The organism is Halopelagius longus, from assembly GCF_900100875.1.
Lineage (GTDB): Archaea > Halobacteriota > Halobacteria > Halobacteriales > Haloferacaceae > Halopelagius > Halopelagius longus.
Genome location: NZ_FNKQ01000001.1, coordinates 832680 through 887463, shown reverse-complemented (window position 1 = coordinate 887463; position 54784 = coordinate 832680). Strand labels below are relative to the sequence as shown.

57 protein-coding genes (1 of these 57 running past the window's edge) are annotated in these 54784 nt (G+C 67.1%); 22 read left to right on the top strand and 35 right to left on the bottom strand.

Annotated features, from left to right (window positions below; genetic code table 11):
- Positions 1–353, bottom strand: partial view of an alpha/beta fold hydrolase gene (locus tag BLS11_RS04590; protein WP_092533605.1) — the 5' end (the start) only. Its footprint begins 424 nt before the window's first position; the window shows 353 of its 777 coding nt (coding positions 1–353); its start codon is at positions 351–353; the stop codon falls past the left edge of the window.
- Positions 354–516: 163 nt separating this feature from the next.
- Between BLS11_RS04590 and BLS11_RS04585 the strand changes: the two genes are divergently transcribed.
- Both BLS11_RS04585 and BLS11_RS04580 read left to right on the top strand, forming a co-directional pair.
- On the top strand, positions 517–765 hold the full coding sequence (locus tag BLS11_RS04585) for an Hsp20/alpha crystallin family protein (protein ID WP_092533602.1): 249 nt from the start codon (positions 517–519) through the stop codon (positions 763–765).
- Positions 762–3026 carry a CDC48 family AAA ATPase gene (locus BLS11_RS04580; protein ID WP_092533599.1) on the top strand — a complete coding sequence of 755 codons (2265 nt, stop codon included), beginning with the start codon at positions 762–764 and terminating at the stop codon, positions 3024–3026. Before BLS11_RS04585 ends, BLS11_RS04580 begins: the two co-directional genes overlap by 4 nt.
- Before the next feature lie 333 nt (positions 3027–3359).
- On the opposite strand, the gene bcp is transcribed toward BLS11_RS04580, so the two are convergent.
- Genes bcp through priS form a run of 3 tightly spaced genes read right to left on the bottom strand, consistent with a single transcriptional unit; the run spans position 3360 to position 5993 of the window.
- On the bottom strand, positions 3360–3827 hold the full coding sequence (gene bcp, locus BLS11_RS04575; RefSeq protein WP_092533596.1) for a thioredoxin-dependent thiol peroxidase: 468 nt from the start codon (positions 3825–3827) through the stop codon (positions 3360–3362).
- 49 nt (positions 3828–3876) lie between these two features.
- Positions 3877–4839: a DNA replication complex subunit Gins51 gene (locus BLS11_RS04570; RefSeq protein ID WP_092533593.1), complete on the bottom strand. Its 963-nt coding sequence runs from the start codon at positions 4837–4839 to the stop codon at positions 3877–3879.
- A complete protein-coding gene (gene priS / locus BLS11_RS04565; RefSeq protein WP_092533590.1) occupies positions 4836–5993 on the bottom strand; it encodes a DNA primase small subunit PriS in 1158 nt (385 codons plus the stop codon). The genes BLS11_RS04570 and priS overlap by 4 nt, the downstream gene beginning before the upstream one ends.
- A gap of 400 nt (positions 5994–6393) precedes the next feature.
- Between priS and BLS11_RS04560 the strand changes: the two genes are divergently transcribed.
- The 7 genes from BLS11_RS04560 to BLS11_RS04530 all read left to right on the top strand — a co-directional run bounded on the left by BLS11_RS04560 (position 6394) and on the right by BLS11_RS04530 (position 13554).
- On the top strand, positions 6394–7866 hold the full coding sequence (locus BLS11_RS04560; protein ID WP_092533587.1) for an extracellular solute-binding protein: 1473 nt from the start codon (positions 6394–6396) through the stop codon (positions 7864–7866).
- A 123-nt stretch (positions 7867–7989) separates the two neighbouring features.
- Complete coding sequence (locus BLS11_RS04555; RefSeq protein ID WP_217628987.1) at positions 7990–8949, top strand: carbohydrate ABC transporter permease; 960 nt, start codon at positions 7990–7992, stop codon at positions 8947–8949.
- 2 nt (positions 8950–8951) lie between these two features.
- Positions 8952–9920, top strand: a complete 969-nt coding sequence (locus BLS11_RS04550; protein ID WP_092533581.1) for a carbohydrate ABC transporter permease — start codon at positions 8952–8954, stop codon at positions 9918–9920.
- 4 nt (positions 9921–9924) lie between these two features.
- Positions 9925–11112, top strand: a complete 1188-nt coding sequence (locus tag BLS11_RS04545) for an ABC transporter ATP-binding protein (RefSeq protein ID WP_092533578.1) — start codon at positions 9925–9927, stop codon at positions 11110–11112.
- A 60-nt stretch (positions 11113–11172) separates the two neighbouring features.
- A complete protein-coding gene (locus BLS11_RS04540; RefSeq protein WP_092533575.1) occupies positions 11173–11376 on the top strand; it encodes a DUF8005 family protein in 204 nt (67 codons plus the stop codon).
- Positions 11377–11450: 74 nt separating this feature from the next.
- The gene (locus tag BLS11_RS04535) at positions 11451–12554 is read left to right on the top strand and encodes a Gfo/Idh/MocA family protein (RefSeq protein WP_092533572.1); all 1104 of its coding nucleotides are present in this window, start codon (positions 11451–11453) and stop codon (positions 12552–12554) included.
- Positions 12555–12708: 154 nt separating this feature from the next.
- On the top strand, positions 12709–13554 hold the full coding sequence (locus tag BLS11_RS04530; RefSeq protein ID WP_092533569.1) for a DUF8054 domain-containing protein: 846 nt from the start codon (positions 12709–12711) through the stop codon (positions 13552–13554).
- A gap of 8 nt (positions 13555–13562) precedes the next feature.
- On the opposite strand, the gene trmB is transcribed toward BLS11_RS04530, so the two are convergent.
- Complete coding sequence (gene trmB, locus BLS11_RS04525; protein ID WP_092533566.1) at positions 13563–14624, bottom strand: HTH-type sugar sensing transcriptional regulator TrmB; 1062 nt, start codon at positions 14622–14624, stop codon at positions 13563–13565.
- A 95-nt stretch (positions 14625–14719) separates the two neighbouring features.
- Positions 14720–15460, bottom strand: coding sequence for a proteasome assembly chaperone family protein (locus BLS11_RS04520; protein ID WP_092533563.1), 741 nt, complete (start codon positions 15458–15460; stop codon positions 14720–14722).
- A 254-nt stretch (positions 15461–15714) separates the two neighbouring features.
- Between BLS11_RS04520 and BLS11_RS04515 the strand changes: the two genes are divergently transcribed.
- Positions 15715–16818: a mechanosensitive ion channel family protein gene (locus BLS11_RS04515; RefSeq protein WP_092533560.1), complete on the top strand. Its 1104-nt coding sequence runs from the start codon at positions 15715–15717 to the stop codon at positions 16816–16818.
- Between the two features lie 112 nt (positions 16819–16930).
- On the opposite strand, the gene BLS11_RS04510 is transcribed toward BLS11_RS04515, so the two are convergent.
- The 10 genes from BLS11_RS04510 to hisD form a co-directional block, all read right to left on the bottom strand.
- Positions 16931–17350: a universal stress protein gene (locus BLS11_RS04510; RefSeq protein ID WP_092533557.1), complete on the bottom strand. Its 420-nt coding sequence runs from the start codon at positions 17348–17350 to the stop codon at positions 16931–16933.
- A 59-nt stretch (positions 17351–17409) separates the two neighbouring features.
- Positions 17410–18789, bottom strand: a complete 1380-nt coding sequence (locus BLS11_RS04505) for a bifunctional metallophosphatase/5'-nucleotidase (RefSeq protein WP_092533554.1) — start codon at positions 18787–18789, stop codon at positions 17410–17412.
- Positions 18790–18926: 137 nt separating this feature from the next.
- Positions 18927–19136 carry a dodecin gene (locus BLS11_RS04500; protein ID WP_092533551.1) on the bottom strand — a complete coding sequence of 70 codons (210 nt, stop codon included), beginning with the start codon at positions 19134–19136 and terminating at the stop codon, positions 18927–18929.
- Positions 19137–19222: 86 nt separating this feature from the next.
- On the bottom strand, positions 19223–19894 hold the full coding sequence (locus tag BLS11_RS04495; protein WP_092533548.1) for a DUF2238 domain-containing protein: 672 nt from the start codon (positions 19892–19894) through the stop codon (positions 19223–19225).
- Positions 19891–20550, bottom strand: a complete 660-nt coding sequence (locus BLS11_RS04490; RefSeq protein ID WP_092533545.1) for a hypothetical protein — start codon at positions 20548–20550, stop codon at positions 19891–19893. Before BLS11_RS04490 ends, BLS11_RS04495 begins: the two co-directional genes overlap by 4 nt.
- 46 nt (positions 20551–20596) lie before the next feature.
- Positions 20597–20947 (bottom strand): DUF7116 family protein, encoded by a 351-nt coding sequence (locus tag BLS11_RS04485; protein WP_217628975.1) that lies wholly within the window; start codon positions 20945–20947, stop codon positions 20597–20599.
- 84 nt (positions 20948–21031) lie between these two features.
- Positions 21032–21283 (bottom strand): DUF5816 domain-containing protein, encoded by a 252-nt coding sequence (locus BLS11_RS04480; protein WP_092533539.1) that lies wholly within the window; start codon positions 21281–21283, stop codon positions 21032–21034.
- A 44-nt stretch (positions 21284–21327) separates the two neighbouring features.
- Complete coding sequence (locus BLS11_RS04475; protein WP_092533535.1) at positions 21328–21693, bottom strand: HesB/IscA family protein; 366 nt, start codon at positions 21691–21693, stop codon at positions 21328–21330.
- Between the two features lie 232 nt (positions 21694–21925).
- On the bottom strand, positions 21926–22699 hold the full coding sequence (locus BLS11_RS04470) for a class I SAM-dependent methyltransferase (RefSeq protein WP_245698679.1): 774 nt from the start codon (positions 22697–22699) through the stop codon (positions 21926–21928).
- A 4-nt stretch (positions 22700–22703) separates the two neighbouring features.
- On the bottom strand, positions 22704–24002 hold the full coding sequence (gene hisD, locus BLS11_RS04465; protein WP_092533529.1) for a histidinol dehydrogenase: 1299 nt from the start codon (positions 24000–24002) through the stop codon (positions 22704–22706).
- A gap of 107 nt (positions 24003–24109) precedes the next feature.
- Between hisD and BLS11_RS04460 the strand changes: the two genes are divergently transcribed.
- On the top strand, positions 24110–24931 hold the full coding sequence (locus tag BLS11_RS04460; RefSeq protein ID WP_092533526.1) for an endonuclease/exonuclease/phosphatase family protein: 822 nt from the start codon (positions 24110–24112) through the stop codon (positions 24929–24931).
- 9 nt (positions 24932–24940) lie between these two features.
- Here the strand turns inward: BLS11_RS04460 and BLS11_RS04455 are convergent, their stop codons facing one another.
- Positions 24941–26200 carry an NAD(P)/FAD-dependent oxidoreductase gene (locus tag BLS11_RS04455; protein ID WP_092533523.1) on the bottom strand — a complete coding sequence of 420 codons (1260 nt, stop codon included), beginning with the start codon at positions 26198–26200 and terminating at the stop codon, positions 24941–24943.
- A gap of 121 nt (positions 26201–26321) precedes the next feature.
- Here BLS11_RS04455 and BLS11_RS04450 point away from each other — a divergent pair, with 121 nt between their 5' ends.
- The 3 genes from BLS11_RS04450 to BLS11_RS04440 all read left to right on the top strand — a co-directional run bounded on the left by BLS11_RS04450 (position 26322) and on the right by BLS11_RS04440 (position 30482).
- Positions 26322–27257 (top strand): ABC transporter ATP-binding protein, encoded by a 936-nt coding sequence (locus tag BLS11_RS04450; protein ID WP_092534505.1) that lies wholly within the window; start codon positions 26322–26324, stop codon positions 27255–27257.
- On the top strand, positions 27254–28753 hold the full coding sequence (locus tag BLS11_RS04445; protein WP_092533520.1) for an ABC transporter permease: 1500 nt from the start codon (positions 27254–27256) through the stop codon (positions 28751–28753). Before BLS11_RS04450 ends, BLS11_RS04445 begins: the two co-directional genes overlap by 4 nt.
- A 70-nt stretch (positions 28754–28823) precedes the next feature.
- On the top strand, positions 28824–30482 hold the full coding sequence (locus tag BLS11_RS04440; RefSeq protein ID WP_092533517.1) for an AMP-binding protein: 1659 nt from the start codon (positions 28824–28826) through the stop codon (positions 30480–30482).
- Between the two features lie 6 nt (positions 30483–30488).
- Here BLS11_RS04440 and BLS11_RS04435 read toward each other — a convergent pair whose 3' ends face one another.
- From BLS11_RS04435 to BLS11_RS04395, 9 genes are all read right to left on the bottom strand, one after another.
- The gene (locus tag BLS11_RS04435) at positions 30489–31985 is read right to left on the bottom strand and encodes a S8 family peptidase (protein ID WP_245698677.1); all 1497 of its coding nucleotides are present in this window, start codon (positions 31983–31985) and stop codon (positions 30489–30491) included.
- Between the two features lie 141 nt (positions 31986–32126).
- The gene (locus BLS11_RS04430) at positions 32127–32429 is read right to left on the bottom strand and encodes a PDGLE domain-containing protein (protein WP_092533511.1); all 303 of its coding nucleotides are present in this window, start codon (positions 32427–32429) and stop codon (positions 32127–32129) included.
- Positions 32426–33070 (bottom strand): energy-coupling factor ABC transporter permease, encoded by a 645-nt coding sequence (locus tag BLS11_RS04425; RefSeq protein ID WP_092533508.1) that lies wholly within the window; start codon positions 33068–33070, stop codon positions 32426–32428. The genes BLS11_RS04430 and BLS11_RS04425 overlap by 4 nt, the downstream gene beginning before the upstream one ends.
- 76 nt (positions 33071–33146) lie before the next feature.
- Positions 33147–33413, bottom strand: a complete 267-nt coding sequence (locus tag BLS11_RS04420; protein ID WP_139172770.1) for a hypothetical protein — start codon at positions 33411–33413, stop codon at positions 33147–33149.
- 125 nt (positions 33414–33538) lie between these two features.
- Positions 33539–34453 (bottom strand): winged helix-turn-helix domain-containing protein, encoded by a 915-nt coding sequence (locus tag BLS11_RS04415; RefSeq protein ID WP_092533502.1) that lies wholly within the window; start codon positions 34451–34453, stop codon positions 33539–33541.
- A gap of 112 nt (positions 34454–34565) precedes the next feature.
- Positions 34566–35702 carry a pyridoxal-phosphate-dependent aminotransferase family protein gene (locus BLS11_RS04410; protein WP_175454385.1) on the bottom strand — a complete coding sequence of 379 codons (1137 nt, stop codon included), beginning with the start codon at positions 35700–35702 and terminating at the stop codon, positions 34566–34568.
- A 140-nt stretch (positions 35703–35842) separates the two neighbouring features.
- The gene (locus tag BLS11_RS04405; protein WP_092533496.1) at positions 35843–38950 is read right to left on the bottom strand and encodes an FAD-binding and (Fe-S)-binding domain-containing protein; all 3108 of its coding nucleotides are present in this window, start codon (positions 38948–38950) and stop codon (positions 35843–35845) included.
- A gap of 152 nt (positions 38951–39102) precedes the next feature.
- Complete coding sequence (locus BLS11_RS04400; protein WP_092533493.1) at positions 39103–39603, bottom strand: hypothetical protein; 501 nt, start codon at positions 39601–39603, stop codon at positions 39103–39105.
- 122 nt (positions 39604–39725) lie between these two features.
- The gene (locus BLS11_RS04395) at positions 39726–40961 is read right to left on the bottom strand and encodes an MFS transporter (RefSeq protein ID WP_217628984.1); all 1236 of its coding nucleotides are present in this window, start codon (positions 40959–40961) and stop codon (positions 39726–39728) included.
- A gap of 342 nt (positions 40962–41303) precedes the next feature.
- On the opposite strand from BLS11_RS04395, the gene thiE reads away from it, so the two are divergent.
- From thiE to dpsA, 3 genes are all read left to right on the top strand, one after another.
- Complete coding sequence (gene thiE, locus BLS11_RS04390; RefSeq protein ID WP_092533490.1) at positions 41304–41948, top strand: thiamine phosphate synthase; 645 nt, start codon at positions 41304–41306, stop codon at positions 41946–41948.
- A complete protein-coding gene (gene thiM, locus BLS11_RS04385) occupies positions 41945–42769 on the top strand; it encodes a hydroxyethylthiazole kinase (RefSeq protein ID WP_092533487.1) in 825 nt (274 codons plus the stop codon). The genes thiE and thiM overlap by 4 nt, the downstream gene beginning before the upstream one ends.
- Positions 42770–42932: 163 nt before the next feature.
- Positions 42933–43463 (top strand): DNA starvation/stationary phase protection protein DpsA, encoded by a 531-nt coding sequence (gene dpsA / locus BLS11_RS04380; RefSeq protein WP_092533484.1) that lies wholly within the window; start codon positions 42933–42935, stop codon positions 43461–43463.
- 38 nt (positions 43464–43501) lie between these two features.
- Here dpsA and BLS11_RS04375 read toward each other — a convergent pair whose 3' ends face one another.
- The 3 genes from BLS11_RS04375 to BLS11_RS04370 all read right to left on the bottom strand — a co-directional run bounded on the left by BLS11_RS04375 (position 43502) and on the right by BLS11_RS04370 (position 45109).
- Positions 43502–43876 carry a metal-dependent transcriptional regulator gene (locus BLS11_RS04375; protein WP_092533481.1) on the bottom strand — a complete coding sequence of 125 codons (375 nt, stop codon included), beginning with the start codon at positions 43874–43876 and terminating at the stop codon, positions 43502–43504.
- A 26-nt stretch (positions 43877–43902) separates the two neighbouring features.
- Positions 43903–44070: a hypothetical protein gene (locus tag BLS11_RS19280; RefSeq protein ID WP_175454372.1), complete on the bottom strand. Its 168-nt coding sequence runs from the start codon at positions 44068–44070 to the stop codon at positions 43903–43905.
- A 118-nt stretch (positions 44071–44188) separates the two neighbouring features.
- Positions 44189–45109, bottom strand: a complete 921-nt coding sequence (locus BLS11_RS04370; RefSeq protein WP_092533478.1) for a DUF7551 domain-containing protein — start codon at positions 45107–45109, stop codon at positions 44189–44191.
- A 167-nt stretch (positions 45110–45276) separates the two neighbouring features.
- On the opposite strand from BLS11_RS04370, the gene BLS11_RS04365 reads away from it, so the two are divergent.
- Positions 45277–46179, top strand: coding sequence for an NAD(P)/FAD-dependent oxidoreductase (locus BLS11_RS04365; protein WP_092533476.1), 903 nt, complete (start codon positions 45277–45279; stop codon positions 46177–46179).
- 158 nt (positions 46180–46337) lie between these two features.
- Here BLS11_RS04365 and BLS11_RS04360 read toward each other — a convergent pair whose 3' ends face one another.
- The gene (locus tag BLS11_RS04360) at positions 46338–46751 is read right to left on the bottom strand and encodes a hypothetical protein (RefSeq protein ID WP_092533474.1); all 414 of its coding nucleotides are present in this window, start codon (positions 46749–46751) and stop codon (positions 46338–46340) included.
- Between the two features lie 79 nt (positions 46752–46830).
- Between BLS11_RS04360 and BLS11_RS04355 the strand changes: the two genes are divergently transcribed.
- On the top strand, positions 46831–47193 hold the full coding sequence (locus BLS11_RS04355; RefSeq protein ID WP_245698674.1) for a winged helix-turn-helix transcriptional regulator: 363 nt from the start codon (positions 46831–46833) through the stop codon (positions 47191–47193).
- A gap of 13 nt (positions 47194–47206) precedes the next feature.
- Here BLS11_RS04355 and BLS11_RS04350 read toward each other — a convergent pair whose 3' ends face one another.
- Both BLS11_RS04350 and BLS11_RS04345 read right to left on the bottom strand, forming a co-directional pair.
- On the bottom strand, positions 47207–47926 hold the full coding sequence (locus BLS11_RS04350) for a ferredoxin--NADP reductase (protein WP_092533472.1): 720 nt from the start codon (positions 47924–47926) through the stop codon (positions 47207–47209).
- An 81-nt stretch (positions 47927–48007) separates the two neighbouring features.
- Positions 48008–48793 carry a formate/nitrite transporter family protein gene (locus BLS11_RS04345; protein ID WP_092533470.1) on the bottom strand — a complete coding sequence of 262 codons (786 nt, stop codon included), beginning with the start codon at positions 48791–48793 and terminating at the stop codon, positions 48008–48010.
- Positions 48794–49068: 275 nt separating this feature from the next.
- On the opposite strand from BLS11_RS04345, the gene BLS11_RS04340 reads away from it, so the two are divergent.
- The 3 genes from BLS11_RS04340 (at position 49069) to BLS11_RS04330 (ending at position 51722) form a co-directional block, all read left to right on the top strand.
- Entirely contained in the window at positions 49069–50172 is a 1104-nt protein-coding gene (locus tag BLS11_RS04340; protein ID WP_092533467.1) for a glutamate-cysteine ligase family protein, read from the top strand.
- Between the two features lie 98 nt (positions 50173–50270).
- Entirely contained in the window at positions 50271–51383 is a 1113-nt protein-coding gene (locus BLS11_RS04335) for a pyridoxal-phosphate-dependent aminotransferase family protein (protein WP_092534496.1), read from the top strand.
- 132 nt (positions 51384–51515) lie between these two features.
- Positions 51516–51722, top strand: a complete 207-nt coding sequence (locus tag BLS11_RS04330; protein ID WP_092533464.1) for a hypothetical protein — start codon at positions 51516–51518, stop codon at positions 51720–51722.
- Between the two features lie 90 nt (positions 51723–51812).
- Here the strand turns inward: BLS11_RS04330 and BLS11_RS04325 are convergent, their stop codons facing one another.
- The 3 genes from BLS11_RS04325 to BLS11_RS04315 all read right to left on the bottom strand — a co-directional run bounded on the left by BLS11_RS04325 (position 51813) and on the right by BLS11_RS04315 (position 54437).
- Positions 51813–52748, bottom strand: coding sequence for an alpha/beta hydrolase (locus BLS11_RS04325; RefSeq protein ID WP_092533461.1), 936 nt, complete (start codon positions 52746–52748; stop codon positions 51813–51815).
- A 117-nt stretch (positions 52749–52865) separates the two neighbouring features.
- A complete protein-coding gene (locus BLS11_RS04320) occupies positions 52866–53825 on the bottom strand; it encodes an NADP-dependent oxidoreductase (protein WP_092533458.1) in 960 nt (319 codons plus the stop codon).
- Positions 53826–53837: 12 nt separating this feature from the next.
- Complete coding sequence (locus BLS11_RS04315; protein ID WP_092533455.1) at positions 53838–54437, bottom strand: NADPH-dependent FMN reductase; 600 nt, start codon at positions 54435–54437, stop codon at positions 53838–53840.
- Positions 54438–54784 lie beyond the last annotated feature (347 nt).

The following is a 54784-nucleotide window of genomic DNA, read 5'->3' as shown; positions in this document are numbered from 1 at the left end:
AGGACGAGGGCGTCGGGCGACGCCTCGCGTTGGAGGACGGCGGTGAGTGCGACTGCGCCGCCCAGCGAGTTCCCGACGAAGACGCTCGCGCCCGTCTCCTCCGAGACCGCCAGCACGTCGTCGACGTACGCCGAGAGCGTTTCGTACCCCGGTTCGGCGTTCGCGTCGTCGCTCTCGCCGTGCCCGCTCAGATCCAGCGTCACGACCGGATACTCGTCTGCGATTCGCAGTTGCGACTTCCAGACGTCCTTCGTCCCGCCGCTTCCGTGGACGAACAGAACCGTCGGCCCGTCCCCACCGCGGTCCGCCGTCCGGTAGACCGTCTCTCGCCCGTGGTGTGTGACCGACTCCATACCCGAAGTTCGCTCCGTCGGCGTATAAACCCACCTCCGGTCCCACCCACTGAACCAGTGTGAACCGCAATTCAACTCACTCACCCGAACCCCGACGCCGTACCGCGATTAGTGGGCGACAGGTTTAAATACTCGCGGACCTAACTTGGAGTTAGGAACCAACATGGACACGCAACAGTTCGCCGGCGGAAACGAGCGTTTCATCCGCCGCTACGAGTACGACGACAGTTGGGTTATCGCCGCCGACACGGGTCTCCCCGAGGAAGACCTGAGCGTCGATATCGTGGGCGCGACGGCCATCGTAGTCGTCGAATCGGGCGACAGAGTTACCGAAACGGAACTCGAACTCCCCGGAGAGGATGCATCGGTCGAGACGAACAACGGCGTACTCACGATAACCGTTCAAAAATGAAACTCATCGTTAAACCGCTGAAGCAGAAGGACGCCGGTCGAGGACTCGCGGCCATCGACCGCGAGGCGGCCGAGTCGCTCGGTCTCGAGGGCGGAGACTACATCCGCATCGAGAACGACGACGGCACGGCCATCGCTCGCGTCTGGCCCGGCTACCCCGAGGACCGGGGAACCGGCGTCATCCGCATCGACGGCCGACTCCGCCAGCAGGCGGGCGTCGGCATCGACGACCGCGTGGAGGTGGAGAAAGCCGACGTCAAGCCCGCAAAGCGGGTCTCTATCGCCCTCCCGCAGAACCTCCGCATCGGCGGCAACGTCGGGACGTACATCCGGGACAAGCTCTCCGGACAGCCCGTCACGAAGGGTCAGAGCCTCCAGCTTCCGCTGGGCTTCGGCTTCATGACCTCCTCGAACCAGACGGTCCCCGTCCGCGTCGCCTCCACGCAACCGCAGGGGACGGTCGTCATCACCGACTCGACCGAGGTCCAGATAAGCCAGAAACCCGCCGAGGAGATCCGCGAAACCGGCGGCGGCGGCACCGGCGAGGGTCCCTCCGTCGCGTACGAGGACATCGGCGGCCTCGACAGGGAACTCGAACAGGTCCGGGAGATGATCGAACTCCCGATGCGGCACCCGGAACTGTTCAAGCGCCTCGGCATCCAACCGCCGCAGGGCGTCCTCCTCCACGGTCCGCCGGGCACCGGGAAGACGCTCATCGCCAAGGCGGTGGCCAACGAGATAGACGCCTCGTTCCACACCATCTCGGGCCCCGAGATAATGTCGAAGTACTACGGGGAGTCCGAAGAGCAACTCCGCGAGATATTCGAGGAGGCCGAGGAGAACGCCCCGGCCATCGTCTTCATCGACGAGATAGACTCCATCGCGCCCAAGCGCGGTGAAGCGGGCGGCGACGTGGAACGTCGCGTCGTCGCGCAACTGCTCTCGCTGATGGACGGCCTCGACGAACGCGGCGAAGTGGTCGTCATCGGGGCGACCAACCGCGTCGACGCCATCGACCCCGCCCTGCGCCGCGGCGGCCGCTTCGACCGCGAGATCGAGATCGGCGTCCCCGACCGCGACGGCCGCAAGGAGATCCTGCAGGTCCACACGCGGAACATGCCGCTCACCGAGGACGTCGACATCGACGCGTACGCCGACAACACGCACGGCTTCGTCGGTGCCGACTTGGAGAGTCTCGCCAAGGAGGCGGCGATGACGGCGCTGCGCCGCATCCGCCCGCAACTCGACCTCGAAGCCGAGGAGATAGACGCCGAAGTGCTGGAGTCGCTCGAAGTCCGCCCCGACGACTTCAAGGAGGCGATGAAGGGCATCGAGCCCTCCGCCCTCCGCGAGGTGTTCGTCGAAGTCCCCGACGTGACGTGGGAGGACGTCGGCGGCCTCGAGGACACGAAAGAGCGCCTCCGCGAGACCATCCAGTGGCCCCTCGAGTACCCCGAGGTGTTCGAGGCCATGGACATGCAGTCCGCGAAGGGCGTCATGCTCTACGGCCCGCCGGGCACCGGGAAGACCCTGCTCGCGAAGGCCGTCGCGAACGAGGCCGACTCGAACTTCATCTCCGTGAAGGGCCCCGAACTCCTCAACAAGTTCGTCGGGGAGTCCGAGAAGGGCGTCCGCGAGGTGTTCTCGAAGGCCCGCGAGAACGCCCCCACGGTGGTGTTCTTCGACGAGATAGACTCCATCGCGACCGAACGCGGGCAGAACACCGGCGACTCGGGCGTCTCCGAACGCGTCGTCTCGCAACTCTTGACCGAACTCGACGGCCTCGAAGCCCTCGAGGACGTGGTCGTCATCGCCACGTCGAACCGTCCGGACCTCATCGACTCGGCCCTCCTGCGGCCGGGCCGCCTCGACAGGCACGTCCACGTGCCCGTCCCGGACGAGGACGCGCGCCGCGCCATCTTCGACGTGCACACCCAGCAGAAACCGTTGGCCGACGACGTGGACTTAGACGAACTCGCGGAACGCACCGAGGGCTACGTCGGCGCCGACATCGAAGCGGTCTGCCGCGAGGCGTCGATGGCCGCGAGTCGGGAGTTCATCCACAGCGTCTCGCCCGAGGAAGTCGCCGAGTCCGTCGGCAACGTCCGCGTGACGATGGAGCACTTCGAGGACGCTCTCGGCGAAGTCGGCCCGAGCGTCACCCAAGAGGTGCGCGAACGCTACGAGGAGATAGAGGAACGGTTCCAGACGAGCGACGTCGAACCGACCTCCGAGACGGAAGTCAGCCGCACGTTCCAGTAATCGGCCGATTGCGGTCACGTAAATCCCCGTTTTCACCCCTTTGGGCTCTTCTCTCTCCGTTCTCTCGCTTCCGTTTCCCACTCGTCTCTCCCTCGCCTCCCCCCTCCTGGGGAGCCAACACGATGGGTTTTTATCACTCACGTCGACTACGTAGAGGTACGTCTTCTCGCGAGCGGGCACGAACAACCAGTTGAGAGTTTATTTCACCGGAAACGTGGTGTGCGAGAGTCACGTCTCTCGGCGCGGCGGCCGTCTCGGTACCGTCCGCCAGGACTCCGAAATCGGCGTCGAAACTCCGGGTCCGGCCGAAAAACTACGGAGTCACGTCCGGCGTTACGCGTCCAGTTCTTCGACGTCGGAGAGAATCTCCTCGGCGTGGCCCTCGGGGGAGACGCCCTCGTAGGCGAGGACGATATCGCCATCCGGGCCGACGACGTACGTGTTGCGGAAGACGCCGTCGAAGGTGTTCCCGAACATGTTCTTCTCGCCGTAGGAGTCGTACGCCGACGCCACCTCGCCGTCCTCGTCCGAGAGGAGGGGGAACGGTAGGTCGTGGTCGTCCTCGAACTCCTTGAGGTCCGAGACGGGGTCGTCGCTGACGCCGAGGACGGCCACGTCCCGTTTCTCGAACTCGTCCCACTCGTCGCGGAACCCGCAGGCTTCGGTCGTGCACCCGGGCGTGTTCGCGCGCGGGTAGAAGTAGACGACCACGTAGTCGCCGCGGTAGTCCGACAGCGAAACCGTCTCGCCGTCCTGGTCCTGCAGTTCGAAGTCGGGTGCCTCGTCGCCGACGCTGAGCATGTTCCGTCAGTCGGTTTCGCGCCCCAAAATCTCGCCGGTTCCCGACCGCTCAGTCGAGTCGCTCGGCCGCCCCGCGTTCGACGAGGGGTTCGGCGTTCGTCGTCGGCAGGGTCACCACGTCCTCGCTCTCTAAGTCGTACTCGCGTTCGTCCACGCCGAATATCTGTCCCACGTCGCTGGTGATGCGGAGCGTCACCCGGTCGGTGCCGTCCGTCGGGGCGGGCGCGGCGGGTTCCGCCGAGTCGCCGCCCGTCGCGGGTTCGGCGTCGGCGTCACCGGCGGCCGCCGCGCCCGCCTCGCCGGTTCGCCCGTCGGAGTCGTCGGTCACCGCGGCGGCCTCGTCCGCCGCGGGTCGGTCCGGCGTCTCTGCGGCCGGCGTCGGCGAGTCGGGGTCGGATTCGACCGAGTCGGCCGACGGGGCGTCCCCGCCCATCGCCTCGGCGAGAACGTCGTCGGGCGAGGACCCCTCCGCCGAGGGTTCGTCGGCGTCCCCGGAAGCCCCGTCGGTCAGTTCGTCGGACTCGGGGGCGGGGGCCGCGTCGCGGACGACCGACGCGCCGTCGCTTTCGCTCGTCTGGTCGTGCGTCGGCATCGGTTCGGTCGTCTCGTGGGGTTCCACCGTCCGCTTGCCGCCGAGCACTTCGAGGACGGTCCGCCGGTTCTCCTTGATGCGGCGCACCATATCGTCGAACAGCGCTCGTTCCTCGGCCGTGAGGCCGTTGGTGTCGGCGCTCATGTCCGCGGCGGCGAAGGAAGCGAGTTTGACGACCTTCCCCACTCGACGCTCGTAGATGGCTTCGACGACGTCCTCGGCCGTCTCTATCTCGTCCGTGAGTTGTCCCACCTCGGGGTCGGAGAAGGGGTCCTCGGCGGCCTCGGCGGCGCGCGTTCGCTCGGCCTTCCGCTCTGCGATGTAGTCTGCGACGTCCTCGTAGAACGAGTCGCGGAGATGCTGGAGGCTATCCTTCTGTCGCTCCGTCCGTCGGACGCTCCGTAGCTCGTCTAAGTTCATTCTCTCACCTTCTCGGCTCTGCCGCGGGCCATCAGAAAGACCCCGAGGCACTCTTCGACGGACTGTCTTCCGCCGCTGAGTGTAAAGGTATCGCCGTCGAACTCAACGGGTCCGGGGTCGGTCACGTCCACCTGTATCTCCCGCCCGCGGAACCGGTCGGGAATCGCGTCCGAGAGGGGGTCGAACGACGCCACTTCGTCCCGGTCCAGCGACCGGACGCGGAGGCCCGACCCGCCGTGGAGGCTCCCCGGGAGGCGGATGAGGCGCTTCGTGTCCGTCGTCACCGGTTCGTCGATTGGCGCGGTTTCCTCCTCCATCGCCTCCGCCGCGAGGGCCTCTACGAGGATGCGGGTTCCGGGACCGCCCGCCTCGACGTTCCCCTCGCGGATGGCCTCGAAGTTGTGTCTGAGTTGCCCGTAGATGGTCTTCGCCCGGCCCTCGCCGATTCCCTGCAGTTCCTGCAACCGTTCGAGCGCCGCCTCCTCCTCCATCTCTCTGAGCGTGGACGCCAGTTCCAGCAGTCGGTCGTGGACGCGCCCGCCCCATCCGCCGCGGCGTCGGAGGACGCGCCGCGTCGTCCCGCGAACCGACTCCGTCTCGACGAGTCCGTCCACGTCTAAGTCTATCGCGCGGACGTAGTCCACGATTTCGCGGCGGGCCTCGCTGTCGAGGTTCCGGACGCTCTCGTCTCTGACGTGGACGTGATATCCGCGTCCGCCGGAGAAGACGACCTGCGTCTCCTCGAAGGCGAAGTCGTCCTCGATAAACTCCAGCAGTCGAAGGAGCGACTCCTTGCACGCCGCGAGCATCTCCGCGTACGACGTCTCCTCGGGGTCTACGCCCGGCAGGTGGTCGGCGTCCAAGTCGAAGACGAGGTCCGCTCCGAGCCAGCCTTTCTCCTCCATCGTCCCCGCGCCGGGGTCGTCGAACCGCGCCGAGGAAAAGTAGACGTGCCGGGGGGCCGTCCGGCGGAGGAAGTCGCCGAGGTCACCCACGTCGAGGAGCGACTGGTGTCGCACCATCGTCGTCCCCCCGGCGCTCCACGGGATGTACCCCCACTCGCGGCGTTCGGGCGCGGGAGGCAGCGAAGCGCCGACGCTCCGGTAGTAGTCCCCGAAACGCCCCTCCAGATACTCGCGTGTGCGCGCCTCCATGTCCTGCGGTGATTTCGAAGGAGGGGCTAAAGCCGTTTTTATCTCAGTCGTCCGCCTCGCGGCGTCCGTCGTTCGCCGCCGGAAACGTAACTAACGATTAGAATAAACATTCTTACGAGTTCTATAACGCGGAAGGATTATCCCCGTCGAACGCTTAGCGGCGTACGGGGGCGAACCGACGAACGTCGTAAGATAGCGGTACGACGGCTCTAAAGCATGCACAACGGAGGGAAAGACGGGCGAGAAATCATCCACAACACCGGTAGTATCCAGTTTACCACAACGATAGTAGTAATCGGCACCCAAACTATAAATAATCCTGATTCGAAGGACACAAACTGTAATGGTTGATACTGACTCACGGAAGGAAAAGCGGAGCCGCGTTTCGCGGCGACGCTTCGTGAAGGCGACAGGCGCATCCGGAGTTGCGGTCGGTCTCGCCGGGTGTGTGAGCACCGGTGGCGGAGGCGGTGGCGGCGGTGGCGGCGGTAATCAAGAGACGGACACGCCGATCAAGACCGGCGCACCGTCCGAGGACATCACCGTCCAGTGGGCGGCGGACTCCCGCGCCGCGGACAACGCGCAAGCGACGAAGAAAGCGCTTCACGACGCCGGCCTGCCGGACAACATCACGGTCGAAATCATCGCCGGTTCGCAGGTGACGAACAACCGCCAGAACCAGTACCAGCAGTGGCTCTCCGGCGGGCGCGAGCAGCCGACGCTGATGATGATGGACAGCGGGTGGATGATTCCCTTCATCGCCCGCGACCAACTGCAGAACCTCTCGCAGTCGCTGCCGGACGACATGGTCTCGACCGTCGAGAACGATTACTTCGAGGCCTCCGTCCGGACGGCCCAGAGCCCGGACACGGGCGACCTGTACGGGATTCCGCTGTTCCCGGACTTTCCGACGATGCAGTACCGCAAGGACCTGCTCCGGAACGCCGGGTACGGCGACTCCGACTTCCAGAAGTGGGCCACCGAGTCCATGTCGTGGCAGAAGTTCTCCGAGGTCACGAAGAAGGCGATGGAGGCGAACTCGGACATCCAGTACGGGTACACCTTCCAGGCGAACACCTACGAGGGGCTCTCGTGCTGTGACTTCAACGAGTTCATGACCTCCTACGGCGGGGCGTACTTCGGCAACCCCGAGAAGAACCTGTTCGGTCCCATCGGCGACCGACCCATCACCGTCGACGAACAGCCGGTCATCGACTCCATCAAGATGGTCCGGACGTTCATCAACGGCGAGGACGACAAACACTCCCTCGACGGTATCACGGGTAACATCGCGCCCGAGGCGGTCCTCCAGTGGACCGAAGAGCCCTCTCGCAAGCCGTTCCAAGGCGGCGACGCCATCATGCACCGCAACTGGCCCTACTCCATCATCGCGGCCGGTGCGGAGGACGCCTTCGGCGAGGACCTGGGCGTCATGCCCATCCCGTACGGCGTGACCCAAGACGAGGCGAAGTACCCGATGACGGGCGGCCCGGTCGCCGCCCTCGGCGGTTGGCACATGGCGCTGAACCCGAACTCCTCGCAACAGCACAAGCGGGCGGCCGTGGAAGTGATGAAGGCGATGATGACCGAGCAGTTCCAGCTCGACATCTTCGGCATCATGGGGTGGATTCCGCCGCGTCCGCAACTGCTCGACTCCGACAAGGCCCAACAGGTGGAGGTCATCGGCCGCTACCTCGAGCAGCTCAAGGTCGCCGGCGAGAACGCGATTCCGCGCCCGGTTACAGTCGTCTGGCCGCAGCAGTCCAGTCAGATAGCGAGCGAGGTCAACGCCTCCTACGCCGGGGAGAAATCCCCGGAGCAGGCGATGTCCGACCTCAAGTCCTCGCTCGAACAGATCGAACAGAGCGCTTAAACGAAGCGCATAGACATAAGCACCACAACCACGTTACCATTTATCATGGCGACCGAACAGGAGTCAGGTGAGGCACTGCGGGAGAGCACCCGGGGTGGGCCGTACGTGGCGTTTGTCCGATGGATGGAGTCTCTGTCGGAAACCGCGTTCGCGTACTTCCTTCTGGCGCCGGCGTTACTCCTCATGACGGTCATCGCCATCTACCCGCTGATTCAGACGTTCAGCTACTCGCTGTTCGCCGATCAGTTGGTAGGTGCCGAACGGCTCGGAGAGTTCGTCGGACTCCAAAACTACGTTGCCCTCTTCACGGGGACCCGCGACGCATCGCTCCCGTCCAGTTTCCTCCCGACGTTCACGTCACAGTTCCCGTTCGTGACCGGCATATTCAACAGCGCGCTGATGGTGACGCTTATATTCACCATCTTCAGCGTGCTGTTAGAGACAATCATCGGGTTCGGTCAGGCGCTCATCCTCGACCAGGACTTCCGGGGTCGGCGGTGGGTGCGCGTGGCCATCATCATCCCGTGGGCCGTCCCCATCGTCATCCAGGGGATGATCTTCTTCCTGATGTTCCAGCCGAACATCGGGTTCCTCGTCGGGACGCCGCAGGACCCGGCGTTCCTGAACCAGATCGGTCCGCTGAGCATCAGTTACACGCCGCTTCGGAACACCGCCGACTCGTTGTTCCTCATCATCATCGCCGACGTGTGGAAGACGACGGCGTTCATGGCGCTTCTCATCCTCGCGGGTCTGCAGAGCATCGACCGCTCTCTGTACGACGTCGCGAAGGTGGCGGGCGCGACGAATTGGCAGCAGTTCAAGATGATAACGTTCCCGCTCATCCTGCCGACGGTGCTGGTGGCGATGCTGTTCCGCACCATCGCGGCGATGCGCGTGTACGGTATCATCGAGACGATGGCGGGATGTACGACCGTCCCGTCGCTGTCGTGTCTGGTGGTGTCGACGTTCAACAACTCGCTGTACGCCACGTCCGCGACGATAGCGTTCCTCACGGCGGCGCTCATCGGAATCGTCGTCTCCGTGTACATCGTCAAGTTCGCGGACGCTGAAGGAGGGTTCTGAACATGTCCAGAAAGCAAACCGACGGCGGAACGAACGTTGGCCGAGTGGAGGACGCGGACATCTCGAGAGGTCCGCTCGAGCGCTGGGCTAACAAGGCCATCAAGAACCCGAAGCGAGTGTACCGGGCGATGTTCTACGTCGCCACGTTCTTCTTCCTGTTGACCACGCTGTTCCCGTTCTACTGGCTGTTAGTGCTCGCGCTGACGCCTAACAACCTCATCTCCGACATGGGGCTGGTGCCGAAGGGGTTCAACCCCGAGGTGTTCATCACCATGTTCCAGCGGGTGCCGTTCCACTGGTTCATGTTCAACAGCTTCGTACTCGGCGTCGTCACGACGGTCATCGTGCTGTTGCTGGCCAGTCTGGCCGGGTACGTCTTCGGACGCCTCCGGTTCCCCGGGAAGTCGGTGCTGATGCTCGCCATCCTCGCCATCTCGTACTTCCCGCCGGCGGCGTTCTTCCTGCCGCTGTTCGAGCTGTTCACCGGCAACCTGGCCGTCTCGCTCGGCCCGGTTACCGTCTCCAGCCCGGACCTGTTCAACACGCCGGCACCGATGGTGCTGCCGTTCAGCGCGCTGTTCATGCCGCTGTCTATCTTCATCCTCACGACCTTCTACGGGCAGATTCCCGACGGGTTGGAGGATGCGGCGCGGGTGGAGGGGACGACGCGACTCGGAGCCCTGTTCCGGGTCATCATCCCCCTGTCCGCGCCGGGCGTCGCGACTGCGGGCGTCCTCACGTTCATCAGCGTCTACAACGAGTTCTTCTTCTCGTTCCTGATGAACAACGGCGAGGCGTCGTCGTGGGCGCCCATCGTCGCTGGTATCCTGAAGTACCAGGGCCAGTTCGACACGCCGTATAACCTGATGGCGGCGGCGAGCATCGTCGGCGTCCTCCCGGTCGCCATCCTCGTCATCATCGCACAGGAGAAGATCGTCAGCGGACTAACCGCCGGAGCACTCAAGGAGTAAACCAATGGGAGAAGTCAAACTCGAAAACGTAACGAAACGATACGCGGACGTAACGGCCGTAGACGACATGAACGTCGAGATCAGGGACAACGAGTTCGTTTGCCTCGTCGGTCCCTCGGGCTGCGGAAAGTCCACGACCATGGAGATGATCGCCGGACTCACCAAACCCACCGAGGGCAAGGTGTACATTGCCGGCCACGACGTGACGAACCTGCCGCCGAAGGACCGCGGGATAGCGATGGTGTTCCAGAACATCGCGCTGTTCCCGCACATGGACGTCTACGACAACATCTCGTTCGGTCTGCGCCTCCGCGACTTCGACAAGGAGGAGATAGACCGGCGAGTCGAACGCGCCTCCGACATCGTCCAACTCGAAGGCATGCTCGACCGCATGCCCGACGAGATGTCCGGCGGCCAGCGACAACGCGTCGCCATCGCCCGCGCCATCGTCCGGAACCCGGAAGTGTTCCTGATGGACGAACCGCTGGCGAACCTCGACGCGAAACTCCGCGTCCACATGCGGACGGAACTCCAGCGACTCCACAAGGAACTGGACACGACCATCATCTACGTCACCCACGACCAGGCGGAGGCGATGACGATGTCCGACCGCATCGCGGTCATCGACTCGGGGCAACTCCAGCAGATAGACCCGCCGTTGACCTGCTACAACGAACCCGCGAACCTGTTCGTCGCCGGCTTCATCGGGTCGCCGGCGATGAACTTCGAAGAGGGGAGAGTAACCGAGTACGGATTCAGCAGTGACAACATGGAAGTGGAGTTCGACCCGGACAAGCACGGACTCTCGGTGGGTGACGAAATCACGCTCGGGATCCGTCCCGAAGACATCTACCTGTCGCGAAACGCCGACATCGCGATGCCGTCGAAGTCGATAGACGCGAAAACGGACGTGCTGGAACCGATGGGCGACGAGATATTCGCCTACCTCCTCTTGGACGAGGAGGCGGGGACGGACCTCGACGACATGGCAGGCGACGCATTCGCAGGCCAACTACTGATGAGCCTCCCGCCCGACTCGGAAGTCCAAGAAGAGGAGGACGTCAACGTCGTTCTCGACCGCTCGCGCGTCCACCTCTTCGACACGAACTCCGGCGAAGCGATCCTGCACGGCATCACCTCGGATATGCCGACGGCGGGCGCGGACGAGACGCCCGCCGAGGGCGACGACTGAAACGGAACGACGCGCGAATCGACCCGGCACGATAAGTGCCACCAATCCCTCCTTCAGAACATGGTCAACGAACTCGGGTGGCTCTATCTCGGCGGGATGACCGTGCTGTTCTTCTTTTGGGCGTACGGCATCGTGTCGTTCGTCCTCGACCTGAAGAACACCATCGTCCCGAAGACGAGACAGTATATCCGCGGCCGCCGCCGCCTCAAGGAAGAAGAGGAAAGAGAGAAGGACCGGGAGGAGCGTGAGAAACAACTGTACTGACACCACTTCGGGGAGAGCGCCCGAAGCAGGACGGAACGAGCCACTTAACAATACGAGTAGTAAATGAATTCACCATGAACTCCGAGACCCCCGTACGCGTCGGTATTATCGGCCTCGGCAACATCGGCCACTACCACGCTGACAGACTGCTGGAACTTGGTGCCAACCTGGTAGGCGGGTTGGACATCCAAGCCGATGCTCGCCGTCGCTTCGCCGAGAAGTACGACGTGAACACCTACGAAGAGAAGGGACAGCTGTTCGCGGACGTGGACGCCGTCATCATCACCACGCCGAACCGGTTCCACGAGGAGTACGCCGTCGCGGCGTTGGACGCCGGTCTGGACGTGCTTCTGGAGAAACCGCTCGCGCACTCGCTCGAATCCGCCGAGAACATCGTCGACGCCGCGGAGGCAGCAGACGGCTTCTGCATGGTCGGGTTCAACAACCGCTTCGGAAGCCCGGTGGAGGTCATAAAGCACCACCAGTCGCAGGGCCGGTTCGGCGAGATGCAGCACATCGAAGCGAACTACATGCGCCGCCGCGGCATCCCCGGACGGGGGTCGTGGTTCACGTCGAAGAACATCGCCGGCGGCGGGTCCGTCATCGACATCGGCGTCCACGCCATCGACCTCGCCCTCTTCTTCCTCGACTTCCCCGAGGTGGAGGAAGTCTCGGCGGTCACCCGGTCGCAGTTCGGCAACCGCGACGACTACGCGTTCGTCGAGATGTGGGGCGAAGACGTCGGCCCCGAGGGGTTCAACGTCGACGACTCCGCCTCGGCGTTCATCCGGTGTGCGGACGGTAAGACCATCTCGCTCGAAGTCGCGTGGGCGACGAACCGACCGACGAACGACGAGTTCTTCCTCCGCGGAACCGACGCCGGTGCGCTGTTCGACCGGGGCAACCACGAACTGACCATCTACGAGTCCGGCGTCGGCGGTCGGAACCACCTCACCGAGAGCAAAGTCGAGACGCAGTCGAACGACACCCACAAGTCCGAACAGCAGATCTTCCTCGACGCCGTTCGGGAGGGCGAAGCGCCGGGCGTCAACACGCCCGAACAGGGTCTCGAAGTCCAACGCGTCATCGACGCCATCTACCGCTCCTCCGAGATGGGACAGGCCGTTCAGCTCGACGGGACGAACGCGACGGCCGAACCCACGCCGAGCGACGACTGACGACTCCGGTTCGCTCTCCGTTTTCCTCTTCTCTCCTCTCACTCCGCTCCGTTCTCCTCGGCTCTCTTCCGCTCTCCTCCCCGTTCTTCTCGCCGCCCGAACCGGCCGCCGCCGGCGGGAAAGGCTGAAGCGTTCGGCCGCTCCACGGTGTGGTATGTCACTACTCGACTCGGTCCGTCGGCCGGAGTACACGGGCGAAGGGCGCTGTTGGCCGTGTACCGCCGTGAACGCGTTCGTCGTCGTCGTCGCGGCGGGCGTCCTCTCCGTCCTCTCCGTTCCCGTCGGCGTCCTCGCCCTCGGCGTCGGTACCGCCCTCGTCTACCTTCGGGGGTACGTCGTCCCCGGCACGCCCGCGTTCGCGCCGCGCCTCGTCGCGTCGCTGGGCCTCCAGTCGCTGTTTCCCCACGCCGACGGGGAGGCGCGGCGCTCCGACGACCTGACCGACGAGGAGGTGGACGGCGAGGAACTCATCGTCGTCCTGTTGGAGACGGGCGTCTTAGCGGAGGCTCCGGACGGCGCGCTCGAACTCTCCGCGGAGTTCGCCGAGTCGTGGGAGCGAGAGATGGCGGCGCTGCGCGAGTGGTCCGACGAGGAACTCGCCGAAATCGTCGCCGACGCCGCGCCGTTCGAGGCGTCCGGCGAACACGCCTACGGCGGACTGAGCATCGAGGGGCCGACGCGCGCCGTCTGGCTCTCGCGGGTCCACGGCATCGCCGACGCCGCCGCGATTCGCGCTCTCGCGGCGGCGGGCGTCCCGGAGCGATACCGCGCCTACGCGACGACGCCGCTTCGGATGTTCGTCGAGACGTGCCCCGACTGCGGCGGCGACGTGGTGGAGACGACGAGAAGCGACTGCTGCGGCGGTTCCGGGAGCGTCTACGACTCCCCGATCGACGAGGTGTTGGCCTGCGAGGACTGCGGTGCGGTCGTCTACCGGTTCGACGAGACGGTGGACGACGAGTCCGCGAGCGAGGAGGAGGGCGGCCCGCAATCGGTGTGATGGCGGTCTCAGATGGTGTGTTCTCGGTCCGGCACCGAGTCGCGGCCGAGCAGAATCTCCTGCGCTTCGACCTCTTCGAGTGCGGCGACGAGGCCGCCCACGGAGACGACGCCGTCTTCGGTCTCTACTTCGAGCGAGGCGACTTCCTCGCTCTCCTCGAACTGCGTCTGGTGGATGCGTCCCTCGACGACGACGGGGTCGCCCGTCTCTATCTCCCTGCCCGCGACCGAGACGTAGAACGGCCCGCCCAGTTCGCGGACGTCCTTGACGGCGCGGCGGATGGAGGCGTATCGGCGCGGGAACGGCCGGCGCTTCCCGTTTGCGGCCAGCGTCTCGGCCGTCGTCCAGAGGACGGTGCCGAAGAACCCCGAGATGAGGAACCCGAGCGCCGACCGGTTGAAGATGACGCCGTAGCGGTCCCGGTCGTCGCGGAGGGCGTCCTGCGTCGCGTAGATGGAGTACTCGCCGTCGGCGACGGCGAGGACGGGCGTCGTGATGCCGCGACGGGCGCGGGCGCGGGTCGCGACTTCGAGGTAGTCGAACTCCTCGGGGGAGGGCGCGCGCGCGGCGGGCGTCACCAGCAGGTCGATGCTGACGCCGCCGTCGATGGCCTCCGCGAGGTCGTCGCGGAAGCGACGGAGCAGGTCCGGCGTCAGAGAGAGGACGAGTTCGTACTCCGCGTTGTCGATAATCTCCTCGATGTACCGGAGGATGGTCGAACGCGACTTCACCAAGGAGACGGCTTCGGTGTCGCGGGCGGGCGCGGTGTACCGCGCTTCGAGTTCGTCTATGAGTTCGCCGAGCGACGTTTGGATGTTCCCGAAGGCGTCCTCCGGGTTGACGGCGACTATCTTCATCGGACGGGACTCGCGGAGTTCGACCAGTCCCCGGTCCGAGAGGCTCCGGACCGTGTCGTACACCCTCGGTTGCGGAATGTCCGTTCGGTCTGCGATTTCGGAGGCGGTGAGCTCCCCGTGCTCCAGAACTGCGAGGTAGGCGTCTATCTCGTACTCGCCGAGGTTGAACCGGTCCCCGACGCGTTCCATCGTCAGCCGAAGGTCGTCTGCCATATCACGTAGTATTCTTCATGGACCTTGATGTTTACTATGGTTCGAGTAGCACCAGTTTTCGGAACACCGTGGTAGTTAACGGTTCCGAACGGCCGCTACATGTACATCCGGTCTTCCGGGAGGTCCGCCTCCTGCTCCTGCATCCGTTCTTCGAGTTCGCTGTAGTGTTGGCGTACCTCCGCGGCGAACTGTTCGAGCGGTTCGGCGTCCACGCCGAGTTCGTAGACGGACTCGACGGCTTCGACGAGTCGAATCGCCGCATCCACGTCCGGCGCTTGCGCGTGGACGGGCGTGACGTAGACGCCGACTTCCAGCGGGGAGGTGAGGCCGCGTTCGACGAGCGCTCCGTTCACGCCGTCGAGGAAGCCGTTGCCCATCGGCGGGATGTCCGTCTCGCCGAGTCGCCGTTCGCGGTAACCGTCGGTGGCGACGAAGTACGTCCGGTGCTCGTCGGGGCCGTGCGGCATGGGCACGCCCGCGAGGACGGCCACGTCCTCGACGCCGTTCTCCCTCGCCCACCCCGCGACGGCGTCGGCGAACGTCTGCCCGACGGGAGCGGGGACGAACAGGTCGCCGACGAGGACGGTCACGTCCGTGTCGTCCCGCGAGAACAGCCGAGTGTGGTGGCGGGGGCGTCCGTTCTCGAACGGCGTTATCGACGGCAGGCCCTCGACTTCGAGGTGTCCGCTCTCCTCGAGGTCCAGGTGGTTCACGAGGTAGTCCGCGGCGCTTCGCCCCGCGAATCCGAACGAGGAGAGGCCGAGGAGAAGCGTCTCGCTCGGCTCGCTGTCGTGGGCGATGCGAAAGTCGGGCGACTTCTGGAAGCGGCCGAACATCGGTACTCCGTAGACGGCGTCTCCACTTATTCTTCCCTCGGTTCGCGTCCGGGAGCGGCGGTTCGTCTGCTCTCGACCGGATGTGAAACGAGGAGTGACGTGAGCGCCAGCGAACGGACCGACCGAAGGCGCGAAGCGACCGAGTCGTGAGCGGTTCGTCCGTTCGCCTCGCCGTGAACCGCAACGTATCGACCCGCCCGGACGCCGCCGCGAGTGGTGGCCTTTTTTCTCCCGGTAGCGCCGAGGGTGTCGGTATGCAGTCGGGCACGACTACGGGAACGGCGGGAGCACCCCCCACGGGCACGCCCGGCGGCCCCGTGCAGACGCCGCCCGGCGACGCACAAGAGGCGTTGGGGGCGTTCCTCCCCGAGTGGCTGTTCGTTCCGGGGTGGCAGTACGTCGTCGCCGCCGTCGTCCTCGTGGTCGGGTACGCCCTCTCGCAGTACGCGAGTCGGGTGCTCGGGCGGCGCGTCGCCCGGCGGTTCCGCCGACAGAGCGTCGCCCAGACGGTTCTCAGACTGATTCGGTTCTCGGTGATGGCCGTCGCCGTCGCCGTCGCCGTGAGCGTCCTCGGCTTCGAGTTCGGCGACATCGTGCTGTCGGTGACGGTGTTCTCGGCCGTCCTCGGTGTCGTCCTCGCGCCCCTCGTCGGCAGCATCATCAGCGGTCTGTTCATCCTCGCCGACGAACCGTACGAAATCGGCGACATGATAGAACTGGAGGACGGGCGCAAGGGGTTCGTAGACGAGATAACCATCCGTTACACGAAGGTTTACACGCTCGACAACACCTCGCTCGTCGTCCCGAACGCGAACATGCGCGACCGATTCGTGACGAACTACTCCGCCGAGGACGAGCGCATCCGCCTGACGCTGAAGATTCTCGTGACGTACGAGTCCGACGTCTCGCGGGCGCGAACGCTCCTTGAGAACGCCGCGAGCGACGTCGGGGAGGTCATCGAGGGCGGTCCGGACATCCGCGTCGGAAGCGCGCGCTACCCCGCGCAGCCGACGGCGTACATCGACGAGTTCGCCGACAACGGCGTCCTCATCGCCCTCCGGTACTGGGCGAAGAAGCCGTACAAACTGCTCACGGTTCGCTCCCGCATCCAGACGAAGCTCTGGGAGCGATTCGACGCCGACCCCGACGTGGAGATGGCCTACCCCCACCAGCACGTCGTCTTCGACGACACCAGCGGAACGCTCCGCGCCGAGATGGCGCCGAACGGCGAGGCGGAGACGCCGATAGACTCGGGCGCGGACGCCGCCGGGAACGGCGACGAGGGCGTCTCCTCGCCCCCGCAGACGAACTCCGGCGACGCCGACGGCCGACCCGGCGGCCCGTCGGACGGCGTCTGACCGCGGCGCGCCGGACGACCTGTCGGTCGAACGCACGACAGATTGGGACGAACGCACGGCAAGAAGGAGGGGCCGTATACTCGAAACGCAGTTCTTTCGACCGTCGGGGGCGCTACTCGCCGGCCACCTGCCCGGGTCGCACCGTGATGACGGTGCAGTCGAGTTTCTGTCTGAGGTACGTCTCGATGTCCGGGTCGTCGAGGAAGCGCCGGAGCATCCGACGCCACCGACTCGCCTGTTTCGAGCCGATGACGACGATGTCGGCGTGTTCGGCGGCCACCTCCTCCAAGATAGTCTCTTCGACGAGGAAGCCGCGGCGGACGACGTAGCGCGTCCGTTCGAGCGATCCGAACTCCCGTTCGACCGCGCGCTTGAGTTCGGCGCGAGTCACCCCCCGGTTCTCCTGATACAGGTCGACGTGGAGGACGGTCAGTTCCGCCGTTCGCTCCTCGGCGATTCGGATAGCTTCGGTCAGCGTCGCTTCGGAGTGTTTCGTCAACGGGTACCGGACGGGGACCACCACACGGGTCATCGATTGATGAAAGCACCCGTCTGTTCTCAACCTTTCCCTCCGGAGAGCGTCTTCGCGGCTCAGTCGTCGTCGGCCGGCGCGCCCCGGACCCGGCGCATCCGCCCCTCGACTTCGGGGCTGACGCCGCACTCGCGGGCGTACTCCGCGAGTACGTCGTGGAGGATGTCGCCCTCGCCGACGCGGTGGGACTCCTCGATGGTCGGGAACTCGTGGTCGGAGTGGAGGACGTAGTCGGAGGTGGCGACGGTGTACGTCGCGTCGGGGTCTACGGGTTCGCCGCCGACGCGGGCTTCGAGCACCGCCGCCGTCTCCTCGTCTAAGACGAACGACGCGCCGCTAACGTGGCCGTGCCACCAGTCGGGTTCGCCGAAATCCACCGTCGCCGACGAGCACTCGCTGAACACGCGCGTCAGTTCCCGCCCGGTGAGTTCGACGGTGACGAGGGGTTCCTCGAACGGGATGAGGCTGATGCAGTCTTTCAGCGTCACCTCCCCCGAGATGGCGGGGCCGTCGCGGATGCCTCCGCTGTTTTGAAGCCCCACGTCCGCCCCGGAGGCCCACCGGTAGGCGTCCGCGACGAAGTTGCCGACGCGGCACTCCCCGCGGTGGACGGCTTGGTCCGATCGTTCGATGGGCGTCTCGACGGTTGCGACAACCTCGTTCAGCCCGGCGGCTTCGATTCGCCCCCGTAGCCGGGACTCGACGGCGGCGACGGGTGCGGCGCCCGCCGTCTCGCGTCGCGTCGCCTCGGCGCCGTCGTCGCCGAGTTCGACTTCGTAGACGGCGTGACCGTTGACCCCCGGGCGGAGCAGAAGCGTCCCTGCGACGCGCTCGCGCCGCTCAGAGTGGACGTGTCCGCCGAGGACGACGTCCACGTCCACCCGGCGGGCCAGTTCGTCGTCGCCGCCGCCGAGATGCGAGAGGGCGACGACGTAGTCGGCCCCCTCGTCTCGAATCGCCGCGACGGCGCGTTCGGCCGCCTCGTAGGGGTCGGCGAAGGCGAGGTCCGCCGCCATCGGGTTCAGCGAGGGCGTCGCGGGGTCGGTGACGCCGAAGAAGCCGACGCTGTCGCCGTCCGCTTCGAGGACGGCGTAGGGGGTCACGTGGTCGGCGGCGAACCGACCCCCGTCTTCATCGCGGACGTTCGCGGACACCCACGTCTGCGGGGCGTCGGCGACGAGGGACCGCGCCGCCGCCGGGCCGTAGTCGAAGTCGTGGTTGCCGAACGTGGAGACGTCGGTGCCGACGGCGTCGAAGAAATCGAGCGCCTGCCGCCCCCGGTCTACGAGGGGCAGGACGCCGGGCGACGTGTTGTCTCCGCTCCCGCAGACGAGGGCGTCCTCGCCGTCGAGTTCGCGGATGCGCCCGGCGAGGCGGGCGACGCGGGCGGGGTCGTCGTAGACGTTTTCGATGTCGGAGTAGTGGAGGAGACGCGGCATCCACGTGTGGTGGCCCTGCAACGAAAATGAATTCGTCGGTTACTGTCAGAACGACGTTCTATCGTCCGAGCGGACACGTCTCCGGACGGGACCGTTCGGTCGGCGTCGGTTCGAGGCCCGTCCGGTCGCAGGGGTGGTTACTCCTGCGGGGATTCGAGTTCGAAGGCGACGGTGACCTCCGCTTGGTACTCTCGGTTCTCGACGGCGGCGATTTCGACGCCGAGTTCGTCCACCTCCAACCACTTCACGTTGTTCAGCGTCTCGTCGGCCCGGTCTATCGCGTCGTCCACCGCGCGGTCGAAACTCTCCTCGCTCCGCCCGATGAGCGTTATCTTCTTGAACACCATGTCAGCGGTATTGTTATCGGTCTGTTATGATAAAGAACGGGGCCGACTCGCCTGACCGCGGCCGCCGGGAGCGGAGACGTCGCGGGTCACCCCTTCCGCGGACGCGACGATTCCAGCTTCGTGACGAGGTGTGCGACGACGGCGCTCAGTTGACTGCTCCCCCAGAGGGCGACGGCGACGCCGCCCACCATGTCGAACACCAAATCGAGCATCGAGTCCCGCAGGCCGTACTGCGTGAGGACGGCGTCAGCGCCCATCAGTTCCGCCGTGAGTCCGATGAGGAACTCCAGTACCTCCCAGAAGACGCCGGCGGCGACGACGAAAAGCAGGATGAACACGAACATGAACTCGTCGGGGAGGTAGATGCTCCGGGTGTGTTCGTCGAGGGCCCGCGCGACGGAGTAGCCGACGGCCGCCACGAGGGTCGCAGAGAGGGTGTGGGTGAGGTGGTCCCACCCGGGGACGTTGGCGTAGAAGCTCCCGATGCCGGGGAGTCCGACCGTCCCCCACGCGTGGAGGAAGACGGCCCCGGTTATCCAGACGACGAGTCCGGCGTCGAGCGGAACCGAGTAGTCGTGCTCGAAGAGGCCGGGCAGGAACGTCACGCCGAGTGCGAACAGCGTGTTGACGACGACGCCGACGTTACGCTCCCAGAGGCCGATAAACAGGAAGCCGACGAGGGCCGTCTGCATCGCGCCGGCCACCACGATCTCTTGGTCCGAAGAGAGGTCGAAGTGGAAGACGTCGCGCCACTTCATCGCGACGCCTCCTCGTTGTCGCGGATGCGTTCCGTCTCGGGAAGCCGCCGTTCGAGGTGCGCCCGGCGGCGGAAGTAGTACTCGAAGAGGACGCCGCCGAAGACGCCCGCCACCGTCGCCGCGACGAAGTCCCACATCAGCATCTCCTCGATTACCTCCTCGGGGCGGCCGTCGTAGAGGAACGACGTGCCGACGAGTACGTCCGAGAGCCATCGGGCGACGGCCCAGATGCCCGCGGCGGCCATCGTGGCGACGACGACGAAGACGAGCGCGAAGGTGTAGTTCATTCGAACCGGCGTGAACACGTCGAGTTCGACGGCGACGATGAGCGCAACCGCGGCGACGGCGACGTACGTCAGCACCCGCCCGGTGAACGTCATCCCCCCGACGGTTTCGCCGACGACGAGCGCGCGTCCGAGAAACGGCAGCGCCGCGATGAAGAGCACTTCCCACGGGAGCATGGCGCTGGGGTCGCGGAACGCCGCCGCGGGGACGACGGCGACGACGGCGACGGCCACCGCGAACCCGGCCCACTCCAGTTCGCCGGCGAGGAACTGCGTCGCGCCGACCGCTACGAGAGCCGCGACGAGAACCCATCCGAGCGCCGCGTTGACGCGCCGACTCTCGACGACGCTACGCAGTCCGGTGTCTGGCATGACTTACGGTTGGTCCGCTCTTACAAAAAAGAGTTACCGCATGGCGTCACCGCGCTTCGGGGTGGACCACGTCGTAGTCGCCGCCGTCTTCGACGCCGATGACCGCCCACTCGAACGAGGGGTCGGCGCCGCGAAGTTCTTCCGTGAGATTCCCTGTCGCCTCCTTCCAGGTGACGAAACACCGGAGGCCATAGCCGTCGTCGGTGTCCGCCGGCGACCCGCCGTCCGCGATGGCGCGCCGTGGTAACTCTACCGTATCGGTGTCGAGAGCGGTCACGCGGACCGTCCGCCACTTTCTCTCGGCGACGAAATCGGAGCCGTCGCCCGAGACGGTGTACCCGAGGCCGCTGAATATCGACCGGGCTTCCTCCGCGAGAGGCATGCTGACAGGGGGCATGTATCCGACCGTACTACTCCCCGTAGCATAAGTCTTGCCACGGTTTCACATACCGTACCGAACCCCGCACCGTCCGTTCGGCGGTCACTCGTGGGCGGCGTCCCACTCGTCGGGCTTTCGGATGTTCCCGCAGACGTTGCACTCGATGCGACCCATCGTGTCCATCGCGTTGTCGAGGGAGTCGCAGTTACCGCAGAAGTAGCCCCAGCGGTTCTCCCTGTCGGGGTCGGTGTAGACGACGAAGAACGGCCCCTTCGCGCCCCTGTCGGCGTCGCTCCGGTCGAGAAACAGCGTCTCTCCGTCCTCGGTCCGCACTCGCTCCAGTTCGGTCTCCATGCCACCGCCTTCGGTAGCCGGAGGTTTAGGCTTGACTTCCCCGCCTACGTCCGGAACGACTCGCCGCACCCGCACTCGCTGACGACGTTGGGGTTCTCGACGTGGAAGCCCGCGCCCTGCAGGCCGCCCTCGAACTGCAGGGTCGAACCGCCGATGTAGTTGATGCTGGCGGGGTCGACGAACACGCGGAGGCCGTTCTGTTCGACCACCGTGTCGTCCTCCTCGGGTTCCGCCTCGAAGCGCATCCCGTAGGAGAGACCCGCGCAACCGCCCTGCTGGACGAACAGGCGGAGGCCGCCCACGTCGGTGTCCATCCCCTCCGACTCCATGAGGCGGCGCGCCTCCTCCGCGGCCGATTCCGTGACCGTCACGCGGGGACCGGACCCGCTCTCGGCCGATTCGGTACTCATGGATACCGATACCGGATGGAAGATGTTAACGTTGACGCCGACTCGACGCGGAGGCGCGTCCGCTGTGAACGCTCGGAGAGTAGAAAAAGCCCCGAGAGCACCCATGGCAGGTCGCTTGTGGGGCTTCCGCAGGGAGACCCCTGCACGGGAGCGTTCGCTCGGGGGTACAAAAACGTTCTCCATCGGGTGAAAGTTCCACGATCCGACTCCATCCGGCGTCCCGTCCGGCCACTCACTCGCCCGTCTCCACCGCGCGGACGGCGCTGGCGACGAACGCCCCGTCGCCGCCCGCGTCGACGCACACCTCCGCGTCTTCGAATCCGGCCTCGCGGAGGACGCGTCGGACGCCCTTCGGGTCGTACGTCCGAAGCCGCCGTCGCTCGGTCGTCACCGCCGTCTCGCCGGTTCGCCGGTCGGTGACGCGGTAGTCCGACCGGACGACGACGGGGTCCCGCGCTACGTCCACCGCGCGTTCGAGGTGGTACCGCCCGTTCCGGAACGTCTCGACGCCCGAGGCGTCCACCGCGCGGGCGTCCGACGGCGCGTCGAAGACGAGGATGCCGCCCGGACGGAGCGACGTCCGGGCCGCCTCGCAGAACTCCGCGAGGGGGACGGACGCGACGCGGTAGTCGAACGAACAGGCGGCGTCGAACGCGCCGCGGAACGGGAGGCGAGTCACGTCGCCGAGGACGGCGTTCAGCGACCGCACGGCCGCGAAGGCGAGCAGTCGCGGGTACGAGTCGACGCCGACGGCGTCGTACCGCGCCGAGAGGCGAGCGAGGAGTTCCCCGACGCCGCAGCCGAGTTCGAGGACGCGCGACACGTCCGCCGGCAGTCGCGCGTCGAGGATGCGTCGCCGCGCGTCGAGCGTCTCGTCGTCGCCCGCTTTCAGACGCGCGTACAGGGGCGCGAGCGTCGTGTACAGCGAGTGCTCGCCGTCGGGGTCCGAGAGGATGGCTTCGCACATGTCGCCGAACGAGGGCGGGCGGGGCCGTGAGGGAGTCACGCCGTCACTCGCCCGCGCCCTCCGAGTCGTCGCCGAGGCGCGTCCGGACGCTCTCCGCGTGCGCGTCGAGTCCTTCCGCCTCCGCGAGGGTGGTGATGGTAGGAGAGAGGTCCGAGAGCGCGTCCTCGTCGAGTCGCTGGACCGTCGAGGAGCGCAGGAACGTGTCCACCGAGAGGCCGCCGTAGCGCTTCGCGCCGCCGGAGGTGGGGAGGACGTGGTTCGTGCCGGAGGCGTAGTCGCCCGCGGCGACGGGCGTATACGGGCCGAGGAAGACGCTGCCCGCGTTCGTGATGCGGTCCAAGAGCGCTTCGTCGTCGTCGGCCTGAATCGAGAGGTGCTCCGCGGCGTACTCCTCGGCGAACAGCACCGCCTCGGACATCGACCGGGCCAAGAGGACGCCCGAGGCGTCGTTCGAGAGGGCCTCCTCCACCACGTCGGCGCGTTCCGCGTCGGCGGCCCGCGCCGCGGTGGCGTCCGCGACGTCCTCGGCGAGTTCGGCGTCGGCGGTGACGGCGACGACGGAGGCGTTCGGGTCGTGTTCCGCCTGCGCCACCAGGTCGGCGGCGACGTACTCCGGGTTCGCCGTCTCGTCGGCGACGACGAGAATCTCCGAGGGGCCGGCGAGGAAGTCGATGTCCACGTCGCCGCGGACTTCGGCCTTCGCGGCGGTGACCCACTTGTTTCCGGGGCCGACCACCTTCTGGACGGCCTTCACCGTCTCCGTGCCGTAAGCGAGCGCTGAGACGGCCTGCGCGCCGCCGACGCTGTAGACGGCGTCCGCGCCCGCGACGTGTATCGCGGCGAGCGTCACGGGGTGTATCGGTTCGGCGGGCGGGGTGGCGACGGCGACGTGTTCGACGCCGGCCACCTTCGCCGGAATCACGCCCATGAGGACGCTGGAGGGGTAGGCGGCGGTGCCGCCGGGGACGTAGACGCCGACGCGTTCGAGGGGGCGGAAGCGACGCCCCAACTCGCGCCTCTCGAACGACTCGCGCCAGTCCTCCGGCATCTGGCGTTCGTGGAACTCGCGGACGTTCGCCGCGGCCGCCTCGATGGCCTCCCGAACGTCGTCGTCTATCTCGTCGTAGGCGCGTTCGGCGGCGTCGGTCACGTCGAGATTGCCGACTTCGACGCCGTCGAACTCCCGGCAGAACTCCCGCACCGCCACGTCGCCCTCCGTCCGGACGCGGGAGACGATGTCGCGGACGTCCCCGCGAACGTCGGCGACGCCCGCGTCGCGTTCGAAGAGGGACGCTCGTTCGTCGGGCGAGAGTTCGGCGACTTCCCGAACGTCGAGGTTCATGCCCCGCGATTCGACGCGCCGGCCTAAGGACGTTCCGGAACCCGAGGCCGGAGCGTCTGCGACTCCGTTCCACGGGGTTGACGTACCTCCGCGACGTTGCGGCCCACATGCTTCACTCGTCCGTGCGGGTCATGAGTTTCAACGTCCGCTACGACACCGACAGCGACGGGCGAGACGCGTGGCCGAACCGCCGAGACGCCGTGGTCCGCCTCCTGCGGTACCACCGCCCGGACGTAATCTGCCTGCAGGAACCCCTCCCGCACCAGTTCGCGTCCGTCCGGGAGGCTATCGACCGCTACGAGTGGTTCGGCGTCGGGCGCGCGGGAGGGGGCGAGGGCGAGTTCGTCCCCGTCGGCTACGACGCAGACAGGTTCGAACGCGAGGACGCGGCGGCGTTCTGGCTCTCGGAGACGCCCGACGAACCGGGGAGCGTCGGGTGGGACGCCGACTACCCGCGCGTGGTCACCCGCGTCACCCTCCGGAACCGGGAGACGGGCGACCGGTTGCACGCCGCCAGCGTCCACCTGGATCACGGCGGCGCGAGGGCGCGCGCGGAGGGGGCATCCCTGCTCCGACGACGACTCGGCGAACTGGACGGCCCCCTCGTCGTCGCGGGCGACTTCAACTGCGAACCGGACTCGACGCCCTACCGACGCGTCGTCGGCGACGACGGGGGCGGGAGCGACGGCGACGGCACCGACGCGCCGCCCCTCCGGGACGCGAGGACGCTGGCCGACGAGGGACACCACGGCCCCGAGCGGACGTTCCACGGGTTCACCGGCGATCCGACGGAGCGAATCGACTACGTGTTCGTCCGCGACTGCGACGTGTCGCTGACGGCGACGCTCACCGACAGGCGAAGCGACGACGGCGACGAACGCTACCCGTCGGACCACTTCCCCGTCGCGGCGGACGTCGTTCCGCGCTGACTCCCGACTCTACGGCGGCCCGGCGACCCGGCGGTACTCCCAGTCGTCGGTGTACGCGTCCACGAGGCGGGAGCGCATCGTCGGGTTCGCGGCCAGTTTCGCGAGCAGGACCGGACGCCTGACGAGGCGCGAGAAGGCGTACTTCGGCTCTCTGTCGACCGCCTCCACGTCGATACCGGAGACGGCGTCCATGACGCCGCCGAGGATGTCCGGGCGGCCGTCTTCGAGTGCGCCGCGGACGAGGTACGCCAGACGGTACTCGTCGCGCATCCGCCGGTACAGTTCCGCCGGGTAGTCGTCGATTCGCTCCTCGGCGACGAGGCGGGCCAGCAGGTACGACGACTCGACGGCCTGCGAGATGCCCTTGCCGGTGAAGCGGTTGGCGATGCCCGCGGCGTCGCCGACGCGGGCGACTCGCCGCCGGGGGTCCCACGTCCGCGAGGGGTCGAGGCTCGGGCCGCGCGGGATGGTGTAGACGTTCATCGCCGACCGCTCGGGGACGGGCCAGCCGTTCCGTTCGCAGGCGTCGACGAACGCCTCGAAGTAGTTCTCGGGGAGGGTGCCCTCGGCCCACCCGATGCCGACGTTCGCGCGCGTCTCGGACTTCGGGAACGCCCACGAGTAGCCGAGGTAGTTCTCGAACAGGATGTGCGCCCTCGGGTAGAGCTCCGAGAAGTCGCCCTCCACGTCGGCGTTCAGCGCGGTCATCCGACCGGCGTACTCGCTCGTTCGCCCCTCGGCTTTGCTCGCCATCGAGGGTTGGCCCGCGGCGTCGACCACCAGGTCGAACTCCTCCGTGAACGCGCGGAACTCCGCCTTCGTGACGCCCGCGCCGTCGCGCACGTCCACGCCCCCGTCGGCCAACTGCTCGGCCCACCGGCGTTCGACGACGTTCCGGTCGGTCACGTAGCCGTCGCGGGAGGGGAAGACGCCGCGCCCCGCCAGCGTTCGTCCGGCCGTGTCTTCGGTGTAGACGCGCACCTCGAACTCGGGCGGCCTGTTCTCGAAGCCGTACTCCGAAGTTTTCGGGAGCGGAATCGCGGCGGCGTCGGTCATCGCCTCGCCGCAGTTCACCCGCTTTTCTTCGTACCGCTGTCGCTCGTAGAGGACCACGTCCCACCCCAGTGCGGAGAGTGCGTGGGCGGCCGCCAGACCGGCCATCGCTCCCCCGACGACGACGGCGCGACCAGCGCGTTCGCGCGCCGCCCGGACCGTCTCGCGGTCCAGACGCTCCAGAAACGGGTCGCCCGACCCGTCGATTCCGTTCATGTCGGCTGTTTTGACGTACTCCTCAAAAAACACTCGTAACCGACCGGTGCCGTCGCCCCCGCCCCTCGAAGGTGTGATATTCATGCGTTCGCGAAGCGAAGACTCGCCCGGAGCATCCGAGATGAACGAGAGACAGGCGGCGGGTTCGGAGGCCGACGCGGACGACCCGCGGGCGGCGGAACGCGGCGAGGGGAGTCCGGTCGTCCGAGTCGAGGACCTCAGGTTCACCTACCCCGGTGCGGAGGCGGAGACGCTTCGCGGCCTCGACTTCGAGATACGGCCCGCCGAGGTGTTCGGCTTCCTCGGTCCGTCGGGGGCCGGGAAATCGACGACGCAGAAGGTGCTCGTCGGCCTCCTCGACGACTACGAGGGGACGGTGTCGGTGTTCGGCCGCGACGTTCGCTCGTGGGGCGGCGCGTACTACGAACGGGTCGGCGTCTCGTCGGAAGCGCCGAACACGTACCTGAAACTCACCGGCCGGGAGAACCTCGCCCTGTTCGCGTCCCTGTACGAGGGCGAGACGCGCGACCCGGAGGAACTGCTCGAACTCGTCGGTCTGACGGACGCCGCCGACCGGCGGGTGTCGGGGTACTCGAAGGGGATGAAGATGCGCCTGAACTTCGCGCGGTCGCTGCTTCACGACCCAGACCTGCTGTTCCTCGACGAACCGACGACGGGCCTCGACCCGAGCAACGCGCGGCGCATCAAGGACATCGTCTCCGACCTGCAAGCGGGCGGGACGACGGTGTTCGTCACCACCCACGACATGGCCGTCGCGGACGAACTCTGCGACCGCGTGGCGTTCATCGTGGACGGCGACATCGCCGTCATCGCGCCGCCCGAGGACCTCAAGCGGCGGTACGGCTCGAAGCGCGTCCGCGCCGAGTACGTCGCGGAGGACGGGACGACCCGAACCACCGAGTTCGACCCCGAGAACCCCGCCGACGGCGACGCCCTCGCCGACCTGATTCGTTCGGGGCGCTACGAGTCGCTCCACACCGAGGAGGCGACGCTGGAGGACGTCTTCATCGAGGTGACCGGGAGGGGCCTGCGGTGACGCTCTCGGCGGCCCGCCTCGCGACGCTGATTCGCTCGGACGTGACGCTCCAGCGTCGCTACGGCTTCTACGCCGTCTACGCCTTCGTCACCGTCGCGTTCGCCCTCGGCCTGCGGGCCGTCCCCGACGCGGAGGTACCGCGCTTCTTCACGCTCGTCGTCCTCTCGGACCCGGCGCTCTTGGGCTTCTACTTCGTCGGCGCGCTCGTCCTCTTCGAGAAGGGCGAGGGCGTCCTCGACGCCCTCGTGACGACGCCGGTGTCCGTCTCGGAGTACCTCCTCTCGAAAGTCGTCTCGCTGACGGCGCTGGCGCTTCTGGTCACGTTCGTCATCGCACTCCTCGCCGTAGGGACGGCGTTCGACCCGGTGGTGCTGTTCGCCGCCGTCGCCCTGACGGTTCCGTTCTACGTCCTCGTGGGGTTCGTCGCAGTCGCCCGGTTCGACACGCTGAACGCCTACTTCATGTCGGCCATCGTCTACATGACCGCCCTCTCGCTTCCCGTCGTCGGCCTGTTCGGACTGGTCGAGTCTCCCCTCTTCTACCTGTTTCCGGTGCAGGCGTCTCTCGTCCTCCTCGCGGCCGTCTTCGAACCGGCGTCGGCGACGATGCTCGCGTACGGCGTCGGCTACCTCCTCGTCGCCACCGCCGTCGCGTGGGTCGCCGCGCGCCGGGCCTTCGTCCGGCACGTCGTCCGCGGGGGCGACGCAAGCGGCGCGAGCGAACCCGCCGCGCCCGGCGGGTTCTCGCGCGTCCTCGGCGACCGAACCCTCGGCCCCGTCGGGACGATGGCCGCCGCCGACCTGAAAAAGTGGGTGCAGGACCCCCTGTACGTCTACATTGGCCTCGCGCCGGCGCTTCTGGCCGTGGTTACCCGCTTCGGCACCCCGTACGTCGCGGCGCGACTCGCCGGGACGTTCGATATCGTGCCGTACTATCCGCTGGCCGTCGCCTTCGTCGTCGCGTTCGTCCCCGGCATGTTCGGCTTCGTCGCCGGCTTCTTCGTCCTCGAAGAACGCGACCAAGGCCTCATCGCGGCGTTCCGGACGACGCCGCTGACCGGCGAGGGCTACCTGCGCTACCGCGTCCTCTCGGTGACTCTCGTGAGTTTCGCCGTCACCGCCCTCACCGTTCCGTTGGCGGGCCTCGTCTCCATCTCGCCGGCGGTGTTCGTCCCCGTCGCCGCCGTCGCGGCGCTCTGGGCCGCCGTCTCCTGTCTGCTCATGGCGTCGCTGGCGTCGAACTCCGTCGAGGGCGTCGCCGTGAGCAAGGCGCTCGGAATCCTCGTGACGATTCCGCTGTTCGGCATCGTCTTCGTCCAGGAACCGTGGCAGTACGCCCTCGGCGTCTTCCCGGCGTTCTGGACGGCGAAGGCGTTCCTCGTCGGCGCGGCGTCCGGCCTCTCCGTCGAGTTCGCCGGACTCCTCGCGGGCGGCGTCGTCGCCCACCTCGTCCCCCTCGTCGTCCTCGGGCGTCGGTTCCTCGCCCGCGAGGACTGACGATTTGTTCGCCTCCGCCGTTCGCGAATCCTGATAAAAAGTTGATTATAGTTCGGCGAGAGGCCGAACCATGTCGGGTGAACACAACCTGCACGATTACGAGGAGTTCCGCGAGTCGTTCGAGTGGGACGACATCTACGCGGAGGCGGACTGGGACGCCCCCGACTCGCTGAACGTCGCCCACGAGGTGTGCGACAGACACGCCGAAGACCGGTCGCGCGTCGCCCTCTACTACGCCGGGACGGACGGGGAACGCGAGACGCTGACGTTCTGGGAACTCGAAGAGCGGTCGAACCGGTTCGCGAACGTCTTAGAGGGCCTCACGGACCCCGGCGACCGGGTGTTCTCGTACATGCCGCGGGTTCCCGAACACTACGTCGCCCTCGTCGGGACGCTGAAACGCGGCGCGGTGTGGGGGAGCGTCAACGAACGGTTCGGCCCCGACGGCATCGCCTACCGCCTCGACGACTGCGACGCGAAGGTGGTCGTGACGACGGCGGAGAACCGCGAGACTATCGAACGCGCCCTCGAAGACGTTCCCTCCGTCGAACGCGTCGTCGTCGTCGGAGGCGGCGAGGAGACGTCGGCGGACGACGTAGACTTCGCCGAGGCGACGCGGGCGGCGAGTCGGGAGTACGACGCCGCCGACACCGCCGGCGGGGACGACGCCCTCCTCTACTACACCTCGGGGACGACGGGCCCGGCGAAGGGCGTCCTCCACGAACACCGCTGGGTCGCCGGCGTCGCCGCCACGCAACGGTTCGCCGTGGACCTACAACCCGGCGACTGCTACTGGAGTACCGCCGACTTGGGATGGCTGACCGGCCCGATAAACACCCTCGGCGCGTGGTTCTGGGGAGCGACGCTGTTCACCTACGAGGGCGAGTTCGACCCCGAGACGTGGGCCGACCTGTTGGACGAGTACCCCGTCTCGGTGCTGTTCTCCGTCCCGACGGCCTACCGGATGCTCCGCGCAAACGAGGAGGTGTTCGACGGCGCGGACCTCGACCTGCGCCACGCCCTCTCCATCGGCGAACCCCTCTCGGCTGGCGTCGTCGAGTGGGGCGAGGACACCCTGGGCGTCACCATCCACGACACCTACGGTCAGACGGAGACGGGGAACATGATAATCAACAACTACCCGACGATGGAGGTGCGCCCCGGGAGCATGGGCAAACCGCTCCCCGGCATCGAGGCGGCCGTCGTGGACCCCGACACGGGCGAACCCTTAGACCCCGGCGAGACGGGCGAGATAGCCCAACGGCCCGACTACCCCTGCTTCTTCGCGGAGTACTGGAAGAACCCCGAGAAGACCGACGACTGCTTCGAGAACGGGTGGTACCTCTCGGGCGACTTGGCGCAGATGGACGAGGACGGCTACTTCTGGTTCGAGGGGCGCGCCGACGACGTGATAATCAGTTCGGGCTACCGCATCGGCCCGTTCGAGGTGGAGAGCGCACTCGGGGAACACGCCGCCGTCGCGGAGGCGGCCGTCGTCCCCAAACCCGACGAGGAACGCGGCAACATCGTCAAGGCGTACGTCGTTCTCACCGACGACGCCGACCCGAGCGACGACCTGAAGGAGGCCATCCGACAGCACGTCCGAACCGAACTCGCCGCCCACGAGTACCCCCGCGAGATGGAGTTCGTCGACGACCTGCCGAAGACGGTGACGGGGAAGATTCGGCGGACGGAACTGCGCGACCGGACGGCGGACCCGGCGGCCTGAGGCGTCTTACTTCCCGCCCTTCCGGGCCGCCTCCGCGACGGCGTCGGGCGCGTATATTATGCCCGCGCCGATGTCGGGACTGCTCGACCCGTTACTGAAGCGGGCGGTTCGCTCGATTATCTGTTGGACCTGCTTGGCGTTCAGGTCGGGGTTCACCTCGCGGACGAGAGCCACCAACCCGGCCACCTGCGGCGCGGCCATCGACGTTCCGGCGTACCAGTCGTACTCTGTCCCCTCGTTCAGTTCCGCGGGGACGGTCGAGAGGACGAGGTTCGTCGGGTACGGGTACTCGGTATCCTCGGACAGCGACTTCTCCAGCGTCTCGTATCCGCCGCCGGGCGCGCCGACGTCCACGTCGCTGGTTCCGTAGTTCGAGTAGAACGCGAGTTCGTTGGTCGGTCCGGTCGCACTGACGCTGACCGCCCCCGGGACGCTGTTCGGGAGCGTGTAGTATCCCCCCTGCTGGAGGTTCGACTCCGCGTTGCCAGCACTCGCGGTCACGACGGTTCCCTGCTGGACGGCGCGTTGCACGACGGTCTGGTACGCGACGTGTTCGCCCGACTTGTGGGCCGACCCTCTGATGACGTCGCCGCCGAGGCTCATGTTCGCCGCGTCCGCGCCGAGTTCCGCGGCGTAGTCGATGGCGCTGAGAATGTCGAAATCCGTGGTGAAAAGCGTCGTGACCGTGAGTTCCTCCTCCGTCCCGTCGTCGCGTTCGTGGACGTAGCCGGTCACCTTCGTCCAGTAGAACACCCGGAGGGGGACGACGTCCGCGTCGGGCGCCATCCCGGCGATACCGGTCGTTCCGTCGTTCTTCCCGGTGGCGATGCCGGCGCAGTGACTCCCGTGAGACTGCACGTCGTCGGCGGCCGCCTGTTCCCGCGTGGTCGGCGCGCCGCGGTAGACGTAGGGGTCGAGTTCCTCCGCGCTCCCGTCCGCGAGTCCCTGCGGGAGTTTCGCCTCGATGGTCGTATCGCCGGGGACGAACGGGTCGCCCGACGGACTCGTCTCGCCGTCGGCGCGGAACAGGCCGCCGCGTCCGGCGCGCGTCCGAAGGTCGGGGTGCGACGTGTCGATTCCCGTATCGATGATGGCGACGGTCGAACCCTCGCCGGTCGCCTCCTCGTGGGCGGCGAACGCGCCCGTCGTCTCCTCCGTCTTGTCCCACTGGAGGTCGGCCAACTCGTCGTCCGTCGACGCCGCCGACTCTCGAACCGCCGGGCCGACCGGCCGATAGCCCTCGTTCGGTTCCACCGTGCGGACGCCGCCCACGTCGGCCACCGCCGACCGGGACTCCGCGGCGACGAGGAACACGTCGCCGCCCGCGGTTTCGCCCCGCACCTCGATTCCCTCCCGTTCGAGGCGCTTGCGGATTCCGTTTCCGGGGGCGGTCACGACGTACTCCTCGCGGCCGTCCGCGGCACTCGCCACACCCATCGAACTCAGTACGACTGCACCACCCGCGATGCCCTTGAGGACATCCCGTCTGCTGTGATTCGACATACCACACGGCCGTTCGACGGAGGGCGACAAATCCGTTCTCGTCGACAGCAATCTATGGTGAATGTTCTCACATAACGGGAAACGAGACGTTTCGGAGCGGTGATGCCTCGAACGCGAGTTTCCGGCGAGTTCGGTGCGTAGTCAGGCCGATTCGGCCGCGAGCAACTGTCCGACGCCGAACGCGGCGGCGAACGTGACGGCGACGCCCGCGACGCCGGAGACGAACGTTCCGGCGTACGGCCCGACGCCCGCGACGCGGTAGTCCGGGAACAGACCCGGCACCGTCCGGTAGACGTGCGCCTCCGCGCCGAACCGCGCGGCGAGGTTCCCCATCGGTTCGGCGTACCCGACGACGCCCGCCGCCCACGCGAAAAGCGGCGAGAGCGCCACGAGGCACCCGACCAGGAGGAGCGTTCGCCGCGTCCAGCCGGCGGCTACGTTCACGCGGCCACCTCCTCCTCGGCGTCGCGGCCGAACGCGGCGGGCGCGCCGACGGCGCGGAAGAACCGAACCCCGCCGACGGTCAGCAGTCCCTCAGCGAGGCCCAACGCGGCGTGCGAGAGCGTCATCGTCGAAACCGTCTCGACGAGGCGGTAGTCGAACGCGGCGGACGCGCCGAGTTGGAGTCCCGCGAAGAAGGCGGCGGCGGTGACGCCCACCGCCCCGGCGGCGAAGACGGCGGCCGTCTCGTTTCTGTCCGCGAGGAGGCGGTACGCGGCGTAGCCGACGAGGACGTTCACGACGGCCATGTTCCAGACGTTCGCGCCGAGGACGACGAGTCCGCCGTCGGCGAACACGACGGCTTGGACGGCGACGACGACGGTCATCGCGATAACGCCCGCGGCGGGGCCGAGCAGGATGCCCGCCAGCGCGCCGCCGACGAAGTGAGCGCTCGTTCCGCCGGGAATCGGCCAGTTCAACATCTGGGCGGCGAATATCGCCGCCGACGCGAGGGCGAACAGTCGCACTCGCTCCCCCGAGAGGGTGCCGCGCGCGCGGCGGAACGCTTCGCCCACCGCGCCCGTCGAGGCGACGGCGAAGAGCGTTGCGACGAACGAACTCAGCATTCCGGTGAGGATGTGCATCTGTATCCGATCCGACAGACGAGCGGTCGATAAATAATGGGTCGGGTTCGGGGGCGGGGTTCGTCCGCCGGACGCCTCAGACTTCGACGCAGACGGAGGTACGCGGCACGCAGAGGTGGCGTCGTCGGGCGGACTCGCGCCGCCGGAGTCTCCGACCGGCGGTCACCGCCACCGCGGCAGTCGCCGCGACGGTCACTGCGGCGGCGACGGTCGGTAGCGGTTCGCTCGCGGCCCACAACGCGAGGGGAATCGCGGCGGCGACGAGGTACGAGACGACGAGGCTCCGCGCCGTGATCCGGCGGTCGTACGCTTCGGCGGTCGTTCCGGGTGCGCTCCGTTTCATCACGGTCGGAGAGACGGCCGCCGACCCCATAACCATAATCTGAATTACATTTTTGTAACGGCGGTTACCGAAACGAGGATACGTTGGAATTCCGATGTGGGGCGAGGGAGGCGGTCTGACCGCGCTCAGACGCCCGGCGCGGACTCGGCGGACTCGGCGGATTCCGCCGACTCCCGCGTCGTCTCCACCACGTCGAGTTCGCCGTCCACGGTGACGCGGAGCGTCTCGTCGTCCAAGCGGATGTCGACGCGGAGTCGCCACGGGTCGGTCGATTCGACGGTGACGGGGGCGTCGCCGACGCACCAGTCGAGTCGCCAGTAGGGGACTTCAGACAGCGTCTCGCCGTGGTCGGCGTAGAAGTTGCCGACGGCGGAGTGGTCCAAGAGCGCCAACCCGACGGCGGCGCACCGTTCGTGGGCGCACTGACGGCAGACGTGACTCGCCCTGAGCGTCCCGCCGAGGCAGCACTCCTCGCCGCGTTCGATGCTCGTCTCCATGCGCCCGTTGCACTCGGGGCAGACGCCGTCCTTCGCGAGGCAGTTGAGGTGCCGCACTCGCTGGTCGAACGCGTCGAGAACCTCCGCGTCCGTCCTGTCGTGGAGGCCGCCCGGCGGGAACGAGTACTCGCCGTGGCCGTGCCCGCAGGCGGGGCAGTCGATGCACAGCATCTCGTCCTCGTAGTGCGCCGAAAGCGTCTCCCCGCACCGGACGCAGGGGTCGTCGATGTCGAGTTCCCGGCGGGGGTGTTGGGTGAACGACCCCGCGAGGACGGCCTGTACGACCCGCCGACCGGCGGTTCGGAGTTCGTACCCCTCGTCGGTCTTCCGGACGAACTGCCCGGTGAGTTTCCCGAGGTGGTAGTTGAACTGCGCGCTGTCGCGCATCTGTATCTCGCTGCGAACGTCGGAGAAGCGCGCCGGCCCGTCGAGTCGCCACAACGCCTCCAGAATCGACAGCCGCGTCTCGTCGCCGACCAGCGAAAAGGCGTCCGCCGGTTCCATACAGTCGTCGCACGATTGGAGTTCGTCCGCCCTACTCATGCTCGGACAGACGGAACGTCGAATCTAAAGTGTTCGCTAAGTCGCATTTTTGTTCGAAATCCGAGGGGTCTGACGACGGCGGAGTCGGCGGCGACGGCCCGCGGGGGCGGCGTTACTCGCCCAACGCCTCGCGCATCGCGGCGAGGCCGGCGTCCACGTCGACGTCCGCGCCCTGCGCCTCCAACGCCTCGCCGAGTGCCGGCAGGAGGAACGAGACGTTCTGCGGCCGCGCGGAGTGGCCCATGCATCCGATACGGAAGATGTCGCCCGACAGTGCGCCGAGGCCGCCCGCGATTTCGAGGTCGTACTTCTCGAGGAGGTAGTCGATGGCCGCGCCCGCGTCCACGCCGTCGGGGACGAGGACGGCGTTGAGGCTCGGAAGCCAGAACTCGTCGTCGGGGTTGAGGCCGAGGCCCATCGCCTCCGCGCCGGCCTTCAACGCGCCCGCGACGTGCAGGTGCCGGTCCCAACGCTCCTCGATGCCCTCCTCGGCGACGAGGCGGAGGGCCTCGCGGAGGGCGTAGACGTTCGTGACGGGCGCGGTGTGGTGGTACGCGCGTTCCTCGCCCCAGTACCCCTCCAGAAGCGAGACGTCGAGGTACCACGACCGGGGTTCCGTCTCGCGGGAGAGCACCTTGTCCATCGCGCGGTCGTTGAGCGTCAACGGACTCGCGCCCGGCGGACAGGAGAGGCACTTCTGCGGGCCGGAGTAGGCGACGTCGATGCCCCAGTCGTCCACCTCCAACTCGACGCCGCCGAGGGAGGTGACCGTGTCCGCGATAACGTAGGCGTCGTGGTCGTGGGCGATGCTCGTCAACTCCGAGAGGTTCGGCTGCTTGACGCCCGTGGAGGTTTCGGCGTGGACGAAGCCGAACACGTCCGGTTGGTGTTCGTCGAAGGCGTCCTGCACGTCGGCGGCGTCGAGCGGTTTCCCCCACGGGGCGTCCACGGTGACAACCTCGCCGCCGGCGCGGCGGGCCATCGACGCCATCCGGTCGCCGAAGTAGCCGTTCGTCGGGACGAGCATCGTCTCGCCCGGTTCGACCACGTTTCCGATGGCCGCCTCCATCGACGCCGACCCGGTGCCGGAGACGGGAATCGTCCACTCGTTGTCCGTCCGGAACGCGTAGCGCAACAGTTCCTGTACGTCCTGCATGATGTCGATGAACGAGGGGTCGAGGTGGCCGACCAACGGCGTGGACATCGCGCGGAGGACGCGTGGGTGGACGTCGCTGGGTCCGGGGCCCATCAAGGTGCGGTTCGGGGGCGTCAACTCTCCGACCTCTGGTGCGTCCGTCATACTCTGTCAGTATCACGCCCCCCGGACGGGATAAAAGCGGACGGTTCGAAGCGTCCGCGCCGTCTGCGGCCCTCACGTCCGCCGTCGGCCTACTTCACCGTCTCGGCCACCTTCTCTATCGGGTGGGGCGGTCGCTCCGCGTCCTCCCTGTCGCCGAGTTGCGTCCGGCAGGACGCCCCCGGCGCGACGACGGTGTCGCCCCGACTCGCATCGACTTTCGCGAACAGTATCTCGCCGATGGACTGCGAGAGGTCGTAATGTTCGTCCTCGTAGCCGAACGACCCCGCCATCCCGCAGCATCCGGAGTCGAGGGGGTCGACGTCGTAGCCCACCCGCCGGAGGACGCCGACGGCGTGGTGGTCCTTGTTCAACGCCTTCTGGTTGCAGTGACCGTGGTACGACAGCGATTCCGCGGGTCCCCCGTCGGCCACCGCCGCGTTCGCGCCGCCCGTCGCCGCCGTCGCGCCCGCGTCGGCGTCGGCGGTCAGTTCCTCGTCCAGTCGGAACACGTCCATGAACTCCAAGACGCCGTAGGAGGCGGCGCTGAGGTTACGGACGGACTCGCGGTCCAACAGGTCGAGGTACTCGTCTTGGAACATCACGGCGTCTGAGGGTTCGACGAACACCACCGACCACCCGTCCTCGACGTACGGGGCGAGTTCGGCGGCGTTCCTCGCGGCGCGGCGGCGCGCGATATCGAGGAAGCCCATCGAGAACGCCGCGCGACCGCTGGGAGCGACGTTCTCGGCCAGTCGGACGTGGACGCCCGCCGATTCGAGGACGCGCACGGCGTCTTTCCCCACCTTCGGATACGAGTAGTTCGTGTAGGTGTCGGGGAACAGCAACACGCGGTGGGTCGCCTCCGCCTCGGAGACGGCCGGTTCCCGTTCGCGCATCCACTTCTCTAAGGTGTCGCGCGTGAACGTCGGCAGTTCCCGCTCTCCTGCGATGCCGAGCGTCCTCTCCATCGCCGCCCGCGCGCCGGGCACCTTCGACGCGGCGTTCGAGAGGGGCGCGAGGGCGCTTCCGAGTCGCGCCGCCAGATCGACGTTGGCGAACAGTTTGTCTCGGAGCGACGACCCCTCCTCGCGGTGGTACTCGTGTTTGACCTCGGCCTTCAGTTTCGCCAAGTCGACCCCCGTCGGGCAGTCGTTCTTACAGCCCTTACACCCGACGCAGAGGTCCAGAATCTCCCGCTGGAACCGCTCGGAGTACATCTCGTCTTCCGAGAGGTCGCCGCTTATCGCCGCGCGGAGCATGTTCGCCCGGCCGCGGGTCGTCTCCGCCTCGTCCTTCGAGGCGCGGTACGTCGGGCACATCGTGTCGGACCCGGTCTGACGGCACGTCCCGCACCCGTTGCAGAGTTCGACGAGGTGGGAGAACCCGCCCTCGTCGGAGAAGTCAAGCGTCGTCGCCGGTTCGAGCGAACTGTACGCCGCGCCGTAGCGGAGGTGGTCGCGCATGTCCGTCGGGTCGTCCTCGCGGTAGACCACCTTCCCCGGATTCATCAGCCAATCGGGGTCGAACGCCGTCTTCAGTTCCTGGAACGCCGACCACAGGTCCGGACCGTACATCTTCGGGTTCCACTCCGTCCGGGCGAGGCCGTCGCCGTGTTCGCCCGAGAACGCCCCGTCGTGGTCGAGAACGAGGTCGGTCACGTCGTCCGTAATCTCCCGCATCGTCTCGATGCCGTCGGCGTCCTTCAGGTTCAGGATGGGCCGGATGTGGAGCGTTCCGCTTCCGGCGTGCGCGAAGTACGCCGCGGAGGTGCCGTGGTCTTCGAGGACCTCCTCGAACTCCGTGACGTACTCGGCCAACTCCTCCGGCGGCACCGTCGCGTCCTCGATGAACGGGTACGGCTTCGGGTCGCCCTCCAAGGACATCAGGAGAGGAATCGCCGCCTTCCGGAGTTTCCAGATGTCTGCCTGCGCCTCCTCGGTGTAGGCTTCGATAGCCTCGAAGGCGCGTCCGCCCGCGACGGTGCCGTCGGGACTCCCCTCGCCGCGGAGGAAGTGGTCGTTCGTCTCCCGTATCGCCGCCTCGAAGTCGTCGTGGAGTTCGGAGTCGAACTCGAGCATGAGGGTGGCCGCCGTCCCCTCCGGGATGGGCTCGACGTACTGGGCGTACTCGCCGGACTCCGCGGCCATCCGGAACACCTCGTCGTCCATCAGTTCGACCGCGCTGGCGTCGAACTCCAAGGCGTCCGGCACCGCGGCCATCGCGTCCACCAAGTCCTCGTACGCGTAGAGGACGAGTGCCGTCTCCTCGGGGACGGTGACGAGGGAGACGGTGGCTTCGACGATGACGCCGAGGGTCCCCTCGGCGCCGACGAACAGCTTCGTGAGGTTCATCACCGTCTCGCCCGCCTCGTTCTCCCGAATCACCTTGTGGAGGTTGTACCCCGAGACGCACCGCTTCAGTTCGGGGTACCGCTCCGCTATCTCCGCCTCGTTCTCCTCGACGAGTCGGCGCACCGTCTCGTAGATGTGCGCCTCCCGGTCGTCCTTCGAGACGATGTCGTCCCACTCCTCGCTGTCGACCACCACGTCGCGGGTGTGAATCACCGACCCGTCCGTCAACACGACGCGCAGTTCGTCGGTGTAGGCGTCGGTGATGCCGTATCTGACCGAGTGCGCGCCCGTGGAGTTGTTCCCGATGCCGCCGCCCACCGTCGCCCGGTTCGAGGACGCCGGGTCGGGCGCGAACTTCAGTCCGTACTCGGCGAGTCTGTCGTCTAAGTCGTCCTGCACGACGCCGGGTTGCACCGTCGCCGTCCGCCCCTCGGGGTCTATCTCCACCACCCCGTCCATGTACTTCGAGAAGTCAACGACGACACAGCCCGGTCCGACGGTCTGTCCCGCCAGCGACGACCCCGCGCCGCGCGGGAGAACCGGCACGCCGTGCGCTGACGCTATCCGCACCGTCTCCCGGACGTCGTCCTCGTCGCGCGGGATGACGACGCCCGCGGGTCGCGCGCCGTATATCGACCCGTCGGTGGCGTACAACACCTGCGCGTACTCGTCGAATCGAACCTCGCCCGAAACCGCCTCGCGTAAGTCCGACGCCACCTCCGCGTACTCGTCTACGTCGTCGACGTCGTAATCGCCCGCGTCTTGGAATGCCTGAAAGTCGTGTGAATCGACGCTATCGGCGCTGTGCCCGTACCGCGTCTTCGGTCGGCGTTCCTCGGAGGCCATTAGGATGAACTATCATGTGGGTTTTGATAAAGCTGTGTGCCGTGTGCGAACTGTGAGCACAGACGCGCCGCGCGGTCGGGCGTCGGTTCCGGGGAGGGAAACGAAGAGAGGGGAGTCGGAGAGAGCGAGCCTCGGAGACGGCGCGCCGCGGGTCAGGACTCGGCGTAGAGGACGGCGAGGACGACGAACAGCGCGACTTCCGCGGCCTTCGAGGCGGCGGCCCAGAGGTCGGTCGTGAGGTGGGAGACGACGTTCTCCAGCGGCGAGAGGCCGTGCAGGAGCGGTTCCCGGCCGGGCAGGAAGCCGCCGTGGCCGGTGAAGTGCCACGCGAAGTAGCCGACGACGTAGACGGCCGAAAGAAGCATCCCCGCGAGGTAGTAGGGTCGTCGGTCCGGCGCGTTGCGACTCAGCGAGACGCCGACGAGGAGGGCGACGCCGGAGAGGACGAACGCCACCGGGCGGGGGTCGAACTGGAGGACCCGCCAGTTGCCGTTGAGCGCGGCGAACAGTTCCACCATCCCGTGACTCGGGTGCAGGAGATGGAGGAGGGCGACGAGGACGGCCAGCCCCGCGCCGGCGTACGAGATCGCCCTCGTCGCCCCGTCTGAGTCGTTCGCGGACCGCGAGGCCGTCGAACTGTCGGACGTGTTCATTACCGGTCGGAGGACGGCCAAGTATAACTGTCTCATCCTTTCTCCCCGCGGTACGACGGACGCACCACACGCCGCGAACGGGGGCGCGACCGGTCCGCGGACGCTTCGAGTCGGGTCGGACCTCACAGTTCGACGTTCGGGACGAACTCCCCCGTCTCCCGGCGCACGCCGCCGAGTAGCAGCATGGCGGCCGCGAGCGGGAGGAGCGCGCAGGCGAGATACACCGGGAAGAAGCCGACCGCCTCTATCAACGGGAGGGCGACTATCGGGCCGAACCCGCCGCCGATGTCGCCGAATACGTTGTTCGTGCCGACGGCCCGGCCCATCCGGTCGTCGGCGACGAGGTCCGCGAGGAGGGCCATCAACGGTCCGCTGGTGCCGCCCTGCCCGGTGCCGACGAAGAAGCAGGCGACGGCCAGCGTCGCCACCGAGTCCGCGAACGCGAGGAGCAGAAAGCCGAGCGACGTGGTGCCGAGGAAACACAGGAGGACGGGGACGCGCGACTGCCGCCGGTCGCTGACGTACCCGCCGACGTACATGGAGACGCCCGCGGCGACGACGGTGACGGCCATGAAGATGCCCGAGGACCCCTGCGAGTCGAACCCGAACACCCCGAGGCCGTTCCGGTCGAGAAACAGCACCAGCGTCGCGAACAGCGCGCCGATGTAGACGAACAGGACGGCGAAGTTCACCGCGCCGACGGTCAACGCGGGGAGACTCGTGTCCACGTCCCACGGCTTGACGGACTTCGTCGAACGCTCCTCGACGTGCGTCTCCGGCACCGTCGCGTACGCCACGACGCTGGCGAAGAACGCGAAGGCGGTGGCGACGGCGAACGCGGGGACGGTGCCCCAGAACTCGCTGACGACGCCGCCGACGACCACGCCAGTCGGGAAGCCGAACAGGACGCCCCCTCTGATGAGGCCCATGCTCGCCCCGCGGGAGCGGTTGGTGCTCACGTCGGCGGCGATCGTGTACGCCGTCGCGAAGACGAGTGCGCTCCCGACGCCCCAGAGGATTCTGGCGGCCATGAACCACCCCTCCGGGAACGGCGCGAGCATCGCGGCGACGTACCCGGAAGTGGCGAACCCTTGGACGAACATCCCGACGACGAACGGCGTCCGCGTCCCGATTCGGTCCACGAGGACGCCCGCGGGGGCGTTCGCGACCAGTCGAGAGAAGCGGTTCGCGCTCAGGATGAGGCCGACGAGGAACGGCGAGATGCCGAGCACCGCGCCGAGATTGGGTAAGATCGGGAAGATGACGCCGCCGCCGAAGCCGATGAAGAACGTGCTGACGATGACCGCTCCCACGACGACGGACCGGTCGCTCGCGCCCCCGCGGACGCGGTTCGACAGTCGCTCGATGGAGTTACGTGGCGACACGAAAGACGCCCTCAGACGCGCGCTCCGCGCGTTCGCGGTACTGCACGCGCCGGGGGGACGCCCCCGGCGGCCCGACTCGCTCGCGGTCTCTCGGAGCGCACCCGTAGCGACGGAGAGAGACGGGGAGAGGCGGTAGAACCGGTGATATACATTCCTAGGTAGTTGGCAAAATTTTCTCTAAAGGGTTTGGATACGCCGAGGCGTTCGCCGCTTCCCGCCCCCGGAGTTGCCGCGTCGCGCCGTCGGAGGCGAGTACCGCGTCCGGCGACGGCACAACAGTTTTGCCGAACCGCCAGACACTGACTGTTACAACCGATGAATACACAGGTGGACACCTATCTCGTCACGCAGACGAACCTCTCGGGCGACCGTTCGACCGTGGAGGTCGTTCGGGCGGCCATCGCCGGCGGAGTCGACGCCGTTCAACTCCGCGAGAAACACGCGACCGCCCGCGAGCGATACGAACTCGCCCGGGAACTCCGACAGATGACCGCCGACGCGGGCGTCACCTTCGTCGTCAACGACCGGGTGGACATCGCCGTCGCCGCCGACGCCGACGGCGTCCACCTCGGGGACGACGACCTGCCCGTCTCGGTGGCCCGCGAACAGTTGGGTCCCGACGCCGTCGTCGGCCGGTCCGTCTCGACCGTCGAGGCCGCGCGGGATGCCGAGGCGGCGGGCGCGGACTACCTCGGCGTCGGCGCGGTCTTCTCGACGTCCTCGAAGGACGTGGACGACGACGAGGCCGAAATCGGCACCGAGACGGTCGCCGAGATAGTCGAGGCGGTGGACGTGCCCGTCGTCGGCATCGGCGGCATCACCCCGGAGAACGCCGCGGACGTGGCCGCCGCCGGGGCGGACGGCGTGGCGGTCATCTCGGCCATCGCCGGGTCCGACGACCCCGAGGAGGCGACGCGACGTCTCGCGACTGCGGTCCGCGAAGGGAGGGCGAGTCTGTGACCTCCGACGTGACCCTCGCGGACGCCCTCTCGACGGTCCGGGAGGAACAACCGCTGGTCAACTGCCTCACGAACGTGGTGACGGTCAACGAAGTCGCCAACGTGACCCTCCACTGGGGCGGCCTCCCCGTCATGTCCGACGACGAACGGGAGGTGGGCGACATGGTCGCCATCGCGGACGGGTGCCTCCTGAACATGGGCACCGTGAGCGAAGACGGCGAGGAGACGATGATGACGGCGGGCGAGGCGGCGAAGGAACACGGCGTCCCGGTCGTCGTAGACCCGGTGGGCGTCGGCGCGACGCCGACGCGCGACAGGGTGGCGGACCGACTCGTCACCGAACTCGACCCCGCCGTCGTCAACGGCAACTACGGCGAGATATCCGCCCTCGCGGGCGAGGACGCGGAAGTCCGCGGCGTCGAATCGGTCGGGGAGTACGCCGACATCGCCGCGAGTGCGACGGCACTCGCGGACGAGACGGGGGCCGTCGTCGTCGCCTCCGGCGAAACCGACATCGTCGCCACCGCCGAGGCGGCGTACCGGGTGGAGGTGGGCCACGAGATGCTCTCCACCGTCGTCGGCACCGGATGCATGCTCGGCGTCACCCTCGCCGTGTTCGCCGGCGCGATAGACGACGACGTAGAGGCCGCACTCGCCGGAACGGCGGCGTTCGGTCTCGCGGGCGAGGCGGCCGCCGCCGGCGAGTACGGCGACTACGCCGGCCCCGGCAGTTTCGAGACGGCGTTCCGCGACGCGGTGGCCGATTTCGACGGGGAGGCCGCCGACGCGAACGACCGAATCGAGGCCGTCGCCACCGAGTGACCGCCCCCGAGAACCCGGCGTCCGAGCCGTACCTCTCTGTCTTCTGACACACGACGAAATCGCCAGACGGGAGGGGGGCGAACGCCGGTGCGATTTTTAGGTGAGGCGAAAACATGTCGGGCAAGCGTAAGGTTTGAGTACTCCGGGCGCCTACGATGTAGTGATGAGTTCTCAAGAGACCGCCACCCGGAAAGCAGGAAGCATCGAAGACAACCCCGTTCGCCTCGAACGGGAGAAGGCCGAACAGATTATCGGCGCGCTGAACACCGACCTCGCGGACGCGTACGTCCTCTACCACCAGCTCCACAAGCACCACTGGAACGTCGAGGGTGCCGAACACCTCGGCCTCCACCGGTTCTTCCAGGAGGCGTACGAGGACGTCGAGGAGGCGGCCGACGAGATAGCCGAACGCCTCCAGACGCTCGGTGGCGTCCCCCACGCGAGCATGTCCACCCTCTCGGAGGCGGCGACGGTCGAACCCGAAGACGAGGACGTCTACGACATCCGCACCTCGATGGAGAACGACCTGGAGATGTACGGCGACATCATCGAGAGCTACCGCGAGCACATCACCCTCGCGGAGGGTCTGGGCGACCACACGACGGCCCACATGCTGCGCGAACAGCTCGAGGAGTTAGAGGAACACGCGCACGTCATCGAGCACTACCTCGCCGACGACTCCCTCAAGCAGTAAGCGACCTGCCACGGAACTCGGCGGTCCACCCCGGCCCGTCACGGTGACGGGTCGGCTTCGTCGCTGAGAAGCACTTCGGCCAACCGTTCTGCGACGTCCGGACTCACCGTTCCGACGAGCGCCGACGCCTCCGCCTCGTACTCGTCGATGCGGAGGACGTCCCGACAGAACCGACAGAGAATCTCGTACGTCCGGGCGAGTCGGTCCGCGCGGGACTCTCCTTCTTCGGTGAGGACGACCCCCTCGTACGGTTCGTGCTCGACCAACCCGCGCTCGTTCAGTCGTTCGGCCATCTCAGTCGCCGCGGCGGGCGAGCGACCCAGTTCGTCGGCTATCGAACCGGTCGAGACGGGCGTCGTCTCGTTCGGTCTGAGGGTACGGATAGCGAGGAGATACCGCGCGTCGGGGACCATCTCGGCGTGGGAGCGGACCCGCCGAGTTACTCCCGCGGTTCCACGACCGTATCGGTCCCTATCCACCCGTCGGAGTTCCCGGACTCGATGAAGACGTACTTGCCGGGAGAGCCTTCGCAAACCCCTATTTCGGTGTTCTCTTCCGATTCACTCGACCGCTCGTCCTCCGGTTGGGAGAGTGGAGGCGTCGCCATTGAGAGTTGTTTAGGCAGACCTAAAATAAAAGCGGTTCGGTCTCGCGTGCCACGACGTTACAGGGTGCGGACGTATCAGCTTCACGGACGCGTTCGCGGGTCGGTCGGCGCGGCGGGGTCACGCCGAGTCGCCGACGCGGACGGACGACAATCCGCGCGGCCGGTCGCGACTCCGCACCGTCACCGTCACTCGCCGGGACGACGCGGGTCCTTCCCCCTCGGAGACGGACAGAGAGGGGTAGCCGTCGCCGAACTCGCCCCGCCCGCCCGACGGACGTCGCCCGTCGGCCCCCCTGAGGAGTTCGACCACCAACGGAAGCGTCGGGACGGCGCGGCGGTCGTCGCGGAGTCTGTAGCCGTCGAGGGTGATGCGGCGAACCGAACCTTCCGCGTCGCCCGCCGCTATCGTCTCCACCTCGTAGGCGTCCACGACCGATTTCGCCCGGAGGCGCGCGAGTGCGGCCTCCACCGGTCGGTCGGAGGCGTCCACCGACGAGAGCGTCGCCGCCGCGGTTTCTAACACGCGGGCCTGTTCCGTCGGCGAGAGGTGGTCGTCGATGTCGCGCGCCATGCACCGCAACAGGGCGACGCAGAGTTCGTCCCTGTCTGCGACGGTTTCGGCGGCGTCGAAGTACGAGTCCATCACGGCGTCCTCGACGGTGCGGTGACCGTGCACCGAGAGGGCCTCGAAGACGGCGGCGGCGACGTCGTGGCAGAACTCGACGAGTTCCGATGGGATGGCGCCCGCCGCCGTCGGTTCTCCCGGCGTCGCCCGGTCCGCGCCCGCGGGGGACGACGCGGACGCGTCGCGGACGATGGGGTCGTGGACCATCACCCGCGGGTCGTACCGCCTGAGGGCCGCGCGGTACTCCTCGGCCAACTTCGCCGCCTCCGCCGCCGCCGCGCGGTCCTCGAACCGGGCGTCCGCGACGGGGACGATTCGCTCGCCCGTCCGACCGCAGACGATGCCGTACCGCCCGTCCTCGTCGGCGAGTTCGTCGATGCGGTCCCGTATCTCGCGCAGCGACCGACCCACCATCACCGACCCTCCGAGGGTCCGGTCTCGCTCCCGGCAGTCGGTCGCAGTCGCGCCACCTCCGAGTTCATCGTGCTCGTTTTAGGATGGCCTAAAATAAATAAGTACGTCATCGCCGCGACGGCGGCGCTTCCCGAAACTACTATGATGTTTTAGGCTAGCCGAAAACTATGGGCGACGAACGACGGCACTACGAGGTGGTCGTGGTCGGCGGCGGGCCCGCGGGTTGTTCCGCGGGGGTGTTCACTGCTCGGTACGGCCTCGACACCGTCGTCTTCGACCGGGGGAACTCCTCGCTCCGTCGGTGTGCGTACCTGGAGAACTACCTCGGCTTCCCCGCCGGCATCGAGATAGACGCGTTCTACGAGTTGATGCGCGCCCACCTCGCGGAGGCCGGGTGCGAACGCCTCGCGGAGATGGTGGAGTCGGTGACCCGCGAGGACGGGGCGTTCGTCGTCGAGACGCAGGAGGGCAGGACCGTCACCGCAGACCGGGTCGTCGCCGCGGCGCGGTACGACGGGTCGTACCTCCGTCCGATGGACGAAGACCGGATGACGACGACGACGGAACACCTCGGCGAGACGCGGGAGCAGTTCGACCCCGACTACGCCGACGCCGACGGGCGGACGCCGATAGACGGCCTGTACGTCGCCGCCCCCGCCGGCGAGATGAACGCCCAAGCGATACTCTCGGCGGGTCACGGCGCGCGCGTCGCCCGAAATCTCATCGCGGACGCGCGCCGGGAGGCGGGGTATCCCGACGAACTCGCCGACTACTGGGACTGGGTCCGCCCCGAGGCCGAACGCGCAGAAGAGTGGGCGTCCCGCGACCGGTGGCGCGAGTGGTTCGACGACCGAGTGCCCGACGACCACCCCCTCGACGGCGACGAACTGGCCGCACTCCGCGAGGCGGAGGTGGACCGCAGGTTGGACGCGTACGTCCCCGACGACGAAATCGACCGCCGGGCCGAACGCGGGTACGACCGACTCCTCGAACGGATCCCCGACGACCGAATCGAGGCGTACCTCCGAGACCGAACCGCCGCGGGCGACGCCGACGCGGCCGACGACTGAACGTCCCCGACGGCCGCGACCCTTCGACGGACGCCCCGCCGAACGCTTCGGCCCTCCGCCGAACGCCGAATTCGCGCACGCCCTGCCCTGCGTCTCCCGCAGTTCGGCCCTCCGCACGCCTTCGACCGTCCGCCCTCCCCGCCGACGACCCTCCGCCCTCACTCGATATCCGGCGCGTCCTCGAACGCCGCGAGCGTCTCCGCCAACCTGTCGTCGAAGAACGCGACTCCCTCCTCTCGGTCAGACCGGGCGCGCCACTCCACGGCGTCGCCCTCCGACGGCAGTACCACCGAGAACGAGGCCCACGCGCAACACTGCGACTCCTTCCGCGCCAACTCCGTCGCCGCCGCGTAGGACTCCGCGTTCCGGTCGAACACGAACGAGAACCCGTCGTCCAGTTCCTCGACTCGCGTCAGGTGCGGGACGAGGTTCTCTCGAATCCACGCCCTGCGCCGTTCCTTCCCGTCGCCGTCCAACGTGCAGGTCACCGCCGACGGTTCCCCGTCGGTCGGATCGGTGGTTCGTTCGCGACTCGATGCGTCGTCTCTCGCGTCGTCGTTCGTTTCGGACATGATGCGCCTATAGTTCGAGTAGCAAAGTAATTAAACTGTCAAGTCCGAAGTGTAGAAGGAGGTGCCGCGAACGGAACCTATGGAGGAAAACGAAGCGACGCCGGAGGAGACGGGCGTTTCGGCCGAGAACGACCCCTCGTGTTACTGTCGGTTGGGTGGGGTGATGGACCTGCTCAGTCGCCGGTACGCGATGCAGGTCGTCTGCGTCGTCGGCGCAGTCGGCCCGGCGCGGTACGGCGAAATCGAATCGGCGTTCGGCGACGTGAGCAGTTCGACGCTCTCGACGCGACTCGACGAACTCGTCGAAGCCGGACTCCTCGCGCGGGAACAGTACGCCGAGATTCCGCCGCGCGTGGAGTACGAACTCACGTCTGAGGGCGAGGAGCTGTGCAGTCGGTTGGACCCCCTGCTCCGGTGGGTTCGAGAGCGAGAAGGGTCGTAGACGCCGCCGTCGGTCACTCCTCGGCGGCGTCCGCCTCCCAACCCTCGGTGTAGATGTGCTCGTCGTCGACGCCCGCCGATTCGAGGATGTCGCACGTCTCGACGACCATCGCGGGGACGCCGCAGACGTAGAAGTCCGTGCCGTCGAGACCGACCGTTTCGTCGAGTGCGTCGGGCAGGTGGTCCTGCACGTGTCCCGTCCGGCCGTTCCACGCATCGTCGTCGGCGCGAGAGAGGACGTAATCGGTCGAGACGTTCGCGTGTTCCGCCCGGAGTTGGTCGATGCTCTCGCGGAAGATGACGTGCGACTGGTCGCGTTCGCCGAACAGGAGGTGGGCGTCCCCCCTCCCCTCGGCGGCGTACTGCTTGAACATCGGGTAGAGGGGCGTGATGCCCGTCCCCGTCGCGACGAACGCGGCGTCGCGGTCGAAGTCGCGGACGTAGAGGTTACCGTCCACGGGTTCTATATCTATCTCGTCGCCCGGCGTCCGGTCGTGCATGAAGACGGAGGCGTTCCCGTCGTCGTATCGCTTTATCGCGAGGACGAGTTCGTCCGTCCCCGGGAGAGTGGCCGCCGTGTACGGTCGAGTCCCCGATTCGTCGTCGTTCTCGAAGTGGACCGCCGTGTGCTGGCCCGGTCGGTACTCGAACGCGTGGTCGTCGGCGACCAGTCTGAACTGCTTCACGTCCGGCGTCATCTGATGGACGCCGGCCACAGTAACGGGAATCGACATATCCGGTGTTCGGAGAGGCGTCAAAAATGCGTGCTGGCGGCGGGCCGCGCGGCGAGGCGATGCGACGCCGGAGAGTCTCGCTCAGTTCTCCGACGCTTCCGCGCCGATGGCCTGCGTGATGTGCGTTAAGGTGACTAACCCGAGTCCGCCGACGAGGTTGCCCGCCGTGACGAGGCCCGTCGTCTTCGCCAGTTCGACGAAGCCGATGGGCGCGCCGAACAGCATTCCGAAGACGACGTGCAGTATCGTGACGACGACGTGGTCGAATGGCCCGAGAGTCAACAGGACGCCGACGATGTACGCCATCACGATGCGGCTTCCGACGCTGTTTACGGCTTCGAGGAGGAACGAGAGCAGGACGACGAGTGCGCCGCCGACGATGGCCGCCGCGAACTCCGTCATCGGCGGGCGGCGGATGAACTCCTCGGCGAACGTGCGGAGGGCCTCGACGGCGCTGTGCGGCAATACGCCGTGAACGGAGAAGATGTACGCCATGAGGACGCCGCCGACGAGGTTGACTGCGAAGGTGACGGTCCACAGCCGGAGGAGCGAACCGACCATCCACGAGTCGGCGTCCACCGCCTTCGCCACCGGGTCGTAGAAGTTCTCGTTGAACAGTTCCGCCCGGCCGACGACCAGAAACACGAGGGCCACGCCGAACGCGAGTGCGCCCGCGATGGTGGCTATCTTTCCGAACTGCGGTTTGACGAACGCGTGGACGATACCGAGGGCGACGATGCCGAACACGACGGTGAAGCCGGCGATGAAACTCGTCGAGACGAGTTCGAGCATCGACTGGTCGAGGCGGCGTTCACCCTCCTCGATTGCTCGTTCGAATATCTCCGCAGGGCTGGGTGCGACGGGCACTTCTCAATTATCGGCTGACGCGATGAAAAGCGGCGTGGCCGCCGTTCGGAGGACGGAGCCTCTCGACCCGCCTCAGTCGTCGAGTCGCCTGGGAGCGCTTTCTCACCGGGCCGATTGATTTCGGGACCGACAGGTCTCTCCTCGGCGGCGACCGTAGAACGCGGGGCCGACACGTATGGACAAAAAACCGGCAAAAGTTATTTGACAATTGGTATCGCATGTCATACCGCGCCGGCGCCACCGGCGCGACGCGGTGACACCGAAACCTTCCAACCATGCGAATCGGCATCGAAATCGAGTATTGGCTCGTCGATACCGACGGCAACCTCCGCCCGGCGGACGAGGTGATAGCCGCCTGCGAGGGGGTCGACTCCGAGATGGTGACCCCGTTACTGGAGGTGAAGACGCCCCCCTGCGATTCGCTCGCGGAACTGACGGCCGTCCTCGGGGACCGACTCGGCCGCGTCCGCGACGAAGCGCGGGTGCGCGACAAGCGCCTCGTGCCGTTGGGCACGCCGTTGAGCGACGAGCGACTGCCGCGGCGGACGAGCTCGCGACTCGCCGTCCAACACGCCGTCCTCGGTGACGACCTCGGCCACGCCGGCTACTGCGCCGGCGCCCACCTCCACTTCGAGCAGACGAGCGTCGCGGACCAACTCCGGGTCCTCACGGCGTTAGACCCCGCGTTCGCCCTCGTGAACACCACGCCGTACTACCGCGGTCGCCGGGTCACGGCGTGCGCGCGACCGCTCGCGTACCGGCGACTGTGCTACCGGTCCGTCCCGGAGTACGGCCAGTTGTGGCGGTACCCCGAGTCGGCCGCCGAGTGGCGCGAACGCGTCCGGCGGCGCTTCGACGCGTTCGTCGATGCCGCCGCGGAGCGCGGAGTCGACCCCGACACCGTCGAATCCGAGTTCTCCCCCTGCGACGCCGTCTGGGCCCCCGTCTGCCTCCGAGACGACCTCGGAGCCGGGACCGTCGAGTGGCGGACGCCGGACGCCGCCTCTCCGCTGGAACTGTGTCGGCTCGCCGCCGACGCGGTTCGCATCGTCGAAACCGCCGTCGAGGACGGCACCCGAATCGGCGACGGCAACGACGGCGACGGTTCGCTGTCGCTCCCGCCGTTCGCGACGCTTCGGGCGCGCGTCGATGCGGCCATCGAACGCGGACTCGCGGCCCCGCCCGTCGAGGAACACCTCTCTCGGTTCGGCTTCGACCCCGACGAGTACCGACCGTTCGGCGAGGAAATCGGCGGAAGAGAGCGCCTCGACGCCGACGACGCGAGACGAATCCGCCTGCGTGCCGCGGACCGTCTCGAACGCGACGTCGAACGCCTCCGCGGGACGGCGACGCCGCAGACGGGGGTCTCTCGCGGGTGAACGTCCGGGCGGTTCGAGACGACCGCTCGGATGCCCGCGGCCGAATCAAAAGTACCATGGGACCACGCCGCACAGAGGACGTTACTTAGGTGTTCCACGTGACCGAGAAACGCGAATACGGAGACGACTACCCCGACAAGACGCTGTACATCCCCGGTCCGACGGAGGTGCGCGAGGACGTCGTCGAGGCGATGTGCGAACCGATGTTCGGCCACCGCATGGACCGGATGACGGACCTCTACACGACTATCGTCGAGGATACGAAGGAGTTCCTCGGCACCGACAACGACGCGATAATCCTCACGGGGTCGGGCACCGAATTCATGGAGAGTTCCATCCTCAACCTCGTCGACGAGAACGTCCTCGTGACGACCTGCGGGAGTTTCAGCGAGCGTCAGGCCAACGTCGCGGAACGGTTGGGGAAGAACGTCGATACGCTGGAGTACGAGTGGGGGCGAGCGGTCAAGCCCGAGGACGTGCGCGAGGCCCTCGAAGCGAGCGACAGCGACTACGACGCCGTCACCTGCGTGATGAACGAATCCTCGACGGGCGTCCGCAACCCGATAGAGGAGATCGGCGACGTGGTCGCGGAGTACCCGGACACGTACTTCGTCGTGGACGCGGTGTCGTCCCTGGGCGGCGACTACGTCGATATCGACGAACACGGCATCGACGTCATCTTCACGTCGGTCCAGAAGGCCTTCGCCATGCCGCCGGGCCTCGCGGTCTGCATCGTGAGCGACGAGGCGTACGAACGCGAACTGGAGAAGGATTCGGCGTCGTGGTACGGCGGCTTCCAGCGTTCGCTCGACTACTACGACCGGAAAGGACAGACCCACTCCACGCCGGCGATTCCCGTCATGCTGGCCTACCGCAAGCAGATGAAGCACATGCTCGACGAGGGCCACGACGCGCGCGACGAGCGTCACCGGGAGATGGCCGAGTACACCCGCGAGTGGGCCCGCGAGCACTTCGAGATGTTCCCCGAGGAGGGGTACGAGTCCCAGACGGTGAGTTGCATCGAGAACACGCGGGGTATCGACGTCGCCGCGACCATCGAGGACGTCTCCGAGGAGTACGACATGGTGTTCTCGAACGGGTACGGGTCGGCGCTCGGCGAGAAGACGTTCCGCATCGGTCACATGGGCGAACACGACGTCGAGTCCATCGAGAAACTGACCGACGCCATCGAGGACGTCGCGGACCTATAAGTCGACGGTCCGAGACGCCCCGAGAGTCTCGGGGCGTCGTCCGATCAGATATTCATATTGTCCTTATGGAGTTATATATAATGGTATTATTTGATGAATTTTAATATAGTAGACCGTATTGTGCCTACCACGATGCTCGATGATGAAACTCTGAAGGACATCGCCGGTGTTGTAATGATTATTGGCTTTGGTGCCGTAGTGTTCTACGTCTTCACCCAAATCCAGGCAGGAGCCCCCGTCGATCCCTCATTGATCACAGAGGCTACTCCGTTAGCAATTGGAGGTGCAGCTCTTATCGTCGGTGGCGGCGCGTTCACGAAATGGCTCGAGAACCGATAAGTAGCGCACATATCCACTCACCCTTACTTCAATAATGGAAATAGGACTACTGACTGAATGAGGTAGCTCACCCGCAGTCCTTGACGATAGTCACCCCTCGCCGACTGCGTCCGAGATGTCGTCGGCGACGTCCGCGATAGCCGTGCGCGCTCGGTCCACCTCGCGCATCGTCATGAACCCGTGGACCATATCCTCGTAGTTCTCGTAACGAGTGGGGACGCCGTCGCGGACGAGTTGTTCGGCGTACGCCTTTCCGCCGTCGCGGAGGGGGTCGAACCCGGCGGTGACGACCGTCGCCGGGGCGACGCCCGAGAGGTCGGCGGCGTTCGACGGGTCGGCGTAGGGGTTCCGCCTGTGGACGTCGCTGACGTAGTAACAGCGCTCGAACCACTCCATGTCCGCTCTCTCGAGGACGATACCGGCGTGCTCTCGGACGGACTGTTGGTCCTCGTCGACGCCGACGGCGGGGTAGAGGAGCGTCTGGTACGTGACCTCCGGACCGTCGCGTTCGGCGGCCATGAGAGAGGCGACGGCGGCGAGGTTCCCGCCCGCGGAGTCGCCGGCGACCGCTATCTCTCCGGTCCCGTGGACGGCGTCCGGATTCGCGGCCGCCCACTCGACGGCGGCGTAGGCGTCCTCGACCGCCGCGGGGAAGGGGTGTTCGGGGGCGAGTCGGTACTCGACGGAGAGGACGGCGCATCCGCTCTCCCGCGTGAGGTGCCGGCAGAGCCAGTCGTGCGTGCCGATGCTCCCGAAGACGAACCCCCCGCCGTGGAAGAACACGACCGTCGGGAACGGCCCCTCGGCGTCCGGGAGGTAGAGGCGGGCGTCGAGTTCGCCCGCGGGACCCGGAATCGTTCCGTCGACGGTCGACCCGACGGTCGGCGGGTTCCGATTCCGTATCCGCGTCAACGGGCGGGTGAGGAGGCGGAAGAGTCGTATCCCGCGGCGACTGTGGGGGAGCGGAAGGCGGTCCTGCCGTTCGACCGCGGCACGGGCTTGCGGGTCGATTTCGTCGGCGTGCATCACCGACTGTTTAGGTAATCGACACTAAACCGCTTGTGCTCCGGGAAAATCGACGCAGAATCCTCCCGGCTAGGACCGGCATCGTTTCGCCGCCACCGACCCGAGCGGTGTCGTCTGTCACCCTTCGTCCGTCACGGTGAGTACCAGTTTCCCGCGAACGTGGCCGTCTGCGCTTCTGTCGAGCGCTTCCTGCGCCTTCCGGAGCGGATACGTATCGGTAATCGTCGGTTCGACCGCACCGGATTCGATTCGATCGGAGACCCGTCGGAGCGTCTCCGGGTCCGAATCGGTCGTGACGTCGAAGAAGCGAACGGTAACGTCGTACTCGTCTTCGAATTCCTCGACTAGCGTCTCTGGCGGTCGATTCGGGAGCGTGACGACGACACCTCCCGGTCGGACGACCGCCGCGGACCGTTCGAGCACCTCCCCGCCGACGGCATCGACGACGACATCCACGGGGTCGATCACGTCTTCGACTCGGTCCTCGCGGTAGTTGACGAACGTATCGACGCCGAGTTCGCGGAGGTACGCCTCGTTGCGTTCGGACGCCGTCCCGACGACGTGTGCCCCCGCGTCCGCCGCGAATTGGACAGCCACGTGGCCGACGCCGCCCGCCGCCGCGTGGACGAGAACGCGCTGTCCGGCGTCGAGTCCCGCTTCCTCGAAGAGGGCGTGAAAAGCGGTCTGTCCCGCCATCGGGACGCCCGCAGCTTCAGTGTGCGTGAGAGAAGGCGGCTTCGGCGCGACTTCGTCGGCCTTCATCGCGGCGTACTCGGCGAAGGTCTCTCCGGCACCGGGAAGCCGAACCATTCCGTAGACGGCGTCACCGGGCTCGAAGCCAGTCGCTTCCGTCCCGACGGACTCGACGACTCCCGAGACGTCCCATCCGGGAATCCACGGGAGCGGCTTATCCAGTAGCGACGGGAGGTCCCCGCGGCAGACGAGCCAGTCGAGCGGATTCACTCCGGCGGCGCGGACACGAACGAGCAGCTCGTCGCTGTCGAGTTCCGGTCGAGGGGCGTCTTCGTACGTTACTGCTTCCGTCCCGTCGGTCTCTGAGATTCGAACAGCTTTCATGGATGTGTGGAATCAGTCGTCGGCTTCTCGCTCCGTCGGGGGAGCGGAACTTCGCCCGACGGCCGCCGGATAGTTCGCTACGCCCGCGTATTCGACGAGCTCTCGCCCGAGTCTGCGCGTCCGCTCTGCGATGCGGGGGTCGGCGATTCCGTCGTCGGTGACGACCGAATGCGAATCGGGAATCGCGACCTCTGTCGGTAGCGTCCACGCGCGTAGCGTCCGGCTGACGGTCCGGAGGTGAACGAGGGCGGACCCGGGAAAATCTCCGCCCGCGACTTCGAGCAAGCCGACGGTCGTCGCCTCGAACTCGTCTCTGCCACAGGCGTCCAGCGCGTACTTCAATGAACCCGAATAGGAACCGTGGTAGTTCGGCGTGCCGAGCAGGACGCTATCCGCCGCTTCGATGCGCCCTCGCAGGACCTCGGCGTCCGGAACCGCAGCGTCGACGCCGTCGACGCTCGGTAGTTCGTAGCGCCGCAGATCGACGAGTTCGACCGTCGCACCGGCCTCCTCGGAGACGGAGAGCGCCTCGTTCAACGCGACACGCGTCCTACTTTCGTCGCGGAGACTGCCGCAAACTCCGACGACGTGAGGGTCGGTTGAGTCTGCCATCGACAGCAGATGGGACGAGTGGCCGCAAGTAATTTACCTGAATTGACATTTTGTAGCGTCAGCTGCAAAAACTCGTTTTCGAAAGCGTTCTGTCAGATATCGGGCCGCGTTTCCGGTCGACGGCGAGTCTGTGATATCCCTCGGCCCGAACCGCGATAGCTATCGAACGGGCTCTCGACGTATCTGCGACTAGCCGAATCGTGTGCGGAAATGTCGCCCGAGACACTAACGGCCGGCATCATCCCGAGGCGGCGTGCCGCGTCAGCCGGGAAACCCTCGTGTCAGGCGGTCCGTCTTTCGGGCGCGGACGTTCCACTCCGCCGGCGACTGCCGCCGTCGGCGGAGTC

What these genes read in the sequence shown, in the direction of transcription:
- BLS11_RS04325 (WP_092533461.1), bottom strand. Translation starts at nt 52,748, where the DNA reads ATGCACGCCGACGAAATCGACCCGCAAGCCCGTGCCGCGGTCGAACGG.
- BLS11_RS04375 (WP_092533481.1), bottom strand. Translation starts at nt 43,876, where the DNA reads ATGGTCCCCGACGCGCGGTATCTCCTCGCTATCCGTACCCTCAGACCG.
- BLS11_RS04355 (WP_245698674.1), top strand. Translation starts at nt 46,831, where the DNA reads ATGGAGGAAAACGAAGCGACGCCGGAGGAGACGGGCGTTTCGGCCGAG.
- trmB (WP_092533566.1), bottom strand. Translation starts at nt 14,624, where the DNA reads ATGGCAGACGACCTTCGGCTGACGATGGAACGCGTCGGGGACCGGTTC.
- hisD (WP_092533529.1), bottom strand. Translation starts at nt 24,002, where the DNA reads ATGAACCTCGACGTTCGGGAAGTCGCCGAACTCTCGCCCGACGAACGA.
- BLS11_RS04415 (WP_092533502.1), bottom strand. Translation starts at nt 34,453, where the DNA reads ATGAGTAGGGCGGACGAACTCCAATCGTGCGACGACTGTATGGAACCG.
- BLS11_RS04585 (WP_092533602.1), top strand. Translation starts at nt 517, where the DNA reads ATGGACACGCAACAGTTCGCCGGCGGAAACGAGCGTTTCATCCGCCGC.
- BLS11_RS04410 (WP_175454385.1), bottom strand. Translation starts at nt 35,702, where the DNA reads ATGGGCCCCGGACCCAGCGACGTCCACCCACGCGTCCTCCGCGCGATG.
- BLS11_RS04405 (WP_092533496.1), bottom strand. Translation starts at nt 38,950, where the DNA reads ATGGCCTCCGAGGAACGCCGACCGAAGACGCGGTACGGGCACAGCGCC.
- dpsA (WP_092533484.1), top strand. Translation starts at nt 42,933, where the DNA reads ATGAGTTCTCAAGAGACCGCCACCCGGAAAGCAGGAAGCATCGAAGAC.
- priS (WP_092533590.1), bottom strand. Translation starts at nt 5,993, where the DNA reads ATGGAGGCGCGCACACGCGAGTATCTGGAGGGGCGTTTCGGGGACTAC.
- BLS11_RS04455 (WP_092533523.1), bottom strand. Translation starts at nt 26,200, where the DNA reads ATGAACGGAATCGACGGGTCGGGCGACCCGTTTCTGGAGCGTCTGGAC.
- BLS11_RS04530 (WP_092533569.1), top strand. Translation starts at nt 12,709, where the DNA reads ATGTCACTACTCGACTCGGTCCGTCGGCCGGAGTACACGGGCGAAGGG.
- thiE (WP_092533490.1), top strand. Translation starts at nt 41,304, where the DNA reads ATGAATACACAGGTGGACACCTATCTCGTCACGCAGACGAACCTCTCG.
- BLS11_RS04365 (WP_092533476.1), top strand. Translation starts at nt 45,277, where the DNA reads ATGGGCGACGAACGACGGCACTACGAGGTGGTCGTGGTCGGCGGCGGG.
- BLS11_RS04315 (WP_092533455.1), bottom strand. Translation starts at nt 54,437, where the DNA reads ATGGCAGACTCAACCGACCCTCACGTCGTCGGAGTTTGCGGCAGTCTC.
- bcp (WP_092533596.1), bottom strand. Translation starts at nt 3,827, where the DNA reads ATGCTCAGCGTCGGCGACGAGGCACCCGACTTCGAACTGCAGGACCAG.
- BLS11_RS04480 (WP_092533539.1), bottom strand. Translation starts at nt 21,283, where the DNA reads ATGGAGACCGAACTGGAGCGAGTGCGGACCGAGGACGGAGAGACGCTG.
- BLS11_RS04360 (WP_092533474.1), bottom strand. Translation starts at nt 46,751, where the DNA reads ATGTCCGAAACGAACGACGACGCGAGAGACGACGCATCGAGTCGCGAA.
- BLS11_RS04330 (WP_092533464.1), top strand. Translation starts at nt 51,516, where the DNA reads ATGCTCGATGATGAAACTCTGAAGGACATCGCCGGTGTTGTAATGATT.
- BLS11_RS04475 (WP_092533535.1), bottom strand. Translation starts at nt 21,693, where the DNA reads ATGAGTACCGAATCGGCCGAGAGCGGGTCCGGTCCCCGCGTGACGGTC.
- BLS11_RS19280 (WP_175454372.1), bottom strand. Translation starts at nt 44,070, where the DNA reads ATGGCGACGCCTCCACTCTCCCAACCGGAGGACGAGCGGTCGAGTGAA.
- BLS11_RS04425 (WP_092533508.1), bottom strand. Translation starts at nt 33,070, where the DNA reads ATGCACATCCTCACCGGAATGCTGAGTTCGTTCGTCGCAACGCTCTTC.
- BLS11_RS04485 (WP_217628975.1), bottom strand. Translation starts at nt 20,947, where the DNA reads ATGCCCCCTGTCAGCATGCCTCTCGCGGAGGAAGCCCGGTCGATATTC.
- BLS11_RS04520 (WP_092533563.1), bottom strand. Translation starts at nt 15,460, where the DNA reads ATGTTCGGCCGCTTCCAGAAGTCGCCCGACTTTCGCATCGCCCACGAC.
- BLS11_RS04515 (WP_092533560.1), top strand. Translation starts at nt 15,715, where the DNA reads ATGCAGTCGGGCACGACTACGGGAACGGCGGGAGCACCCCCCACGGGC.
- BLS11_RS04320 (WP_092533458.1), bottom strand. Translation starts at nt 53,825, where the DNA reads ATGAAAGCTGTTCGAATCTCAGAGACCGACGGGACGGAAGCAGTAACG.
- BLS11_RS04440 (WP_092533517.1), top strand. Translation starts at nt 28,824, where the DNA reads ATGTCGGGTGAACACAACCTGCACGATTACGAGGAGTTCCGCGAGTCG.
- BLS11_RS04570 (WP_092533593.1), bottom strand. Translation starts at nt 4,839, where the DNA reads ATGAACTTAGACGAGCTACGGAGCGTCCGACGGACGGAGCGACAGAAG.
- BLS11_RS04550 (WP_092533581.1), top strand. Translation starts at nt 8,952, where the DNA reads ATGTCCAGAAAGCAAACCGACGGCGGAACGAACGTTGGCCGAGTGGAG.
- BLS11_RS04340 (WP_092533467.1), top strand. Translation starts at nt 49,069, where the DNA reads ATGCGAATCGGCATCGAAATCGAGTATTGGCTCGTCGATACCGACGGC.
- BLS11_RS04420 (WP_139172770.1), bottom strand. Translation starts at nt 33,413, where the DNA reads ATGAAACGGAGCGCACCCGGAACGACCGCCGAAGCGTACGACCGCCGG.
- BLS11_RS04435 (WP_245698677.1), bottom strand. Translation starts at nt 31,985, where the DNA reads ATGTCGAATCACAGCAGACGGGATGTCCTCAAGGGCATCGCGGGTGGT.
- BLS11_RS04370 (WP_092533478.1), bottom strand. Translation starts at nt 45,109, where the DNA reads ATGGTGGGTCGGTCGCTGCGCGAGATACGGGACCGCATCGACGAACTC.
- BLS11_RS04510 (WP_092533557.1), bottom strand. Translation starts at nt 17,350, where the DNA reads ATGACCCGTGTGGTGGTCCCCGTCCGGTACCCGTTGACGAAACACTCC.
- BLS11_RS04500 (WP_092533551.1), bottom strand. Translation starts at nt 19,136, where the DNA reads ATGGTGTTCAAGAAGATAACGCTCATCGGGCGGAGCGAGGAGAGTTTC.
- BLS11_RS04350 (WP_092533472.1), bottom strand. Translation starts at nt 47,926, where the DNA reads ATGTCGATTCCCGTTACTGTGGCCGGCGTCCATCAGATGACGCCGGAC.
- BLS11_RS04540 (WP_092533575.1), top strand. Translation starts at nt 11,173, where the DNA reads ATGGTCAACGAACTCGGGTGGCTCTATCTCGGCGGGATGACCGTGCTG.
- BLS11_RS04460 (WP_092533526.1), top strand. Translation starts at nt 24,110, where the DNA reads ATGCTTCACTCGTCCGTGCGGGTCATGAGTTTCAACGTCCGCTACGAC.
- BLS11_RS04495 (WP_092533548.1), bottom strand. Translation starts at nt 19,894, where the DNA reads ATGAAGTGGCGCGACGTCTTCCACTTCGACCTCTCTTCGGACCAAGAG.
- BLS11_RS04555 (WP_217628987.1), top strand. Translation starts at nt 7,990, where the DNA reads ATGGAGTCTCTGTCGGAAACCGCGTTCGCGTACTTCCTTCTGGCGCCG.
- BLS11_RS04535 (WP_092533572.1), top strand. Translation starts at nt 11,451, where the DNA reads ATGAACTCCGAGACCCCCGTACGCGTCGGTATTATCGGCCTCGGCAAC.
- BLS11_RS04450 (WP_092534505.1), top strand. Translation starts at nt 26,322, where the DNA reads ATGAACGAGAGACAGGCGGCGGGTTCGGAGGCCGACGCGGACGACCCG.
- BLS11_RS04545 (WP_092533578.1), top strand. Translation starts at nt 9,925, where the DNA reads ATGGGAGAAGTCAAACTCGAAAACGTAACGAAACGATACGCGGACGTA.
- BLS11_RS04580 (WP_092533599.1), top strand. Translation starts at nt 762, where the DNA reads ATGAAACTCATCGTTAAACCGCTGAAGCAGAAGGACGCCGGTCGAGGA.
- BLS11_RS04400 (WP_092533493.1), bottom strand. Translation starts at nt 39,603, where the DNA reads ATGAACACGTCCGACAGTTCGACGGCCTCGCGGTCCGCGAACGACTCA.
- BLS11_RS04505 (WP_092533554.1), bottom strand. Translation starts at nt 18,789, where the DNA reads ATGCCGCGTCTCCTCCACTACTCCGACATCGAAAACGTCTACGACGAC.
- BLS11_RS04490 (WP_092533545.1), bottom strand. Translation starts at nt 20,550, where the DNA reads ATGCCAGACACCGGACTGCGTAGCGTCGTCGAGAGTCGGCGCGTCAAC.